The sequence below is a fragment of the Polaribacter sp. HaHaR_3_91 genome (genome assembly GCF_019278525.1).
GTDB lineage: Bacteria > Bacteroidota > Bacteroidia > Flavobacteriales > Flavobacteriaceae > Polaribacter.
In genome coordinates this window covers 3612402-3670072 of the sequence record NZ_CP058986.1, presented here as the reverse complement: position 1 = coordinate 3670072, position 57671 = coordinate 3612402, and the positions used below count along the sequence as shown (strand labels likewise).

General features: G+C 31.3%; 45 protein-coding genes, 2 tRNA genes and 2 rRNA genes (2 of these 49 cut by a window edge). 19 read left to right on the top strand and 30 right to left on the bottom strand.

Annotation, left to right across the window (positions count from 1 at the left end; translation table 11 throughout):
• The 10 genes from H0I27_RS15345 to H0I27_RS15305 all read right to left on the bottom strand — a co-directional run.
• Window positions 1–1157, bottom strand: the 5' portion of a protein-coding gene (locus H0I27_RS15345) for a PorT family protein (protein ID WP_254713102.1). It extends 85 nt beyond the left edge of the window; 1157 of the gene's 1242 nt are visible here — the first part of the coding sequence; its start codon is at window positions 1155–1157; the stop codon falls past the left edge of the window.
• Window positions 1158–1363: 206 nt separating this feature from the next.
• The gene (locus H0I27_RS15340) at window positions 1364–1993 is read right to left on the bottom strand and encodes a hypothetical protein (RefSeq protein WP_218731503.1); all 630 of its coding nucleotides are present in this window, start codon (window positions 1991–1993) and stop codon (window positions 1364–1366) included.
• An 815-nt stretch (window positions 1994–2808) separates the two neighbouring features.
• Complete coding sequence (rodA, locus tag H0I27_RS15335) at window positions 2809–4005, bottom strand: rod shape-determining protein RodA (protein ID WP_368407327.1); 1197 nt, start codon at window positions 4003–4005, stop codon at window positions 2809–2811.
• Between the two features lie 85 nt (window positions 4006–4090).
• Complete coding sequence (gene mrdA / locus H0I27_RS15330; protein ID WP_218731499.1) at window positions 4091–5956, bottom strand: penicillin-binding protein 2; 1866 nt, start codon at window positions 5954–5956, stop codon at window positions 4091–4093.
• Complete coding sequence (gene mreD / locus H0I27_RS15325; protein WP_218731498.1) at window positions 5956–6459, bottom strand: rod shape-determining protein MreD; 504 nt, start codon at window positions 6457–6459, stop codon at window positions 5956–5958. Before mreD ends, mrdA begins: the two co-directional genes overlap by 1 nt.
• Complete coding sequence (mreC, locus tag H0I27_RS15320) at window positions 6452–7282, bottom strand: rod shape-determining protein MreC (protein ID WP_218731496.1); 831 nt, start codon at window positions 7280–7282, stop codon at window positions 6452–6454. The genes mreD and mreC overlap by 8 nt, the downstream gene beginning before the upstream one ends.
• Window positions 7283–7301: 19 nt before the next feature.
• Window positions 7302–8330 carry a rod shape-determining protein gene (locus tag H0I27_RS15315; RefSeq protein ID WP_068449442.1) on the bottom strand — a complete coding sequence of 343 codons (1029 nt, stop codon included), beginning with the start codon at window positions 8328–8330 and terminating at the stop codon, window positions 7302–7304.
• Window positions 8331–8408: 78 nt separating this feature from the next.
• Window positions 8409–9935: a bifunctional phosphoribosylaminoimidazolecarboxamide formyltransferase/IMP cyclohydrolase gene (purH, locus tag H0I27_RS15310; RefSeq protein ID WP_218731494.1), complete on the bottom strand. Its 1527-nt coding sequence runs from the start codon at window positions 9933–9935 to the stop codon at window positions 8409–8411.
• Window positions 9936–10069: 134 nt separating this feature from the next.
• Window positions 10070–10195 carry a hypothetical protein gene (locus tag H0I27_RS17720; RefSeq protein WP_262887631.1) on the bottom strand — a complete coding sequence of 42 codons (126 nt, stop codon included), beginning with the start codon at window positions 10193–10195 and terminating at the stop codon, window positions 10070–10072.
• Window positions 10196–10272: 77 nt separating this feature from the next.
• Window positions 10273–10725: a GAF domain-containing protein gene (locus tag H0I27_RS15305; protein ID WP_218731492.1), complete on the bottom strand. Its 453-nt coding sequence runs from the start codon at window positions 10723–10725 to the stop codon at window positions 10273–10275.
• Window positions 10726–10773: 48 nt separating this feature from the next.
• On the opposite strand from H0I27_RS15305, the gene xrtF reads away from it, so the two are divergent.
• The 5 genes from xrtF to H0I27_RS15280 all read left to right on the top strand — a co-directional run bounded on the left by xrtF (window position 10774) and on the right by H0I27_RS15280 (window position 14958).
• Complete coding sequence (gene xrtF / locus H0I27_RS15300) at window positions 10774–11310, top strand: exosortase family protein XrtF (RefSeq protein WP_218731491.1); 537 nt, start codon at window positions 10774–10776, stop codon at window positions 11308–11310.
• Entirely contained in the window at window positions 11307–11738 is a 432-nt protein-coding gene (locus H0I27_RS15295; protein ID WP_218731489.1) for an exosortase F system-associated protein, read from the top strand. Before xrtF ends, H0I27_RS15295 begins: the two co-directional genes overlap by 4 nt.
• 44 nt (window positions 11739–11782) lie before the next feature.
• Window positions 11783–12181, top strand: coding sequence for a hypothetical protein (locus H0I27_RS15290; RefSeq protein ID WP_218731487.1), 399 nt, complete (start codon window positions 11783–11785; stop codon window positions 12179–12181).
• A gap of 75 nt (window positions 12182–12256) precedes the next feature.
• Window positions 12257–14500 (top strand): carboxypeptidase-like regulatory domain-containing protein, encoded by a 2244-nt coding sequence (locus H0I27_RS15285; protein ID WP_218731486.1) that lies wholly within the window; start codon window positions 12257–12259, stop codon window positions 14498–14500.
• A gap of 50 nt (window positions 14501–14550) precedes the next feature.
• A complete protein-coding gene (locus H0I27_RS15280; RefSeq protein ID WP_218731484.1) occupies window positions 14551–14958 on the top strand; it encodes a heavy-metal-associated domain-containing protein in 408 nt (135 codons plus the stop codon).
• Window positions 14959–15068: 110 nt separating this feature from the next.
• On the opposite strand, the gene groL is transcribed toward H0I27_RS15280, so the two are convergent.
• The 7 genes from groL to miaB all read right to left on the bottom strand — a co-directional run bounded on the left by groL (window position 15069) and on the right by miaB (window position 21938).
• Window positions 15069–16703 carry a chaperonin GroEL gene (groL, locus tag H0I27_RS15275; RefSeq protein ID WP_218731483.1) on the bottom strand — a complete coding sequence of 545 codons (1635 nt, stop codon included), beginning with the start codon at window positions 16701–16703 and terminating at the stop codon, window positions 15069–15071.
• Between the two features lie 80 nt (window positions 16704–16783).
• Window positions 16784–17059: a co-chaperone GroES gene (gene groES / locus H0I27_RS15270; protein ID WP_068449432.1), complete on the bottom strand. Its 276-nt coding sequence runs from the start codon at window positions 17057–17059 to the stop codon at window positions 16784–16786.
• A 176-nt stretch (window positions 17060–17235) separates the two neighbouring features.
• A complete protein-coding gene (gene secG, locus H0I27_RS15265; protein WP_218731481.1) occupies window positions 17236–17568 on the bottom strand; it encodes a preprotein translocase subunit SecG in 333 nt (110 codons plus the stop codon).
• Complete coding sequence (locus H0I27_RS15260; RefSeq protein ID WP_218731479.1) at window positions 17565–18353, bottom strand: hypothetical protein; 789 nt, start codon at window positions 18351–18353, stop codon at window positions 17565–17567. The genes secG and H0I27_RS15260 overlap by 4 nt, the downstream gene beginning before the upstream one ends.
• Window positions 18354–18415: 62 nt before the next feature.
• Window positions 18416–18922 (bottom strand): LptE family protein, encoded by a 507-nt coding sequence (locus H0I27_RS15255; RefSeq protein ID WP_218731478.1) that lies wholly within the window; start codon window positions 18920–18922, stop codon window positions 18416–18418.
• Window positions 18923–19036: 114 nt separating this feature from the next.
• Window positions 19037–20260, bottom strand: coding sequence for a sigma 54-interacting transcriptional regulator (locus H0I27_RS15250; RefSeq protein ID WP_218731476.1), 1224 nt, complete (start codon window positions 20258–20260; stop codon window positions 19037–19039).
• A 223-nt stretch (window positions 20261–20483) separates the two neighbouring features.
• Complete coding sequence (gene miaB, locus H0I27_RS15245; protein ID WP_218731475.1) at window positions 20484–21938, bottom strand: tRNA (N6-isopentenyl adenosine(37)-C2)-methylthiotransferase MiaB; 1455 nt, start codon at window positions 21936–21938, stop codon at window positions 20484–20486.
• 199 nt (window positions 21939–22137) lie between these two features.
• Here miaB and topA point away from each other — a divergent pair, with 199 nt between their 5' ends.
• The 8 genes from topA to H0I27_RS15205 all read left to right on the top strand — a co-directional run bounded on the left by topA (window position 22138) and on the right by H0I27_RS15205 (window position 32432).
• The gene (topA, locus tag H0I27_RS15240) at window positions 22138–24651 is read left to right on the top strand and encodes a type I DNA topoisomerase (protein WP_218731473.1); all 2514 of its coding nucleotides are present in this window, start codon (window positions 22138–22140) and stop codon (window positions 24649–24651) included.
• A 36-nt stretch (window positions 24652–24687) separates the two neighbouring features.
• Window positions 24688–25848: a formimidoylglutamase gene (locus H0I27_RS15235; protein WP_218731472.1), complete on the top strand. Its 1161-nt coding sequence runs from the start codon at window positions 24688–24690 to the stop codon at window positions 25846–25848.
• Between the two features lie 105 nt (window positions 25849–25953).
• Entirely contained in the window at window positions 25954–27330 is a 1377-nt protein-coding gene (gene gldK / locus H0I27_RS15230; RefSeq protein WP_218731471.1) for a gliding motility lipoprotein GldK, read from the top strand.
• Between the two features lie 23 nt (window positions 27331–27353).
• The gene (gene gldL / locus H0I27_RS15225; protein ID WP_218731470.1) at window positions 27354–28007 is read left to right on the top strand and encodes a gliding motility protein GldL; all 654 of its coding nucleotides are present in this window, start codon (window positions 27354–27356) and stop codon (window positions 28005–28007) included.
• Window positions 28008–28051: 44 nt separating this feature from the next.
• A complete protein-coding gene (gene gldM / locus H0I27_RS15220) occupies window positions 28052–29578 on the top strand; it encodes a gliding motility protein GldM (RefSeq protein WP_218731468.1) in 1527 nt (508 codons plus the stop codon).
• A gap of 17 nt (window positions 29579–29595) precedes the next feature.
• Window positions 29596–30456 carry a gliding motility protein GldN gene (gene gldN, locus H0I27_RS15215; RefSeq protein ID WP_218731466.1) on the top strand — a complete coding sequence of 287 codons (861 nt, stop codon included), beginning with the start codon at window positions 29596–29598 and terminating at the stop codon, window positions 30454–30456.
• A gap of 206 nt (window positions 30457–30662) precedes the next feature.
• Entirely contained in the window at window positions 30663–31721 is a 1059-nt protein-coding gene (locus tag H0I27_RS15210) for an FAD-binding oxidoreductase (protein ID WP_218731464.1), read from the top strand.
• Window positions 31722–31748: 27 nt separating this feature from the next.
• Window positions 31749–32432, top strand: coding sequence for a hypothetical protein (locus H0I27_RS15205; RefSeq protein WP_218731463.1), 684 nt, complete (start codon window positions 31749–31751; stop codon window positions 32430–32432).
• Between the two features lie 194 nt (window positions 32433–32626).
• Here the strand turns inward: H0I27_RS15205 and H0I27_RS15200 are convergent, their stop codons facing one another.
• Entirely contained in the window at window positions 32627–33046 is a 420-nt protein-coding gene (locus H0I27_RS15200; RefSeq protein ID WP_345740397.1) for a DUF983 domain-containing protein, read from the bottom strand.
• Window positions 33047–33091: 45 nt separating this feature from the next.
• On the opposite strand from H0I27_RS15200, the gene H0I27_RS15195 reads away from it, so the two are divergent.
• On the top strand, window positions 33092–35011 hold the full coding sequence (locus tag H0I27_RS15195) for an ABC-F family ATP-binding cassette domain-containing protein (RefSeq protein ID WP_218731461.1): 1920 nt from the start codon (window positions 33092–33094) through the stop codon (window positions 35009–35011).
• A 67-nt stretch (window positions 35012–35078) separates the two neighbouring features.
• Here the strand turns inward: H0I27_RS15195 and H0I27_RS15190 are convergent, their stop codons facing one another.
• Window positions 35079–36821 (bottom strand): amidohydrolase family protein, encoded by a 1743-nt coding sequence (locus H0I27_RS15190; RefSeq protein ID WP_218731459.1) that lies wholly within the window; start codon window positions 36819–36821, stop codon window positions 35079–35081.
• A gap of 421 nt (window positions 36822–37242) precedes the next feature.
• A complete protein-coding gene (locus H0I27_RS15185; protein ID WP_218731457.1) occupies window positions 37243–37674 on the bottom strand; it encodes a hypothetical protein in 432 nt (143 codons plus the stop codon).
• Between the two features lie 69 nt (window positions 37675–37743).
• Here H0I27_RS15185 and prfA point away from each other — a divergent pair, with 69 nt between their 5' ends.
• Entirely contained in the window at window positions 37744–38820 is a 1077-nt protein-coding gene (gene prfA / locus H0I27_RS15180) for a peptide chain release factor 1 (protein ID WP_165733714.1), read from the top strand.
• Between the two features lie 997 nt (window positions 38821–39817).
• Here the strand turns inward: prfA and H0I27_RS15175 are convergent.
• The 10 genes from H0I27_RS15175 to thrS form a co-directional block, all read right to left on the bottom strand.
• Complete coding sequence (locus H0I27_RS15175) at window positions 39818–42223, bottom strand: glycoside hydrolase family 31 protein (protein ID WP_218731456.1); 2406 nt, start codon at window positions 42221–42223, stop codon at window positions 39818–39820.
• A 277-nt stretch (window positions 42224–42500) separates the two neighbouring features.
• A complete protein-coding gene (glgB, locus tag H0I27_RS15170; RefSeq protein WP_218731454.1) occupies window positions 42501–44408 on the bottom strand; it encodes a 1,4-alpha-glucan branching protein GlgB in 1908 nt (635 codons plus the stop codon).
• 46 nt (window positions 44409–44454) lie between these two features.
• Complete coding sequence (locus tag H0I27_RS15165; protein ID WP_218731453.1) at window positions 44455–46392, bottom strand: alpha-1,4-glucan--maltose-1-phosphate maltosyltransferase; 1938 nt, start codon at window positions 46390–46392, stop codon at window positions 44455–44457.
• A gap of 42 nt (window positions 46393–46434) precedes the next feature.
• Window positions 46435–47700 carry a glucose-1-phosphate adenylyltransferase gene (locus tag H0I27_RS15160; RefSeq protein WP_218731451.1) on the bottom strand — a complete coding sequence of 422 codons (1266 nt, stop codon included), beginning with the start codon at window positions 47698–47700 and terminating at the stop codon, window positions 46435–46437.
• Between the two features lie 4 nt (window positions 47701–47704).
• Complete coding sequence (gene glgA / locus H0I27_RS15155; RefSeq protein ID WP_218731450.1) at window positions 47705–48910, bottom strand: glycogen synthase; 1206 nt, start codon at window positions 48908–48910, stop codon at window positions 47705–47707.
• Between the two features lie 210 nt (window positions 48911–49120).
• Window positions 49121–49699, bottom strand: a complete 579-nt coding sequence (locus tag H0I27_RS15150) for a hypothetical protein (protein WP_218731448.1) — start codon at window positions 49697–49699, stop codon at window positions 49121–49123.
• 84 nt (window positions 49700–49783) lie between these two features.
• A complete protein-coding gene (rplT, locus tag H0I27_RS15145; RefSeq protein ID WP_068450935.1) occupies window positions 49784–50128 on the bottom strand; it encodes a 50S ribosomal protein L20 in 345 nt (114 codons plus the stop codon).
• Window positions 50129–50240: 112 nt separating this feature from the next.
• Complete coding sequence (rpmI, locus tag H0I27_RS15140; RefSeq protein ID WP_165733707.1) at window positions 50241–50438, bottom strand: 50S ribosomal protein L35; 198 nt, start codon at window positions 50436–50438, stop codon at window positions 50241–50243.
• A 124-nt stretch (window positions 50439–50562) separates the two neighbouring features.
• Window positions 50563–51060, bottom strand: coding sequence for a translation initiation factor IF-3 (gene infC / locus H0I27_RS15135; RefSeq protein WP_203394938.1), 498 nt, complete (start codon window positions 51058–51060; stop codon window positions 50563–50565).
• 136 nt (window positions 51061–51196) lie between these two features.
• The gene (gene thrS, locus H0I27_RS15130) at window positions 51197–53137 is read right to left on the bottom strand and encodes a threonine--tRNA ligase (RefSeq protein ID WP_218731447.1); all 1941 of its coding nucleotides are present in this window, start codon (window positions 53135–53137) and stop codon (window positions 51197–51199) included.
• A 1278-nt stretch (window positions 53138–54415) separates the two neighbouring features.
• Between thrS and H0I27_RS15125 the strand changes: the two genes are divergently transcribed.
• The 4 genes from H0I27_RS15125 to H0I27_RS15110 all read left to right on the top strand — a co-directional run.
• Window positions 54416–55933: ribosomal RNA gene (locus tag H0I27_RS15125) — 16S ribosomal RNA — on the top strand.
• Between the two features lie 84 nt (window positions 55934–56017).
• A tRNA-Ile gene (locus tag H0I27_RS15120) sits at window positions 56018–56091 on the top strand.
• Between the two features lie 82 nt (window positions 56092–56173).
• Window positions 56174–56247 (top strand) — tRNA-Ala (locus H0I27_RS15115).
• A 175-nt stretch (window positions 56248–56422) separates the two neighbouring features.
• Window positions 56423–57671, top strand: a 23S ribosomal RNA gene (locus H0I27_RS15110) (it continues 1636 nt past the right edge of the window).
• Together the 16S and 23S rRNA genes with 2 tRNA genes alongside form the textbook arrangement of a ribosomal RNA operon.

The following is a 57671-nucleotide window of genomic DNA, read 5'->3' as shown; positions in this document are numbered from 1 at the left end:
GTTTGATATCTCATCTCTAAATTATATTTGTCATAAAGTTTATAACCTATTCCAAAAGCCAAATTTTGAGAAGATTCAATGTTTACAGATTTAAAAATCGGACTGTTAGATGTATTAAATTCAAATGATGATTTTGTGCTTAAATCAAAAATGATTGAAGCATTTATAAAAATTTTTGAATTACTATTAAGTAATAAATAATGTCTTAAACCTATAGGTATTTCAATAGAAGTGTAATCAACTTTAATTATTCCATCCGCATTTAGCACCTGTATTATTTCTTCTCCACTCTGTAATTCTTCACTAAATACTACATCTACATTATTGATTGATTTTTGAGATTTAAAATACTGATAAGTTGGTTCAATGAAAATTGTCCATTTATTTTTTTTAATAGGTAAAGTGATTTCAGCTTCTAACCCAATTCCAAATCCTGTTTTATTTCCAAAATCTATAACATCTTTAGAAGTAAATCCATCATTTTGTACTGTTAAAGATGAACTATTTAAACGAGGTCTGATTGTTAAATTAAAGATATCTCGTTTTTGTTTTGGTTCGAAATAATTTAAAAGATAGTTTTGACATTCACTATATTCTGTAAAAATTGTTTTTAAATCTTTTGAGTTATACCCTAAACTTTTAAATTTACTCATTTTGAAGTCTGGACATTTTAAATCATTCAATAATTGCTGTCTAAATTGATTGTTTTTCCCAATTTTATTTTCGACCGTTTTATAACTTTTAAAGACTAATTGCTCGATATTTGAATTTCCGGTTTTATAAAAATAGCGTGTTAATCCAGTATCAAGGTATTGGTATAAATTAGCCTTACCTTCTATTAATACTTTTAAAAAAAGTACCTCTTCTTTAAATTCAGGGTTTCTGTTCTTACTTATTTTACTAATAACTTCATTTGACCTATCAATATTCACATTAGCCTTGATATATTTTGAAATACCATTAATACCAAATTCTTTAACTGATTCTAAATTAGACTTTTTAAATTTATCTTTTTCGGATATTTTGTATTCAAATTGAGTTGGATTATTATTCCAATCAACAGTTCTAATTAGACAATTAATTTTTTGATTTGTATTATCAATAAAATAACCTTTCTCAAAAGAAATTTGTGAGTAGGAAGAAAAGCTTAATATCATTGTTAAAAAAAATAAAAAATGTTTTTTCATATTGTTTTAATTTCTCGTTTTTTTGTCGGATACGCGGTGTTAAATACCCCATAACGTTTTTGCATAAAAAGAGTTGCGGTTTTGCATGCGAGGATTTTCCGCAGGAAAATCAGCAGCTAGTAAAAAAGCAACTACTTTTCGTTTTAACTAAAATAAGCAATTTTTTTTATGCGGTGTTACCTTGCGTTTTTTTTCCGCTTGCTCTTTGCGTTTTCTATTTCGTGCGTTTTATAAATATCAGCTTTTAAATTTGCAAATGGAAAGTAATTGCTAAAATTATCAACTTCGTAAAAACTCTTTCCAGCATTTAAATCAGCAAACTTCATTAACATTTTGAATTCAATTTCTTCCGCGTTTTCGGTCTTTGCGTAATAAATATAAGTTTCTTTAAAACAATTCAATAATTTCAGCCAGTAGCCTCCAGAGTGTGGTCCTTTGTTTCCAACTTTATGTTTGTAAAAATCGTTAACCCTTTTGCTTAACGAAGTAGTTTTTGAGCTTGATTGTCCGATATAAACTATATTCTCGTTCTTATGCCAAAACTTACTAAAGTATTCAGTAGCCACATTTGCATCAGCCGTTGTTGAGTTTTCGATTTTTAAGTCAACCGCAATTTTTTTCCAAGCATTGAATTCATTTGGACAAATTGCAAAATTATAATTAGATGTAACTTTTACGTTTGGATTGTCGGTAAGAGCAATTATATAAATTCCGCTAAAATCCGCATCCAACTTTTCGTTCCATTTTACTGGAAGCGAATAGTCTAAATTAAACTCTCTAAATAGTTCGTCTATTGAAACTGCCATTGGTTTTTTGTTAAATGCAAGGTAACTGGTTATATGCAAACAAATATATTGTTTATCCGTTTATAAATTCCGGATAATAAAAGTTTTTACTTTTTATTATCACGCTTGTTTAGAATTAATATTTAAAAAAAATGATTCTGAAGTTTTATAGAAAACAGGACTTTCTTAAGTAAGATATTCATTCTTTATTTTAAAATTTAAATTTAATGAAAAAAATGTTAGGAATTAAAGGCTTAGATTTTTTTTATTGTTGACAGACTGTTTCATTTTTGTTGCTCTCTTTTTTCTTTTTGTAGTTTTTTATTTAAGTTTTACAATTGTTGCTATTTGAATTTCTTTTTATACTTTTTAAAATGAGTAGTATTATTTTAATATAATAGAGGAGAGTTTACAACTTTAAAAAGTCTTTAGTTTTTATTCTTGTGTCACTCAAATATGTTTATTATTTTTACTTAAATTAATTATTAATCAACGTACACGAAAACGTACACGATTTTATATAAATTAGATCGAAATAGCATGGTTTATGGAGTTTTTGTCAAACTCATAACCCGAAGGTCACTGGTTCGAGTCCAGTTCCCGCTACTAAGTATAGCAAGGCTTCACAGAAATGTGAAGCCTTTTTTATTTTAATGAGATGGGTACAGAATAAGTTAGTTTTAAAAACTGAATTACAGATCAAACATTATTTGGATCAAGTCCCAAAGTTGTCGTATTTAAAAATTATGCATAAATATTAGTCTGTCTAAAAAGGAAGAATTATAGGTTTTTAACGCTTATTAAACCAACTACTAACAGAATGTATTAATATTATTTTACCAATCGTAGTGTTTATGAGCATCTAATCTAATAAAGATGAAGAGTAAGATTGTAAAACCCCAAAGAGACGAACCTCCGTAGCTAAAAAAGGGTAGAGGTATACCAACAGTTGGTAGTAATCCTATAACCATTCCTATGTTTACAATAACATGAAAAAAGAGAATAGAAGCCACACTGTAGCCATATATGCGTCCAAATTTATTAGCATGTGTTTCCGATAGATATATTATTCTATACATCATCAACATAAAAAGAATAATAACAATACTACTTCCTAGGAAACCCCATTCTTCTCCAATAGTACTGAAAATGTAATCGGTGTGTTGTTCTGGTACAAAATTTCCTTTAGTAATATCTCCTTTTAAAAAACCTTTACCTGTCCAACCACCAGAACTAATTGTTAATTCTGACTGGTGTGAGTTGTATCCAATATTTTTTTTATCAGTTTTTAAACCTAATAACACTTCAAAACGATCTCTGTGGTGTTGTTTAAAAATATTGTTATAAGTTAGGTTTGTTCCGAATACAAAAAGTGCGGTAATTATATATAGAGCTAATACTTTATACCAATTAAAACGAAAAAATGTTTTACCTCCTCTATAAATTGCATAACCAACAGCGACTGTAATTAATAATAATAGGGTAGATAATACAGATGTAAATCCGAAGAAAATAGTTGAAATAAAAATAACGATAGCCAAAGTACCCAAAATTATGTAATTTAGGGTTAATCCCTCTCTGTTTAGAACAAAGAAAAATGCTAAGTAAATTAAGGCAGAACCTGCATCTGGTTGTAAGGTTATTAATAGGGCAGGTGTAAAAATGATTATAAAAGCCTTTATTTGGTTTTTTATTAAACCTAAATTGTATTGTCTATCACTTAAAAGCTTGGCAACAGCAAGTGCTGTAAATGCTTTTACAAATTCAGATGGTTGTAAACTCATGCCACCAAAACTAAACCAAGATTTTGCACCATTTATTTCTTTACCAAGTGGAAATAAAAGAAATAACATAATCAAAGATATTATGTAGAATATACTTGAGTATTTCTCATAAAATTTTGAATTAAAAAAAAGAATGATCACAATTAATGGAACACTTAAAATAATCCAAAGAATTTGTTTTCCATAATTAGTAGAAAAATCTAATATCTGTATATTATCTTCAGTTTTGGATGCTGCATATATATTCATCCATCCAAAACCAACAAGAATAGCAAATAAGAAAACTAAAAGCCAATCGATCTCAGCAAAAATGTTATTTCGTTCTTGGCGCAATTTATTGAGTTTTTTGATTTAGTTTAGCGTAAATATCTTTTAAGTTTAGGTCTAACATTCGTTGTTCTCTATATTTATTTTCTTTAGAGATGCTACCATTTATATATTTTTCTATAAGTAAACTGGTAATTGGAGCAGCTATTGTAGATCCATACCCACCATTTTCAACAAAAATTGCTATCGCTATTTTAGGGTTTTCTTTAGGTGCAAATGCCACTAAAATTGAATGATCTGGTAGTTGAATTTTTTGACCGTCTATTCTAGCAAAGTTTTCTGCAGTTCCGGTTTTTCCACAAATCTCAATGCCTTTTACTTGATTAAATCTCCCTGTTCCTGTCTTAAATACTTCGTGCATAGCTTCAACTACTGGAGAAAAATACTTTTTATCTATCGTTGTTTTTTTTGCAATTGTATATACAGAATCTTTAATAGGGTTTTTATTTACTTCTTTTAATACATGTGGTGTATAAAAATATCCTCTGTTGGCAATTACTGCTGTAAAATTAGCTAACTGAATAGGTGTTGTTAAAACTTCTCCTTGACCAATTGCGTTAGATATAGTAGTAGAACCGTTCCAAGAATATCTATAAATATCATCATAATATTTTCCGGTAGGTATTAAACCTGGACTTCCAGCAGGTAAATCATAACCTAGATAATTGCCTAAACCAAAACTGGCAATATGGTTATGCCAGGTGTCTAAACCTTCTGAAGGATTATTGTTTTTTTCTATAATTTTTTTATAAGTTTGAGAAAAGTAAGTATTACAAGATCTAGCAATAGCTGCTTTTAGTAGTACTGGCCTTCCTGTAATTCCGCAATGGCATCCCATAAAAGCACCTGCTCTACTACCGTATCTAAAACCATGATTACATCTAAAACCGGTATCTTCTGTAATAACACCTTCTTGAAGGCCAATTAAAGCATTCATCATTTTAAAAGGAGAACCAGGAGCATAGGTAGCCAATAAACCTCTGTCATAAGAAGGTTTACTTACAGTGTCGTTAAATAAAATGGTTGAGTTTCTAGATCGTTTTCTACCAACCAACATGTTAGGATCGTAGGAAGGTGCAGTAACCAATGCTAAGATTTCTCCAGTTGATGGTTCTATCGCTACAATTCCGCCTCTTTTACCAGACATTAGTTTTTGAGCATAAACTTGTAGTTCTATATCTAAGGTTAATGTTAAGTCTTTTCCGTTTTCTGGTATGGTGTCGTATGAACCGTCTAAATAAGATCCTGTAACTTTATTTAGGTTATTTCTTTGTAGATATTTTTTACCTTTAGTTCCTCTTAAATAATCTTCATATTGTCTTTCAATTCCATCTTTTCCAATTAATTCTCCAGGTTGGTAATAGGCATTTTCTTTTGCTAAAGTTTCATTTACTTCTCCAATATAGCCAAGTACATTTGCGGCAGCATTTATAGGATATTTTCTAATGATTCTTTTTTGAATAAAAAAACCAGTGTATTTATGTAATTTTTCTTGAAGAAAAGCAAAATCTTCTTTTGCCAATTGTTTTAAAAATACAGAAGGTAGGTAAGGGGCATAATTATCTGCTTTTTTTAATCTTTTTAAGAAGTCTGCTTTATCTATTTTTAATAGATTACAAAATTCTAATGTGTCTAATGGTGTTACCTGGTTGGGTTGCACCATAACGTCATAAGAAAGCTGGTTTGCAACTAAAAGTTCTCCGTTTCTGTCATATACGTATCCTCTTTCTGGATAATCATACTCTATTTTTACAGCAGAATTATGAATAGGGTCATAGCTGGCACCTCTAATTACTTGTAATTGAAAAAGTCTCCCAATAAAAAGAATACCGATAAGTGTTATTAAAAAATAGAGTAAAAAACTTCTTTGCATTATTCGCTTTTAGTAAAAATATAAGTTCCTAAAAAAAATAAAATCAATGTAAAAACACTAGAGTATAATGTGTTTAAAAAAACCATTGATAAATTTTCAAAACTAAAATTAGCAAAAGTAAAATAAATAAGGTGATGAATTACTGTTAAAGTTACTACATAGTTAAAAACTTTACCAAAAGATTCAGATTTTAAGCTAAAGAAAGGGTAATCTGCTGGTATTTTTCTAAAATAAACATTCACAAAAAACAACCTAATATAAGCGATAAATAAAGTAGCAAATGCATGTATACCTCCTGAATCTGAAAAGAAATCAACAAATAGTCCTAAAAGGAAACTTATAAAAAGAAAGGAGTATCTTTTTTCATTTAAAGGATATAGAATTACAAAGCTAATATAAAGATATGGATTTATATGTCCTAAAAAATTGATATTATTTAGCACTAATACTTGCAAGAATAGCAAGAAAAAAAAAGATAAAATTTGATTTATACTTTTATTCATTGCTCGTGTTTTCTAAAAATTGTAATTCTTCCTTATCTAAATTTTTAACAATATATACATAACTAAGGTTACTCATATCATTAAATAACGTTACATCTACTTGGTTATTAGCGGTGTTTCCTTTGTTTATTTTAGAGATTGTTCCAATAGGTATTCCTTCAGGAAAAATAGTAGATTTTCCTCCTGTTTCAATAGTGTCTCCAATTTTTAAAGGAGCTTGTCTTGGCATATCGTGTAACTGAACAATATTGTAATCTATACTATTCCACTTTAACGTTCCGTAATAAAAATCATTTCCTTTAAGACGTGCATTAATACCACTATTTTTATTTAAAATTGATTGTACTCTCGTATAATTATTTGATGAGTTTTCTGTAATTCCAATAATTCCTTTGCTATTAATTACAGCCATTTCTTTATCTATATTTTGATTTTTACCTTTATTTATAGTTATAAAATTAAATGGTTTAGAATAATTATTGTTGATGATTTTTGCGTTTGTGAACGTATATTTTTGATGATATTTTGTAGAATCCATCACTGTAGAATCAATATCAAAATTTACAGATGTATTTTTTTCTAAAAGATTTTTTAGACGTGTGTTTTCTTCTGACAATAATTTATTTTCAGACTTTAATCCTAAATATTCTGTAGAGTTAGAAAGGGTTGTAAGAAAACCACCAGTAACACTATTAGCTGAGTTTATAAACTTGCTTTTATGAAAACGAAGGTTGTTAAAAGTAAAAGTTAGCGCTATTAACTCTAACAATATAAAAAACAGAAAATACTTAAACTTCTGAAAAAAATAGATAATCTGTTGCATTGTAAGAACTTAAAAACTACTATTTCATTAATACATTTTTGTATTTTTTTAATTCTTTTAATGCAATTCCTGTTCCACGAACAACTGCTCTTAAAGGGTCTTCTGCTACATAAACAGGTAAGTCTGTTTTTCTAGATAAACGCTTATCTAAACCTCTTAACATAGAACCACCACCTGCTAAATAGATACCTGTATTATAAATATCTGCAGCCAATTCTGGTGGAGTCTTAGATAAAGTTTCCATTACAGCATCTTCAATTCTTAAAATAGATTTGTCTAATGCTTTTGCAATTTCTCTATAAGAAACTTGTACCTGTTTTGGTTTTCCGCTTAGTAAATCTCTACCTTGAACCAACATTTCGTCTGGTGGAGTTTCTAAATCTTCCGTTGCGGCACCAATGGTAATTTTTATTTTTTCTGCAGTAGATTCACCAACATGTAAATTGTGTTGGGTACGCATGTAGTACATAATATCATTTGTAAATAGATCTCCTGCAACTTTTACAGATTGATCACAAACAATACCTCCTAATGCTATTACAGCTATTTCTGTAGTACCACCACCTATATCAATAATCATGTTTCCTTTAGGCTCCATAATGTCTATACCAACACCAATTGCAGCAGCCATAGGTTCATAAATTAAATAGATTTCTTTTGCATTCATGTGTTTTGCAGAATCACGAACAGCTCGTTTTTCTACTTCTGTAATTCCAGATGGAATACAAATAACCATTCTTAATGCGGGTGGAAATAAACGCTTCTTAATTGATGGAATTTGCTTTACAAATTCTTTAATCATCTGTTCAGATGCCTCAAAATCTGCTATAACTCCGTCTTTTAAAGGGCGAATAGTTTTAATATTTTCATGGGTTTTTCCTTGCATTAGGTTGGCTTCTTTACCAATTGCAATGATTTCTCCAGTAATTCTGTTCCTGGCAACAATAGAAGGACTATCAATAACCACTTTTCCGTTGTGGATTATTAAAGTATTTGCGGTACCTAAATCAATCGCAATATCTTCCGTCATAAAATCGAAAAAACCCATAAAATATATTTGTTGTTTTATTCTTGATGTATTCTTACAAAATTACTAAAATTCTGTGTGTAAAATACATATTTATTATTAATGTTTAAAATGTCTTGTTCCTGTCATTACCATAGATATATTGTGTTCATTACAATAGTCTATACTTAATTGGTCTTTAATAGATCCTCCAGGTTGAATAACACTTTTTATTCCTGCGTTATCTGCAATTTCTACACAATCAGGGAAAGGGAAAAATGCATCACTTGCCATTACACATCCATTTAAATCAAATTTAAAAGAAGTTGCTTTTTCAATAGCTTGGTTTAATGCATCAACTCTACTTGTTTGTCCTGTTCCTCCAGCTAATAATTGTTTGTTCTTAACAAGTATTATGGTGTTCGATTTTGTGTTTTTACACAGTTTAGAAGCAAATAACAAATCATCTAACTCACTTTGAGTTGGTTTATTGTTAGTTACGTACTTTAAATCTGATAATTGATCTGTAATACTATCTTTATCTTGCACTAAAGAACCGTTTAAACAAGTTCTTACAGTTGATGTTGGTAATGCAACATCTTTCTGAATTAAGATAATTCTGTTTTTCTTACCTTTTAGAATAGCTAATGCATCATCAGAAAAAGAAGGAGCAATTACAACCTCACAAAATAAAGTATGAATTTTCTCTGCAGTTTCTTTGTCTATTTCTGTATTTGCAATTAATACACCACCAAAAGCAGAAACAGGATCTCCTGCTAAAGCATCTGTATACGCTTGACTAATTGTGTCTCTTTGTGCAAAACCACAAGCATTGTTGTGTTTTAAAATAGCAAACGTTGGTGCTTCACCTTTAAATTCTTGAATTAAATTTACAGCAGCATCAACATCTAATAAATTGTTATAGCTTAATTCTTTACCATGAAGTTTATCAAACATTGCTTCTAAGTCTCCAAAGAAATATCCTTTTTGATGAGGGTTTTCTCCATAACGTAAAACATTTGCATTTTGTTCACTTGCTTTGTAAACTATTTCATCTTCATTAAAATAGTTAAAAATAGCAGTATCGTAATGAGAAGAAATATTAAATGCTTTTGCAGCTAATTTTTTTCTTTCAGAAATGGTAGTTTCTCCATTACCTTCAGAAAGTGTGTTTAAGAAACCTTCGTATTGATCCATAGATGAAACAATAACCGTGTCTTTAAAATTCTTTGCAGCAGCTCTAATTAAAGAAATACCACCAATGTCAATTTTTTCTACGATATCTTGTTCTGGTGCTCCAGAAGCTACCGTTTTTTCAAACGGATATAAATCTACAATTACTAAGTCTATTTGTGGAATATTGTATTCAGCCAATTCAGCAACATCGCTTTCATTGTCTTGTCTGTTAAGAATACCTCCAAAAACTTTTGGATGCAATGTTTTAACTCTTCCTCCAAGAATAGATGGGTAAGAAGTAACCTCGTCTACCGGAATTACATTGATTCCTAAATCTTTAATAAACTTTTCTGTACCACCTGTAGAATAGATAGTTACGTTAAGTGCATCTAATTTTTTTACAACTGGTTCTAGACCATCTTTGTGAAATACCGAAATTAATGCGGATTTAATTGTTTTTGAAGTGCTCATTTAGTGTTGTGTTGTTAAGCGTGCAAATTTAGGTAAAGCAATCTTCTAAGGCAATAAAAGATAGTAACAAAACAAGTAAGTAATTAACAACAAACTTTTAATGAAGTTTTTTTAATTAGAAAAAAACAGATCCACTACTCGGCGTTATCTAAAAAATCTCGAAACCAAACAACAAAATTATCTACAATAGATGTTTTTTTTGAAGCATAATTAGATGTTGAATTTTTAGATGTTATGGTAGTGGATTCGTATTTTCTCATTATTTAGGAATATGTCGATTTGTGAATTATATTATTTTTATCAAAAGTAGTTAAAAGATAAATATAAGTCAACAAAATTAAAGAATATTTGACAATTCTTTACAGATATACTCTAAAAGTGCCTCGTCCTTTGCGGAAAATGTATTTGCTGTATGAGAGTCTATATCAATTTGACCAATATTCTCGCCTGCTACAAAAATTGGGATTACAATTTCAGATTTTACTTTCCAACCGCAAGAAATATAATTGTCTTGAGCAGAAACATCTTGTACTACAAAGTTTTCGTTGCTAACCGCTACTTGTCCGCAAATACCTTTCCCAAACGGAATAATAGTGTGTTCTGTTTCTTCTCCTGTATATTGCGCTAATTTTAACTCGTTTTTATCTCCGTTTTTAAAATAAAAACCAACCCAATCATAGTAAGAGATTTCTTTTTCTAAATAATCGCATATCGCTTGTAATTTTTCGTCTCTTGTAGTGTTAGACGAAATAATTTTGTCGATCTGTGGTTGTAAAATATCTATATTCATTTGTATATTCGTTGTGTAAATAAGTGGCAAAATTAATTAAAATTTATTGTGAAGAAACATAAAAGCATCATCATTTTTCTGATTAAGTTTTTTGTAACCTATTTTTTATTAGTTACAATCTATAACACTTACTTACAGCGTTCTCAAGAAAAAGAAGGGGTTTATAAAACAGCATCCATAACAACACTTGTGGCAGACCAAACCGTAAAAGTGCTTACTTTTTTCGATTATAGCGTAGAGGCTGTTCAGCATGATAAAGAAGTTTCTGTAAAACTAATCATAGAAGGTAAATATACCGCTAGGGTTATAGAAGGGTGTAATTCTATTAGTTTAATTGTTCTATTTATATCATTTATTATTGCTTTTTCTGGGTCTTTAAAAGCTACTTTCTTTTATTCTCTGTTTGGTAGTTTGCTTATTTATACAATCAATGTATTAAGAATTGCATTTCTGACAGTAATGATCTATAAATATCCAGAAAATCAAGAATTTTTACATGGTTTGGTATTTCCGGCAATTATTTATGGTACCATTTTCATGCTTTGGGTTATTTGGGTTAATCAATTTTCTAAGTTTAAGAAATGAGTAAATATCTAAAAATAGTATTAGTATTCTTGCTTTTTGTGCTGTTGGTCGCGGTAAGAGCTTTTCAAACGAATTTGTTTTATGACCCTTTAATAGTATATTTTAAAAATGATTATTTGTACACAGGTATTCAGAATATAGTTGTTTGGAAGCTAGTGGTAAATATGCTCTTTAGGTACCTCATAAACTCTGTTATTTCATTAGGTATAATTTGGGTGTTGTTTGAGCGAAAAGAGTATTTAAAATTTGCTAGTTATTTTTTAATGATAGCTTTCGTAATTCTTATTACTGTATTCGTAATTTTAATTAAAAATAATTTTGAAAGTGGTTATTTGTTACCGTTTTATATACGTAGATTTATAATCCATCCGCTGTTTTTACTAATACTGCTTCCAGCTTTCTATTATCAAAAATTGAGTAATAGATAATTTTATATAGAATTTGATTTTCTTATTGTAAATTTGCAGAAGCAATGAAACAGTTTTTTTCTAAAATAGCGTCTTTTTTATTGGCACTTTTAGTGTTGTTTTCTACGTTTTCTTTTACGGTAGAAAAGCATTATTGTGGAGATTCTCTAATGGATGTTTCTTTTATAGGGAGTACAAACGATTGCGGCTTAGAAATGCAAAAAATTGCAGCTAAGACTAACTGTTGTAAAGATGAAATTCATCAAATTAAAGGTCAAGATCAATTAAGACAAACTCAAGTTGACGATTTTGATTTTTCTAAACAACAATTTCTAGCATCGTTTTATATTTCTTTTAATGATCTATTTCTTGAACAAGATTTTAAAGAAACAAACTACAACAACATTTCTCCGCCTGAAATTCTATTAGATTATCAGGTTATATACCAGTCTTTTTTAATTTGATTTTAATTTTTTAAACTATAAATATTGCCTAAAGGCGATAAAATTTAGCGTTATGAATTAAAATTAATACACATAATGAAAAAATATATAATTAGTAGTTTTCTGCTATTTATTCCTGTCATACTCTTTTCTCAAACTACATTTAAAGGGATGATTATGGATAAAAATAATCCTAAAGATAATTTAGGGGTTGCCGATGTAACTGTACATTGGTTAAATACAAACGTAAGTGCAACTACAAATAAGAAAGGTTGGTTTACTATAGGTTATAAACCAGAATATAAAAAATTAGTAATTAATTATTTAGGGTATAAAACCGATACTTTAACTATTGAGAACTTAGACCCTATTCATCATTATATTACTCCAGAAGGTGATTTAGATGAAGTAATAATTAAAAGTAAACGAAATGCAATTCAGAAATCATTTTTGTCTACGGCAAATATGTTTACTGTAAATTCTGAAGAATTATTAAAAGCTGCGTGTTGTAATTTGGCAGAAAGTTTTGAAACTAACCCATCTATAGATGTTAGTTTTTCTGATGCTTTAACCGGAACGAAACAAATACAAATGCTGGGTTTAACAAGCCCGTATTTGTCAATTACACAAGAAAATATTCCTTCTGTTAGAGGTGCTGCTCAGGTTTTCGGACTCACATTTACACCAGGTACTTGGGTAGAAAGTATACAGATTACAAAAGGTGCTGGTTCTGTTGTTAATGGGTATGAAAGTATATCTGGACAAATAAATGCAGAATTGGTAAAACCTTTTTCTGATAATAAATTCTTTGTTAATGCTTATTCTTCTTTAAATGGAAGACTCGAGTTAAATACACATTTTAACCAAAAAGTTTCAGATAAATGGTCTACAGGTATTTATGTTCACGGTAATTATAGAGGTGAGAAATTCGATAAAAATGATGATAATTTTTTAGACAGTCCGTTAGCAGATCAAATAAATGTAATGAATCGTTGGCAGTATGTTGATGCAGAAAAAGGTTGGGTAAGTTTTATTAATGTACGTTTTTTAAATGATGAAAAACAAACGGGTGAGATTGATTTTAATCCATCTTTAGATAAAGGAACCACAAATGCTTGGGGAAGTGAAATAGATACAAGACGTTTTGAGACTTCGGCTAAATTAGGGTACGTTTTTCCAGAGTTGCCTTTTCAGAGTGTAAGTCTTCAGTTTGCGTATAGTAATCATCAGCAAGATTCTTATTTTGGACAAAAAATTTATAATATAGAGCATGAAAGTATATTTTCTAATATTATTTTTAATTCTATAATAGGGGATACTAGAAATAAGTTTAAAACCGGACTTAGTTTTACGCATGATAATTATGAAGAATTGGTAAATATTACCGATTACGATAGAAAAGAAACTTCTGCAGGAGCTTTTTTCGAATATGCATTCGATAATTTGAATGATTTTAGCTTAACTGCAGGTTTGCGTATAGATACTCATAATTTATTAGGAACTTTTGTTACTCCTAGAATTCATGCAAGATATGTGCCTTGGGAAAACAGTATTTTTAGAGCTTCTGCAGGAAGAGGAAAGCGAAGTGCTAATATTTTTGCAGAAAATCAACAATTATTTGCAAGTTCAAGGAGTATTAATATTGATGATGTTGGTGGTAATATCTACGGATTAAATCCTGAGGTTGCATGGAATTACGGAGTTTCTTATATGCAAAGATTTAACTTATTCAATAAAAAGGGAGATGTTACTTTCGATTTTTATCAAACAGATTTTACAAATCAAGTTGTGGTAGATTGGGAAAACCCTCAAGAAATATCATTTTATAATTTAAACGGAAAAAGTATTGCAAATAGTTTTCAAGTTGAAGTAAATTATAATATTGCACCGTATTTTAATTTTAGAACAGCGTATAAGTATTTTGATATTTCTACGGATTATACTTCGGGTAATTTACAGAAACCGATTCAACCTAAAAATAGATTTTTTGCAAACCTTTCTTATGAAACCCCTGCTAAAGATAGTGGAGCTCAATGGAAGTTTGATGTTACTTTTAATAATATAGGAAAACAGCGTTTACCAAATACGGTATCTAATCCTGTGCAATATCAATTGCCATCACATTCAGATTCTTATCAATTGTTAAACTCTCAAATTACAAAGGTTTTTTCAGACAAATTTGAAGTTTATGTAGGTGCCGAAAACTTAACAAATGTTCAGCAGAAAAATCCTATTTTAGCAAGTGATGATCCATTTGGATCTAATTTTGATAGTACAATTGTGTATTCTCCTATTTTTGGAAGAGCATTTTATATGGGGTTAAGATTTAAAATAAAATAGCCACAGAGTGGGATTAAGTAATATAATATAAAATATAAAATAGAAAAAAGATGAAAAAAATACTATTCGTATTCAGTTTATGTTTGATTGGTTTTACAACACAATCACAAGAAGTAAAAAAGAAGAAAAGTGCTAAAGTATCTATAGAAGTAGATGGAATTTGTGGTATGTGTAAAAAACGTATTGAAACTGCTGCTTTAAAAACAAAAGGGGTAAAGTTTGCAATTTGGAGTGTAGAGACTCATCAATTAAATGTAATTTTAGATGAACGTAAAACAGATGTAGAGGCTGTTCAGAAAAGTGTTTTAGCAGTAGGACATGATGTTATTTTAGATGAAGAAAATAAACTAATTGCAACAGATGAAGCGTATGGTTCTGTACATGGTTGTTGTAAGTATAGGGAAGAAGAAATAATTAAAGACCATAATGGTGATTTAAAGAAGCAGAAGAAGGAATAATACTTCTTTTTTGTAGGTAATAAAAAAATCCGATAGAAATTAATCTATCGGATTTTTTAATATCTCTATTTCACCCAAGAGTAAAATAAACTATCCATAGCGATTCGCTATTACATCATTCCTGGCATTCCACCACCCATTGGAGGCATTCCGCCAGCAGGAGCATCTTCTTTAATGTCTACTAAGGCACATTCTGTAGTTAAGATCATTCCGGCAACAGATGCAGCATTTTCTAATGCAACACGCGTTACTTTCTTAGGATCTATAATTCCAGCTTCTAGCATATCAACATATATGTCGTTTTTAGCATCATAACCAAAGTCTTTTTTACCTTCTAAAACTTTATTAATTACAACAGAACCTTCACCACCAGCATTTTCTACGATGGTTCTTAAAGGTGCTTCAATTGCTTTGTTTACAATTTGTACACCTGTAGTTTCGTCTAAGTTTTCTGTAGTGATTTTTTCTAAAACTTTTTTAGCGCGTACTAAAGCAACACCACCACCAGCAACAATACCTTCTTCTACTGCAGCTCTTGTAGCGTGTAAAGCATCATCAACTCTATCTTTCTTCTCTTTCATCTCTACTTCAGAAGCAGCACCAACATATAAAACAGCAACACCACCAGCTAATTTAGCTAAACGTTCTTGAAGTTTTTCTTTGTCATAGTCAGAAGTTGTAGTCTCTATTTGAGCTTTAATTTGACTAACTCTTGCTTTAATAGCATCTGCATCACCAGAACCATTTACAATAGTTGTATTGTCTTTATCAATAGTAATACCTTCTGCAGTACCTAAAAGATCTAATGTTGCGTTTTCTAAAGAGAAACCTCTTTCTTCAGAAATTACAGTTCCGCCTGTTAAGATTGCGATGTCTTCTAACATTGCTTTCCTTCTGTCTCCAAATCCTGGAGCTTTAACAGCAGCAATTTTTAAACCACCTCTTAATTTATTTACAACTAAAGTAGCTAACGCTTGTCCGTCTACATCTTCTGCAATAATTAATAAAGGACGTCCAGATTGAGAAACTGGCTCTAAAATTGGAAGAATTTCTTGCAAGTTAGAAATCTTTTTGTCGAATAATAAAACATAAGGATTTTCTAAATCTGCAATCATTTTATCTGCATCGGTAACAAAATAAGGAGATAAATAACCTCTGTCAAATTGCATACCTTCTACAACGTCAACATACGTTTCCATTCCTTTTGCTTCTTCAACAGTAATAACGCCTTCTTTACCAACCTTGGCAAAAGCAGTAGCTATTAAGTCTCCAATAACAGCATCGTTATTTGCAGAAATTGCTGCAACTTGTTGAATTTTTTCAGAAGAATTACCAACTTTTTTTGCTTGTTTTTCTAAGTCTGCAATAATTGCAGCAACAGCTTTGTCAATTCCACGTTTTAAATCCATTGGGTTTGCACCTGCAGCAACGTTTTTTAGACCTTCTTTTACAATTGCTTGTGCAAGAACCGTAGCAGTTGTTGTACCATCTCCAGCTAAGTCGTTGGTTTTAGAAGCAACTTCTTTTACCATTTGAGCTCCCATATTTTCAAGCTCATTTTCTAACTCAATTTCTTTTGCTACAGAAACTCCATCTTTAGTAACTGTCGGTGCTCCAAAAGATTTAGAAATAATTACGTTTCTTCCTTTTGGTCCTAAAGTTACTTTTACTGCATTTGCTAAAGCGTCAACTCCACGTTTTAATCCGTCTCTTGCTTCAATATCAAATTTTATATGTTTTGCCATTTTCTTTAAATGTTTATTTGTTTAACTATTTATTCGTTTAATTGTTGCTACTGTAAACCGCAACTGAAAACTAAATACTTTTAGATAATCGCTAAAATATCAGACTCACGCATCATTAGGTAATCTTTACCTTCTAATTTTAAATCAGTTCCACCATATTTACTATATAAAACAGTGTCTCCAATTTTTACAGTTAAAGGCTCATCAACTTTACCATTACCTACTGCTACAACAGTTCCTTGTTGTGGCTTTTCTTTTGCGTTATCAGGAATAATTAATCCTGATGCTGTTTTTGTTTCTGCTGGAGCAGGTTCTACAAGAACTCTGTCTGCTAAAGGTTTAATGTTTAATCCCATTATTATATTTTTAGTTAATTAATTTATATGTTACTAACTGTAAATTGTCAGAAATTGTGCCATTACACTAAAACTGACAATTTTTCTTTGATTGATTTTATTGTTAAATTTTAAGCATAAAAAAAATGCCAACGTGTCATTTACGTTGGCATTTTTAATTTATCTCTAACGGATAATTAATTTAAACTATCGTTAGTTATAGGAGTTGTGTTTTCAACAGGAGTAGAGGTTTCAATACCATCTAAAGTATTATTTAACTCAAAGTTGTTGTCTCCATCTCTAGGAATTGCAAAGTTTGCTAATAAAATTAATGCAAACATAGCAATTGCTAAAGTCCAAGTTGTTCTGTCTAAGAAATTGTTAGTGTTTTGTACACCCCCCAAAGATTGTGCTCCACTACCTCCAAAAGAAGAAGTTAATCCTCCACCTTTAGGATTTTGAACCATCACGATTAAGATTAATGCAACGGCTACAATCAAAATTAGAATTAAAAATGCTGTGTAACTCATGATTTATTTTTTTGTAAAATTTGTATTCTTTTAATTTGGTCTGCAAAGAAACCACTTTTTTCTGGATATTTCAAACTTAAAATTCTATAAGCTTGCATTGCGTTTTCATACTTTTTCTGTTCTAAATAAACTTTAGCCAATGTTTCTGTCATTAAAGAGGAATCTTGACTGTTTTTAGCAACCGGTACAGCTACTATTTTATCTTTTGCTAAAGGCTTAATTTTAGGGTTATTTTCAATAAAAGTGTTTATTAAGTCCTCTTTTGCTGTAGGTTTTTCTACAGGAGTTTTTTCTATTTGCTTTTTTTCTTCTCTAACAATAGGCTTTCTGGAGGAAAGTTGTAACCATTCTCCAAAAGAATGATTCTCTGCAGAAGAAAAAGATATAGGCTTGCCAATTTCTAATGCCGTTTCTATTTCAGCAATATTTTCTGAAACTGCTTCAGCTTTTTCTATTAGGCTTTCAATTTTTTCAGAAGGAGTTGCTACTGTTTTTTCTGCTGATATTTTTTCAAATATTTGTTGATGAATATCTTCTTTCTGATTATTAAAATTATTTGTAGTAATGTAATTGAATAATAAAGTTCTATCTGTGGTGTAAGAAGCAGTTACTTTTAATTCGTTATTATATTTAAAGCTATCCTGATTTTTTAATCCTTTTAAATATAGAACACGTGCTGCTTGAAAATACGGATATTCTTCAACAATAGTTTTTAATTCAGCAGTTTCCACTTCCTGAATTTGTCTTTTGTTTTTTATTAAATCTATAAAAGTACTTGATTTCAAATCTTAGTTATTTTATCTACTTTTTACTGAATACTACAACTGAATATTTTTAACTTTTAATATTACCATTTTGCAACGGAAGCATTAAAAATATCTTGTGTTAATCTCTCCATAATTTCATCTAGGGCAGCCTCTAATACACTACCTGTAAGTTGTGCATCTGCGGCAAAATCTGAATAAAAAGAGAATTGTTTTTCAAAATCGTCTTTTTCAACTAGTTTATTCACAAAACGAACATTAACGGTGATGGTAAGTCTATTTTGAGCAGCAGTTTGGTCTGCAGTAGCACTCATAGGAGTAATTCTATAACCTGTAATTTCTCCGCTAAAATATAAATCTCCATTAGAGGTTACTGTGGTTAAATTGGTTTGTCTTGTAAATAAATCTAACATGTCTTGGGTAAAACGCTGACTTAGAGTTGGCTCTACTAAAGATGCTTGATTTGGGAAGAAATCTATTTGTAATGTTTTTGCATCACCTGTACTTCCTCCTGTAAAAGAATATGCACCACAAGCAATAAAAAAGAGTGTGCTTAGTGTAAATAGTGTTATGTATAGTGTTTTTTTCATCGATTTTGTCTGGTCGAGCGCAGTCGAGACCTAAAATAGTTACTTATTAATGCCTCTCGACGGCGCTCGAGGGATAGTTTTTAGTGATTAAATTTTAAACAATTACTCAATCTTTTACAAATCGTATTGTTTAATTTTTCTGTATAAAGTTCTTTCAGATATCCCTAGTTCTTTAGCGGCCAATTTACGTTTATTACTGTTTTTCTCTAAAGATTTTTTTATCATTTCTACTTCTTTGTCTTGTAAAGATAAAGACTCGTCTTCTTCTATAGTCTCAATAAAATCATAATCTTTTTCTGTGGATGAGTTTTGAGGGATATTCATCACTTCTACATTAGATTTATGAGCATCTTTATTTTCGTACATCTTTTCAATTAATTGATGATGTTCTTCTTGCACTTCTTCTACATTACCACTTTTCATTAAGTCGAGCGTCAACTTTTTTAAATCGTTGATGTCATTACGCATATCAAATAAAATTTTATACATAATATCACGCTCGGTAGAGAAATCATTTTCTTTTTTACTACCAATAACAGCAGGTAAATTACCATTATTATTAGGTAGATACTGTTGCATTTTAAGGGCAGAAATAACTCTTTCTTCTTCAATAACCGAAATTTGTTCTGCTAAATTTTTTAACTGACGAATGTTCCCCGGAAAACGATAGTTTAATAACATTTTTACCGCGTTATCATCTAAACGAATAGAAGGCATTCTATATTTTTGAGCAAAATCTGCAGCAAATTTTCTAAACAATAAATGAATATCTTCATTACGGTCTCTTAAAGCAGGTAAATGAATTTCTACAGTACTTAATCTGTAATATAAATCTTCCCTAAATTTTTCTGTTTGAATTGCAGATTGCATATTAACATTTGTTGCTGCAACAATTCTAACATTCGTTTTTATAACTTTAGAAGAACCTACTTTTATAAACTCGCCATTTTCTAAAACACGTAGTAAACGTACCTGTGTTGTTAGTGGTAACTCTCCAACTTCATCTAAAAAAATAGTTCCGCCATCGGCAACTTCAAAATATCCTTTTCTGTCTTGTGTTGCTCCTGTAAATGATCCTTTTTCGTGACCAAATAACTCACTGTCAATAGTTCCCTCTGGAATTGCACCGCAGTTTACAGCAATATATTTTGCATGTTTTCTATGTGATAATTGATGTACAATTCTTGGAATATTTTCTTTACCAACACCACTTTCTCCTGTAACTAAAACAGAAATATCTGTAGGTGCAACTCTAAGTGCTTTTTCTAAAGCTCTATTTAAGTGAATATCGTTACCGATAATTCCAAAACGCTGTTTTAAAGCTTGTAAGTTTTCCATATTTTCTTTTTTGAAATAGGATTATTTTTGATTCAAGATCCAAGATGGTCTTGTGTCATGATTCTTTTTTGTCAATTAATAATAAATAAGCAATTTATATCTTTACTATACTTTCTTTTCTAAAATGCTTAACCCTGATTGAAACCTTTCGATTTTACTCAGGGCAGACTCTATCCTTTTTATTTTTCATACAAAAGATGTATTGAAAAGCAGGAAATAGCTTCTAATTATTATCAGAATACCCAACAACAGTTCCTTTTAAGGTTGCAGAAGTACAATCTTCTACTTTTACCATTACAAAATCTCCTAATTTATAATTTCCTTTATCAAAAACAGCTACGGTGTTTTGGGTGTTTCTACCTTTCCACTCATTCGGATTTTTCTTAGAAGTACCTTCAATTAAAAATTCTTCTACTTTTCCTAAATGTTGCTGTGTTCTGTATAAAGCGTGTTCTTGTTGTAAATCTATAATTTCTTGTAAACGACGTTTTTTTGTAGCAAAAGGTACATCATCTACCATTTTCTTAGCTGCTAAAGTTCCTGGTCTTTCAGAATAAGTAAACATAAAACCGAAATCGTATTTTACGTACTTCATCAAATCTAAAGTGTCTTGATGATCTTCTTCTGTTTCTCCACAAAAACCAACAATCATATCTTGACTTAAAGACATTTCTGGTACAATCTTAAAGATATTATCAATTAATTCGATGTATTCTTCACGAGTATGTTGTCTGTTCATGGCTTTTAGCATGTTGTTGCTTCCGCTTTGTACAGGTAAATGTAAATATTTACAGATATTTTTGTGTTTTGCTATGGCGTGAATTACGTCTAAACTGATATCCTGCGGATTAGAAGTCGCAAAACGAAAACGTGTTTTTGGGAATTCTGTAGCACACATATCTAATAATTGTGCAAAATTTACAGCAGTTGCTTGTGCCATTTCAGATGCTTTGCCAAAGTCTTTTTTCAATCCACCACCATACCATAAGAAGCTATCTACATTCTGACCTAAAAGTGTAATTTCTTTAAAGTTTCTATCTACCATAGATTGAATTTCTTCAATAATACTCTTTGGGTCACGACTTCTTTCTCGTCCACGAGTAAAAGGAACCACACAGAAAGTACACATATTGTCACAACCTCTGGTTATAGATACAAATGCGGTAACTCCGTTAGAATTTAAACGCACCGGAGAAATATCTCCGTAGGTTTCTTCTTTAGATAAAATTACATTTACGGCATCTCTACCAGCGTTTACTTCCTCTAATAAGTTAGGTAAATCTTTATACGCATCGGGACCAACAACTAAGTCAACTATTTTTTCTTCTTCTAAAAACTTTTCTTTTAAGCGTTCTGCCATACAGCCTAAAACACCCACTTTCATGTTTTTGTTCACTTGTTTTACAGCGTTGTATTTCTGTAATCTTTTACGAACAGTAGTTTCTGCCTTCTCTCTAATAGAGCAGGTATTTACTAAAACTAAATCTGCTTCTTCTAGAATTTGGGTTGTGTTGTAGCCTTCTTTATCTAAAATAGCGGCTACTATTTCACTATCATTCATATTCATTTGACAGCCGTAGCTTTCTATGAATAATTTTTTAGTGTTATTTTTTTTATTTTCGGTAACAAGAGCTTTCCCTTGTATTTTCTCATCTATGATTTTTTCTACGTATTCCATCTCTCAATTTATCATTTAAAGGTGAGCAAAGATACAACCAAATTTAATTTATTGTGACAAATTGGCAGAAATTTAATGGACTAATTCTAATGTTTTTTGTTGAAAATTGATGAAATAATTTTTTTTTACAAAAAACTAACTACTTTTGCAATCAAAAATAGCACGTTTTTAAAGCGTTCTAGCGACAAAAGAGAGATAAATGGCAAAGAATTTAGTAATTGTAGAGTCACCAGCAAAAGCAAAAACCATCGAAAAATTTCTTGGAAAAGATTTTCAAGTAGAATCTAGTTATGGTCATATTGCAGACTTACCATCCAAAGAATTGGGTATTGATGTAGAAGGAGATTTTAGTCCAAAATATATTATTTCTGATGATAAAAAACCAGTAGTTAAAAAGTTGAAAGCTTTAGCAAAGAAAGCAGATACTGTATGGTTAGCAAGTGATGAGGATCGAGAGGGTGAGGCAATTGCATGGCATTTAAAAGAGCAATTAAGTTTAAAGGATGAAAATACAAAACGTATTGTTTTTCATGAAATAACAAAAAATGCCATTTTAAAAGCAGTCGAAAATCCTAGAGATATAGACTATAATATGGTAAATGCACAACAAGCACGTAGAGTTTTAGACAGACTTGTTGGGTATGAATTATCGCCTGTTTTATGGCGAAAAGTTAAAGGAGGTTTGTCTGCAGGTAGAGTACAATCTGTAGCGGTTCGTTTAATTGTAGAAAAAGAAAGAAGTATTCAAGAATTTAATGCAGAAACACATTATAAAGTAGTTGCAGAATTTGCTAATGTTGAAGGAAAAACGTTTAAAGCAACCATTCCAAAGAATTTTGATACTAAAAAAACAGCAGAAAATTTCTTAAAATCGTGTGCAAATGCAGATTTTTCGATTGCAGAGTTAACTAAAAAGCCAGCAAAGAAATCTCCAGCAGCACCATTTACAACGTCTACGTTACAGCAAGAAGCATCTAGGAAATTAGGTTTTCCAGTAGCAAAAACAATGCAAGTTGCACAACGTTTGTATGAAGCCGGTTTAATTACCTATATGAGAACAGATAGTTTAAATTTATCTGTTGATGCAAGAAACGCTGCTGAAGAAGAAATTACAAATTACTACGGTAAAGAATATAGCAAACAACGTGTTTTTAAAACGAAAGCAAAAGGTGCTCAAGAGGCGCATGAGGCTATTCGCCCTACCAACATGAAAATGCATTCTATTGATACAGAATACGACCAAACTAGATTGTACGATCTAATTTGGAAAAGAACATTGGCTTCTCAAATGAGTGATGCTCAGTTAGAAAGAACGAATTTTAAGATAGAGAACTCTGAGAACTCTAAAATATTCACTGCAAATGGTGAAATGATAAAGTTTGATGGTTTCTTAAAAGTGTATTTAGAAGGAAAAGATGATGATGAGGAAGAACAAGCAGGAATGCTACCAAATTTAAAAGTTGGTGAAGCATTAGAGTATTCTTTTATAAATGCAACACAACGTTTTACAAGTCCGCCTTATCGTTTTACAGAAGCTTCTTTGGTAAAACAATTAGAAGAATTAGGTATTGGTAGACCATCTACATACGCACCAACAATTTCTACTGTACAAAGAAGAGGTTATGTAGAAAAAGGAGAGGATGAAGGTTTAGAAAGAAATTACGAACAAATGATTTTAGTTTCAGGTACTGTAAAAAGTGAAACCTTGACTGAAAAAACGGGTTCAAATAAAAATAAATTAATTCCTACGGATATTGGTAATATTGTTAACGACTTTTTAGTTGCTAACTTTTCTAATGTTTTAGATTTCGGTTTTACTGCTAAGGTTGAATCTTCTTTTGATGATATCTCTGAAGGAAATGAAGATTGGATAGAAATGATTAAAGGTTTCTATAGCAAGTTTCATGTCACTGTAGAAGATGTAAAGGAGAATGCAGAAAGAGAAAGTGGAGAACGTATTTTAGGAAAACATCCAGAAACAGGTAAAACAGTTTTAGTTCGTTTAGGTAAATTTGGACCAATTGCACAAATTGGAGCGCCAGAAGACGAAGAAAAAGTGTTTGCTAGCTTAAATAAAGATCAGAATTTAGGAACCATCACCATGGAAGAAGCATTAGAGTTATTCTTGCTTCCAAAAACCTTAGGTGGTTATGAAGATGAAGAAGTGATTGTTTCTAACGGTCGTTTTGGTCCTTATATTCGTTTTGGAACCATGTTTGTTTCTTTAGACAAAGGAGAAAATCCTATGGAAGTAGACTTGCCAAGAGCGATAGAGTTAATAGTTGCAAAACAAAAAGCAGATGCACCAATTTACCATTATGAGGATTTGCCTGTACAAAAGGGAGTCGGACGTTTTGGACCTTTCTTAAAATGGAATAATATATTTATCAATGTTAACAAAAAATATGATTTCGATAATCTTACTGATGACGATATTATTGAATTAATAGAGGTAAAGAAACAGAAAGAGATCGATAAGGTAATCCATAATTGGGAAGATGTAGAAATTCGTGTAGAAAAAGCACGATGGGGACGTTTTAATGTAATAAAAGGAAAGATTAAAATAGAGTTACCTAAAACTACAGAAATAGAAAAACTATCTAAGGAAGAGGCTGTTAAAATGATTGAAGCTAAAACGCCAAAGAAAAAAGTGGCAAAGAAAAAAGCTGTCAAGAAAAAGGTAGTTAAGAAGAAAGTAACCAAAAAGAAATAATATTTTTCATAAATTACATTTGATTTTAAAAAATTAATGAACCAAGACTTTTTAACCCCTGTAAAAGAATCGATTGTAAAATCTTTAGAAGAACAATCTAATTTGTGCTTAGGAAAAACCTTTAGGATACATACCCTAGAAGAAGGTTTGCCTGATTTAGAGAATGTGCAAATTGCTATTTTAGGAGTTCAAGAAGACAGAAACTCAGAGAATAATTTTGGCTGTGGAGAAGATTTACATTTTATTAGAAAAAAATTATACAATTTGTTTCCTGGTAATTGGAACACGCAGATAGCTGATTTAGGAAATGTTTTAAAAGGAAATTCGGTTACAGATACGTATTATGCTGTTTCAGAAATTATTACGGAATTACTTAAGAAAAATATAATACCCGTAATTATTGGTGGAGGTCAGGATCTTACCTACGTAAATTATAGAGCTTATGATTCTTTAGAGCAAACCGTTAATATTGCTGCTGTAGACAGTCGTTTCGATTTAGGTCATTTAGATGATCCATTAACTTCTCAATCTTATTTAAGTAAAATAATTATGCAAGAACCTAATAACTTGTTTAATTATAGTAATGTAGGTTATCAGACGTATTTTAATTCGCAAGATGAAATACAGTTGTTAGATAACTTATTTTTTGATGCTTATAGATTAGGGAATGCAAAAGAATTAAAAAATATTGAACCTGTTTTTAGAAATGCAGATATTGTTTCTATAGATCTAGGTTCTGTAAGACAAAGTGAAGCACCAGCAAACAATAATGCTTCTCCAAATGGGTTTTATGGAGAAGAAATTTGTGCCATTTCTAGATATGCAGGTCTTAGCGACAAAGTAACTTCATTTGGTGTTTATGAGTACAATTCTAAGTTAGATAACAACCATCAGACAGCACATTTAATTGCTCAAATGATTTGGTATTTTATTGAGGGCGTTAACTTTAGAGTAAAAGATTATCCGTTCTCTGGAAAGGAAAATTATCAGAAATTTACCGTTTTATTAGATGATGATGATCCTTTAACGTTTTATAAAAGTAATAAATCTGGAAGATGGTGGATAGAGATAAAAATCTTATCAGATAATAAATACAAAAGACATGCGTTAATACCATGTACATATAATGATTATACAGAAGCCACTAAGCAAAATATTCCTGAAAAGTGGTATAAAGCGATGCGAAAATTAGTGTAATAAATATAGATTAGGAAATTAGAACGTTAAAAAGCAATTTGCTTATTGTTTTTTAACAAAAAAAATAATAGGTTTACGGACTTTATAGTAAAGACATTTTTAAATATGAAGAAAGCAGCAATATTTGCACTTTTAATAGTAGTTTTTTACAGTTGTGGCTCTAATGATAGAGGAGAATTGGTTGGAGTTAAATCGAATAAAAAGTGGTTTTCAGAAAAACCATTTGGCATGGCGTTGATTCCTGGAGGTGCTTTTACAATGGGTAAACAAGACGAGGACCTTATCGGTACAATGAATTCACCTACTAAAACAGTTACTTTAAGACCATATTACATGGACGAAACAGAGATCACCAATAACGAATATAAAGAATTTGTTCAGTGGGTTAGAGATTCTGTTGTAAGAACTAGATTAGGTTATCAACAAGAATTTGCAAGTATGATGGGAACACCAGATCCAAACGGTGCACTTCCTTCTGGAGGTATTAATGATTATGCATTTGCTGTCTTAAAAGATACTACTGGAGCTAATGCTTATGAAAAATACATGTATGAAAACTACACAAGTTTAGAGTTAGATTCAGATTCTGTAAGACCATTAAATTGGGAAAATGATATTATTTGGGAAAAAGAAGATTTTCCGGATGCAAATTATGTAGAGGTTATGGATACCTTATTTGTAGCGAGAGATGAAGCTGTAGATGGTGTTAGAACTTTTAACGTAAAATACTTAAAATATAAATACACTTGGTTTGATAGAGATAATGCGGCAAGACAAGGTGGTAATAGAAAAGATTTTGTAAAACACGAAAAATTAAACATTTATCCAGATACTACTGTTTGGGTAAAAGATTTTAGTTATTCTTATAATGATCCAATGCACCAAGATTATTTTTACCACCAATCTTATGGAGATTATCCTGTTGTTGGGGTAAACTGGGGGCAAGCAACTGCTTTTTGTAATTGGAGAACTAAGAAGAAAAATAATTATTTAAAAAGTAGAAAAAACTCAATTGGTGTTCCAGACTTTAGATTACCAACAGAAGCAGAATGGGAATATGCTGCAAGAGGAGGTTTAGAATTTGCTACGTATCCTTGGGGTACTGGTAATACCACTACAGATAGAGGTTGTTTCTTAGCAAACTTTAAACCGGTAAGGGGAGATTATGCTGTAGATGGAGCGCTATATACTATGGAAGCGAAATCTTTTAATGCAAATGATTACGGTCTGTATAATATGGCTGGTAATGTTTCTGAATGGACAAACACTGCTTATAACTTATCTTCTTACTACATGGCTTCTACAATGAACCCAAATGTAGAAGATAGAAAAAACAAAAGAAAAATAATTCGTGGAGGTTCTTGGAAAGATGTAGCATACTTTTTAGAAGTGAGTTCTAGAGATTATGAATATGCAGATACTGCTAGAAGTTACATTGGTTTTAGAACCGTTCAGAATTACATTGGTACAACTAACAAATAATCAAAAAAATAAGAAAAGAAATTATGGCACAGTCAAAAACAAAAAAAGTATTATTTAACATGGCTTACAATATTGGAGCCTCAATTGTAATTTTAGGAGCATTATTTAAATTAAATCATATTAGTTTTGGTTGGTTTAATGGTTCTAATGTTTTAGCTGTTGGATTAATTGCGGAAGCTCTTATTTTCTTAATGTCTGCTTTTGAGACACCAGAAGATGATTTTGATTGGTCTAAAGTATATCCTGAATTAGGAGAAGATGGTTTTACTACTGTAAAAGCAGTGAAAGAAGAAAAAGAAGAAGCTGGATCTCAAGGAATGTTATCTGAAAAGTTAGATAACTTATTAAAAGAAGCAAAAATTGATGCAGGTTTAATGACTAGTTTAGGAAATAGTATGAAAAACTTTCAAGGAGCTGCAGAAGGTTTATCTGCTGCATCAGAATCTATTTCATCTACTAACAAATACAATGAGCAAATGTCTATGGCTGCTATTCAAATGGAGTCTTTAAACAATTTGTATAAAGTACAGGTAGAAAATGTAAGCAAACAGTCTGCTTTAAATGGAGCTGTTGTAGAGAATACAGAAAAATTAAAAGATCAAATGGAATCTTTAGCAAAAAACTTATCTTCTTTAAACGGAGTTTATGGAGGTATGCTTTCTGCAATGTCTAAATAATAATTAGTTGCAAACAATAATTTTAACTTAAAAAACTAATTAGAATGGCAGGAGGAAAAGTGTCCGCAAGACAGAAAATGATAAACTTAATGTACCTTGTGTTTATTGCAATGTTGGCAATGAATATGAGTAAAGAAGTTTTATCTGCTTTTGGTTTTATGAATGAAAAGTTGATTGAAAATAATATTTCAACTACAGCAAAAAATAATGAGGCGTATGCTAATTTAGCAACAAAAGCATCAGAGCAAGCGGCAAAATTTGAAGAATTAAATAAAGATGCAATAAAAATAAAGGGATATTCATCTGAATTCTATACATATATAGAAGAGCTGAAAGCTAAAATGGCTGCAGATATTGAAGATAAAAGCGACTATGAAGCAATGGATAAAACCTCTTTTTTAGATGAGTATTTCTTTAAAGGAGAAAAATTTACAGCAGAAGGTGAAGAGTTTTTAGCTAAAATAAATGGTTATAGAACAGATGTACTTAACGTTTTAGGAGAAAAAAGCAAGTTTGTACCAGTTCTAGCAAAAAGATTTTCTACGGAAGATGAAAAAAATAGAGATGGTAAAACCATTAAATGGTTAGATTATAGATATAAAGGGTTTCCTTTAGTAGCTTCTTTAACCAATTTAACGCAAATGCAAGCAGATATCAAAAATACAGAAAGTGATATTGTATCTGATTTGTTAGGAGGAAAAATGGAAGAGGCATTGTCTTTAAACAACTATAAAGGTATTGTTGCTTTAGACAAGAACGCTTATTTTGCTGGAGAAAAAGTAACAGGTAAAATTGTTTTAGGTCGTTATGATGCTACTATGATTCCTGATAATGTAACTTTAAATGGTAAAGATTATAAAAACATTCAATCGGGTCAAGTAATTATAGACATGCCTGCAGGTAATGTTGGTAGTCATGATATTAAAGGAAAAATAACTTTTACACAAGATGGTAAACCGGTAGATGTAGATTTCGAAAGTTCTTATTCTGTAATACCACAACCAGGTGATGCTGTTGTTTCTGCAGATAAAATGAATGTAGTTTATAGAGGTTTAAGCAATCCTATTTCTGTTTCATTACCAGGTGTTAGCGATAACAACTTAAGAGTTTCTGCATCCGGAGGTTCTTTATCTGGTGGAAGAGGTAAATATATTTTAAAACCAGGTGGAGGTAACACAGCTGTTATTAATGTGAGCGCAACATTAAGCAATGGAAAATCTGTAAACTCTAAAGCTACCTTTAGAATTAAAGACATACCAGCAGCCATGGGATCTGTAAGAGGACAGTTTGGAACGGTAAGGATGCCTAAATCAGGTTTATCTAATGCTCCAATTGCGGCAGGATTACCAGATTTTGAATTCGATTTAAGTATTAGAGTTCAGAGTTTTAAAATAAAAGTACCAGGAGAATTAACTATTATTGTAAATGGTTCTTCTTTAAGTGCAGCAGCAAAACAAAAATTAGCCAAAGCAAAAAGAGGAGATCAAATTAACATTTTCGATATTAAGGCAACTGCTAATGGAGTAAAACTTAAACAAGTATTACCTGTTAGTATTGAATTAACAAACTAGAAGTTAAAAAATAAAATATGTTTAAAAATTGTTTAGTATTATTTTTCGGTTTGATGATTAGTAGTTCAGTAAACGCACAAATAGGTTTATTAAATGCTAAAACAGTAGATCAAATAGGAAAGAAAAACGAGCAACAAATTGCTGCAGATAACGATGCTCCTTTAGCCTACGGATATGTAGATGATAGAGATGTATTATGGTCTAAAGTAGTTTGGGAATTTGTAGATCTAAATCAAAAAATAAATTTACCGTATTATTTTCCTATCGATAATTCAAATGTATCTTCTAACAGAAGATCTTTATTTGATACTTTAATTAAAGGAATTAAACAAGGTAATATAGAAGAAGTATATTCAGACTCTTTCTTTACGTCTAAGATTACTCAGAATGAAATAGATTCTAGAATGTCTAGTGTAAGAGAATCAAATGGATATAGCGATACTATTAGACTTCAATCTCAGGATGTAGAAGGTTATATGATGAAAGGAATGTGGTATTTTGATAAACGTCAAGGAGAATTAAAATACAGATTGTTAGCAATTGCTCCAATGGCTAAAGATGTACAAACTTTAGGATTGGGACTTGATGGAGGAAATGAAGAAGAATTGTTTGAGTTATTTTGGGTGTTTTATCCATCTGCAAGAGATGTTTTACACGATGCAAAAGTATTCAATCCAAAAAATGCATCACAACCAATTTCTTTTGATCACATGTTAAATGCAAGAAGATTTAGCAGTACCATTGTTAGAGAAGAAAACATTTACGGAGATAGAGCAATATCTGATTACGTTAGAGGAAATTCTTTATTCCAGTTATTAGAAGCTAATAAAATTAAAGAAGGTATTAGAAATAGAGAAATGGATATGTGGAATTACTAAAATTCTATTATTCTTTAAAAATATAAAAACGTTCCAATACTTTGGGACGTTTTTTTTTGTAGCTATCTCCCGCTATCACTACTCGCTTTTTTTATCCTAAAGAGGAATAAAAAAGAGCTCAAACATACCGTTCTATCGGGGCTATTCATTTTAATAAAGTTCAGTAATAATATCATAATTATTGCAAATTCACGTATTTTTATCACATGAAAGTAGATTATATAATAGTTGGTTTAGGATTAGCAGGTTTGGCTTTTGCAGAAGAATTAATTGCTGCAAAAAAAACATTTGTCGTTTTTGAAGACGATTCTCAAACCTCTTCTTTAGTTGCTGGAGGGGTTTATAATCCCGTAATTTTAAAACGTTTTACACCAGTGTGGAACGCGAAAGAACAATTAGAAGTTGCACTTCCTTTTTATAAACGGTTAGAAGAAAAACTAAACATAATTATAGACCAAAAATTTGTAATTAAAAAATCTTTTAAATCTGTAGAAGATCAAAATAATTGGTTTGGTGCTTTAGACAAACCTAAGTTAACAGATTATTTAGATCCTAAATTAGATACCAATTCTTATCACGGAGTTTTAGCCGATTTTAGTTTTGGAAACGTAAATGAAACAGGTAGAATAGATACAGAAAAATTAATAAATGCTTACCGAGCATATTTAGAATCTGAAAATTTCATTCGTTTTGAACAATTTAAACATAAAGAATTAAATATTGAAGAAGAAGCTCTAACCTATAAAGATATTGAAGCTTCCAAAATTGTTTTTTGTGAAGGTTTTGGTGTGGTAGAAAATCCTTATTTTAATTATTTACCCATTAATGAAGCAAAAGGGGAATTATTAACCATTCACGCTCCAGAATTAAATATCGACTTTTTATTAAAATCAACACTTTTTGTAATGCCTTTGGGAGGCAATATGTATAAAGTAGGAGCTACTTTTAATTGGATAGACAAAACATCCGACCCTTCGGAGGAAGGAAAAGGAGAATTGGTAGAAAAATTAAAGAAAGTACTTAATGTTCCTTATACCATCGTTTCTCAATCTGCAGGAATAAGACCTACGGTTTCAGGTAGAAGACCATTGGTTGGGATACATCCAGATTATGACAATTTAATTGTTTTAAACGGTTTAGGGACACGTGGTGTAATGATTGCCCCAACAGTAGCTAAAAACCTATTTAACCATATTTATAATGGTGAATCTTTAGATGAAGAAATAGATATTGTTCGTTTTAAGCATTTGAAGGATAAAAGATAGTAATAATAAAAAAGACATACCGATACGTTGAACCATCGTTTTTATAATAAGAATGAAAAAGAGCAAAAAAGAATACAAATTGCGATAGCAATTTGTTCTCTTATGATTATTGTGTTGTCAATTATTATATCAATATATTTAAGAACATATGTGATTGGAATTTTAACATTTTCTATTACTTTATCCATAATTGCTCCATTCTTTGATATGCCATCCTTAAAAAAAAGTGGTAGAATAATTTATTATTCATCTTTATTTGTAATCGAAAAACCTAAAAATGACCGAATCAAAATTCACGGGGGAACTTTATTTGATTACTATTTCGTAATTGAAAATCAAATGAATGGAAAACAAAGAACTGATTTTATAATCCAACAATATTTAGAAGGACTTTTACATCTACTTAAAAAGTATGAGAAGAATAAAATAATGAAAATTAGTGGTACTAGCTATATTATAAATAGGAGAACTGCTGAAAAAATTGGCTTTAAAATTATTGAAACTGATTTTTTACAAAAAATAATCCTAACTTATAATTACTTTAATATTTTAATTTCAAATTCAATAGCAAAAAATAAATTATCATTTCCACAATTAAATAAAACTAAAACATTTGAGGCGGACATAGGTCAATTACTAGAGCGAAAAGAATATATTGAAAAATTAAATAATTTATTAAAAAAAAATATTGCTAATTCTTTACAAGTTTGATTATTAGATGTATTTTTTTAGTGGATTTTCATGATTTTTCTTCTCGGTTAGCAATATGCGCTAAGGATAGAGCGGTATGTTTGAGCTCTTTTTTAGTGTCAGTTAGAGAGAATTTGTTTTTCAACAAATTTGTATCGAGAACTGGCACAAAAAAAAGCGAGTAGCGAAAGCCTGTTAAAGCGCCAAAAAAAAGTTTATGCCTCTTTTTTCTTGAACTTTTTATCAAAATGGACAAACATATTTATCCAAATTATTCTAGATAAACGTAAATTAAAAGGTGCTAAAATTAATAATGCTATTACAATTGCGGCAAAACATTGTAAAAGACTTAAGCCAAAAAACAAACTACTTATTACAAATACAGCAACAGAAAGTGCCACTGTTAAACCATAATTAACGTACATAGCTCCGTAAAAGAAGGAAGGTTCCATCATGTATTTTAAATTACAGTTCGGACAATTGTCATGTAATTTGGTTACTTTACTTGGATTAAAAGTAAATTTATGGGCAAAGAACTCTCCTTCGTGACATCTAGGACATTTGGCTTTAAAAATACTATATAACTTGGTACCCTTTTTCAACATAATAGACCTTAAATTTGTATACTTTTGCAAATATAGAGTTTTAAACTTTTTTTTAAGTAACAATTATTACATTAGATGCTAAACGTACACAACTTATCGGTTTCTTTTATGGGAACTGATTTATTTTCAGGAATTACTTTCAAGTTAAATAAAGGAGATAGAATTGGTCTTATCGGAAAAAATGGAGCAGGGAAATCTACGCTTTTAAAAGTGCTTTCTAAAGATATAGAAACAAGTGGTGGTACCATGGCTTTTGATAAAGATATTAGAATGGGGTTTTTAAGACAAGATATAGATTTTGTTGAAGGAAGAACTATTTTAGAAGAAGCGTATCAGGCATTTGTGGAAATTAAAGAAATTGAGGTAAAACTTGATGAAATTAATCAGCAGCTTGCTACTAGAACCGATTATGAAAGTGAAGGGTATACAGAATTAATTCATGATTTAACGGATAATACAGAGCGTTATGAGTTACTTGGTGGGTACAATTACCAAGGTGATACTGAAAAGATTTTACAAGGTTTAGGTTTTCAGAGAGAAGATTTTGACAAAAAAACAGATACTTTTTCTGGAGGTTGGAGAATGCGTATTGAATTGGCAAAATTACTTTTACAAAATAATGATATTTTGTTATTAGATGAGCCTACAAATCACTTAGATATTGAATCTATTATTTGGTTAGAGAATTTCTTAAAAGGATATTCTGGCGCTATTGTCTTGGTTTCGCATGATAAAATGTTTTTAGATAATGTAACCAACAGAACTATTGAAATTTCTTTAGGTCAGATTTACGATTATAAAAAACCGTATTCTGAGTTCTTAGTATTAAGAGGAGAAATTAAAGAAAAGCAATTACAGGCACAGAAAAACCAAGAGAAAGAAATAAAACAAAAGCAACACTTAATTAATAAATTCAAGGCGAAGGCTAGTAAGGCTTCTATGGCGCAATCTTTAATGAAACAACTTGATAAAGTTGAATTAATTGAGGTTGACCAAGATGATAACCAAGCAATGAATGTTAAGTTTGCAATTTCTAAAGAGCCCGGTAAGATTATTGTTGAAGCAAAAGATTTATGTAAAAGTTATGGCGATAAACATGTTTTAGAGGACGTAGATTTATTAATAGAAAAAAACAGTAAAATTGCTTTTGTAGGTCAGAATGGACAAGGGAAATCTACTTTGGCAAAAATGATGGTAGGTGAAATTCCTTTTGAAGGGTATTTAAAACTTGGGCATAATGTAGAAGTTGGATATTTTGCTCAAAACCAATCTGAAGAATTGCCAGGAGAAAAAACTGTGCTGGAAATTATGGAAGATGCTGCCACAGATACGAACAGAATGCGTGTTAGAGATATGTTAGGTTCCTTCTTATTTGGTGGAGATGCTGTAGATAAAAAAGCAAAAGTACTTTCTGGAGGGGAAAGAAATAGATTGGCATTGTGTAAATTATTATTACAACCATTTAATGTTTTAATAATGGATGAGCCAACCAATCACTTAGATATTGCCTCTAAAACAGTGTTAAAAGAAGCTTTAAGAAACTTTAATGGTACTTTAATTGTAGTATCTCACGATAGAGATTTCTTACAAGGTTTAACAGAAACTGTTTATGGATTTAAAGACAAAGAAATTAAAGAATATCTAGGTGATATTGATTATTTCTTAGAGCAACATAAAATTGAAAATCTTAGAGAAGCAGAAAAAAGAACGGTTGTAAAAGTTGATAAGGATACTTCTAAAAAAGAATCTCATCAATTATCTAGAGATCAAGAAAAACAATTAAAGAAGTTAAAGAACAAATTGTCTAATATTGAAACTGAAATAGCAGATTTAGAAAAGGAAATTGCTAAAATAGATTTAGAGTTAGCACAGAATTATGATGAAGTTTCTGCTAGACCAAATTTCTTTGAAAAATACAAAGCTAAAAAAGCTAAATTAGATACAGTAATGGAAAACTGGGAAAAAATAGAAGCAGAAGTTTCTAATTTTTCTTAAAGATCTTTTAATTAATTTTTAAAAACTCCTTTAGGTTTTAAAATCTAAAGGAGTTTTTATATAGATATTATTCTCTTACAAAGTAAACTTTTTTAATTTTATTATTTTCAATACGATAAATAGCTATTGCTTCTTTTGTTATATCATTAAATTGTACAACTTCTTTATCTATAACAACATTACCTTTTACAATTCTTTCTGTTAATTCGCAATGTAAATTGGTAACATTCTCAAACATTTTTGCATACCTCTTTCTCATATTTTCTTTTCCTTTATAGTTTAAAGTATTCGGAAAAGTATATACTTCTACATCATCTGCATAAGGTTCTAAAAAAGCTTCTATATTTCTAAGATTGTAAGCGTTTAATTGTCTTTGTGCTAAGTCTCTGGGAGTATCTTTTAATAAATCATTCGGATTATAAACAACACCTTTATTAATAATAGTATGTATATCAGTTAGGTTATTTATATCTTTTATAGGATTTTTATTTAAAAGAATAAGATTTGCTTTTTTACCAATGCTAACACTTCCAAATTCATTCTCTTTATCAAAAATTTTAGCGCCATTTATTGTAGAAGCTTCAAGGATTTGCCAATTACTCATGCCGCTTTTTTGCATTAATTCTAGCTCTTTTATATAAGAAGAAACATGTAATGTACCAATATTACCTGCATCTGTACCTGTTGCAATTAATACACCAGCATCAGAAAGTGTTTTAAGATTTACACTACATATAGAATCTGCTTTTTTTAAGTTGGCAATTCTATTGGGTTTGTTTAAACGCGTTTTATAATTATTTACTAATAAAGTATCAGAAAGGTGTTTTAAATCTAATAAAGAACCCAATTGATAAGGATTTGCTGTTAATAATTCATTATTACTAAACTGTAATCTTTGTCCAAATGTTTTACCGTATCCTCCGCTGACTTGTAATGTAGGAGAAAGAATCGTTTTGTTTTTCTTTAATAATTGTATAAAGTCTTTTGATAAAATTTTATCTTTTACACTATGTACTAAAAAATCTGCACCATTTTCTACAGCTAATTTTGCCGTAATTTCTTGTGTTGCATGTACTGCAACTTTTAGATTGTTTTTATGAGCTTCATCAATAACAGCTTTTACGATAGGTAAGTTTTTAAGAGCACTTTCTTCTATACTTAATCCATCTCTACCCGCTATATACCATATTTTAATAAAGTCTGGCTTGTATTTTAATTGATCTTTAACGCCATTAATACCATCTTCAATACTTTCTGTTAACGTAAAAGGCTCATCATGTTTTAAATTCTTATAAACTTCAGATTCGTAAGTTGTTAATAAAGGACCTGTTATAAAAATTTCCGGAGCAAAATCTTTATCTACAAAATCTTTACGTTGTTCTAGAAAATTGTAGGTAGCACCAACATCAATTAAAGTTGTAATTCCGTTTTTTAAATACCTTTTCAGTTTGTTTTCCATATCAGATTTTGCCAAAGCAATTTCTTCTGTGTAACTAACATATTTTCTTAAATCAATAGCATCAGGTCGTGTATATAATCCTCCGTTTTGAAAAAAATGAATGTGTGCATCTACCAAACCAGGAGCAATATACTTACCAGTTCCGTCAATAATAGTTGCGTTTTTAGGTAGTTTTATTTTAGTACTTTTTCTGATGTTAGAAATTAAATTGTTTGTAATTTCTATAGTTTGATTAGATACTAGTTTTTGTTTTTCTACATCAACTACTGTTACGTTGGTGATATAGGTTTGTGCAAAAAGTGAAAAAGAAGAAACTAGAAATGTGAATGTTAATAAAAATTTATTTTTCATTTTATGCAAGGTATTGGAGGTTTGTTTATTGATTTTTTATAAATATTAGCGAATTTATGGTTTTAATTTACTAAAATAAAATTTATGGAGAGTTAGTATTGCTTATTATGGAACATCTATCTCTTTTTATTTTGATTAATATAGCAATGTTAAATTTGCTAGCTTATACAATTATATATTTCTGATTTTATATACAAGATTAAATGAATTTTAGCTCCAAAATAATATCAAAACCAACAAATTTTTCTTCTTGATTTAGAAGAGAAAAAGTTGACTTATTTATTAAAAGAGAATATTTAGTTCATCTTTTTACTTTTGGTAATAAATTTAGAAAGTATAAGATTGCAGAAACTAAAAAGTAGAAGAAGTTTCTAATTTTTAGTTTTATTGTTGAGTGAAAGAGTCTAAGGTTTTATCAGCATTAGAGCTTATCAAAAATAAATTCAATTTTAAAATTATTAGCAGATGCAATCGCTTTTAATTGCTCGTTTTCTAAATAGTATTTTATCGTTTTAGGAAATTCGTTTATAGGATTTTCGCAAACAAAAGAAGAGTCCGTTTGTTGTGTTAATTTGAATAAAGTAGCAGTGTCATTTACGCCTTCCACTTTTAAAAATAATGTATCTTTTACCGTAATAAAGCTCAATCTTTCTTTAAAAATAGTATCGTTTTCTTTTAAAGTATAACCTAAACCTTTAAGGTTTGTATTCCAAGATTCATAAGTAGTATTGCCCTCTTCTTCGTTTACACGAATCCAATCTCCTATTAGAAAATTGGGGATAAGCATACTAGGTTTTTCTTTCTGACAAGAAGTGATCAATAAAAAAGAAAAGACTATAAAGAGTAATTTCATAAAAATAGTTTGCTTTGTTCAAATATAATTATAAAAATTGTAAATTCGCAATCCAAGAAAAGACAGAAGATGTTAGATAAATTAAGAATTGTTAAGCAGCGTTATGATGAAGTTTCTGATTTAATTATTCAGCCAGAAATCATCATGGATCAAAAGCGTTATGCGCAATTGATGAAAGAATATAAAGATTTAGGTGATGTTGTTAAAAAGGGAGATGAATATCAAACCTTAACAAACAATATAGAGGAGGCAAAAGAAATACTTGCCGATGGTTCTGATGCCGAAATGAATGAAATGGCGAAGATGGAAATCGAAGAAGCCAATATTAGAATTCCTCAATTAGAAGATGAAATAAAAGTTTTATTAATACCAAAAGATCCTGAAGATTCTAAGAATGCAGTTGTAGAATTACGTGCAGGTGCAGGTGGAGATGAAGCAAGTATTTTTGCAGGAGATTTATTTAGAATGTACACAAAATATTGTGAAAGTAGGGGATGGAAAGTTTCTACGGTAGATTATTCTGAAGGTACCAATGGTGGTTTTAAAGAAATTCAGTTCGAAGTTACTGGTAATGATGTTTATGGAATTTTAAAGTTCGAAGCAGGTGTGCATCGTGTACAAAGAGTTCCACAAACAGAAACACAAGGACGTGTGCATACTTCTGCTGCTACTTGTATGGTTTTTCCAGAAGCCGAAGAGTTTGATGTTGAAATTAATCCAAAAGAAGTTCGTATCGATTTTTTCTGTTCTTCTGGTCCGGGTGGTCAATCTGTAAATACTACGTATTCTGCAGTGCGTTTAACACATATTCCAACTGGTTTAGTTGCACAATGTCAAGATCAAAAATCGCAACATAAAAATAAAGAAAAAGCATTTAAAGTGTTACGTTCTCGTTTGTATGATATGGAATTGGCTAAGAAGAATGCAGAAGACGCTTTAAAACGTGGTTCTATGGTTTCTTCTGGTGATAGAAGTGCTAAGATTAGAACTTATAACTATGCACAAGGTAGAGTTACAGACCATAGAATTGGTTTGTCTTTGTACGACCTTCCAAATATTGTAAATGGAGATATTCAGAAAATTATTGATGAATTAATGTTAGCTGAAAATACTCAAAAATTAAAAGGATTAAGTGACGGAATATAGTTCTCTTAATAATTATAAGAAAAACCTTAAAACATTGTTTTAAGGTTTTTTTTTGCTCAAAAAAGAAAAGCGATTATAGTTTAGATAAACTATAGATCGCTTTTTTTGTATTCAAATAATTAAGAAATCTTAAACAGTTTTTATGCTGTTTAGGGGGAAGACTACTTACGCTACAAATATATACTGGTAATTGAAACTACACAATACCCATTTATGGGGTAATTTCAACTCACTGTTTTCGGTGAGTCAGTTCACCAGAAATGGTGATGATAAATTTTATTTGTAAAGATATATAGCTGTTAAAACTATTTTGCTTTACTGCTTGTAATAACTTTTATAAGAGTAGCATTGATTTAGTTATTTTGATTGCCCATTAGATTCTTTTATTTGTGCAATTTTAAATTTGAGCATTTTTTTTTTGGTAACAAAAAAAAGCGATCATAGTTTAGAAAAACTATAGACCGCTTCTTTTTCATTCAATTATTTAAGAAATCTTAAACAATTTTTATTTTGTTTAGGGGGAAGATTACTTATGGTACAAATATATACTTGTAATTTAGATGCTACAATACCCATTTATGGGGTATTTTCATCTCACTGTTTTCAGGTAGTCATCTCACTGAAAACAGTGAGATGAATTTTATTTGTAAAGATATATAGTTGATAAAATTCTTTTACTGTAATCTTTTGTATTCTTATAAAATACAATATTTATTTAGTTGTTTAACATATTCGTTTGAAAGGGTTATGTATTTGTGTAAATTAAAATCTGTGTAATATTATAACAAAAAAAAGCGATTATAGTTTAGATAACTATTAATCGCTTTTGTGTAATTTAAATATTTAAGAACCTTAAGCAAATTATATCTTGCTTGGGGAAAAGATTCCTTATGATACAAATATACAGTAGAAATCTAACCACTGCAATACCCATTTATGGGGTATTTTATCTCACTGTTTTTGGTGAGTCTGTTCACTGAAAACGGTGAGAAAAAACTTATTTTCCTATTAGATGTAATTCAGAAAAACCTTTATCTAGAAGTATAGATTGAGTGTTTCCAGAAATAACTCTATCTATAGAAGTTTCAACATTATCTATTTGAATAGAAGTAATAGTAAAAGGTAAATTATGGAACACAATATTAAACTTGCTGTAACCTGCGTTAAAGTCACCACGTTTATGTTGTTGTATAATTAATTCTTCTTTTTTTCCTGTTACTTTAAAAGTACGTAAACTAAATCTACCTTTTTTATAATCATATCCATCATGGGCATCATCATATAATTGTGAAGATTCTTTTCCTTCTTTATAATAAAGATCTAGAGTAATTTCATCAAATTCTTTTTCATCAACATATTGTTGTACTGGATATTTTGGTATTACTGCACCTTCTTTAATAAATATTGGCATGCTATCTATGTCTGCATCTACCCACATTTCTTTTCCACCAACTACAAGCTCATTTGTCCAGAAATTATACCATTTACCTCTAGGAATATACATTCTTCTTCCTCTAGCATTTGGTTCTTGTATTGGGCAAACTAAAATTTGTTCACCATACACAAACTCATCACTTCTATGATGTGTAGCAGTATCTTCTTGATCGTATAAAACTAAAGATTTTAAAATTGGTGTTCCGTCGTTAATATAATTCCAGAAACAAGTATATAGATATGGTAATAATTGATATCTAAGTTCCACAAACTTTCTTACAATGTTTGTAACTTCATCTCCGAATACCCAAGGTTCTTGATCTCCATGATCTCCAGAAGAATGTACTCTACAAAAAGCATGAAAAACACCTAATTGCACCCAACGAGCAAATAGTTCACCTTGTGGTTGTTCTGCAAATCCACCAATATCCGAACCTGCAAATGAGAAACCAGACATAGCCATTCTTTGTGCTTGGTTATTAGCAATTGCTAAGTGTTCCCAAGTAGCAACATTATCTCCCATCCAAGTAGAAGTATATCTTTGCGCACCAGAATAAGCAGATCTTGTAATTACAAATGGTCTTTTTGGATATGCATATTTTTTTAAACCATGGTATGTTGCACGTGCCATTTGAGTTCCATAAATATTATGTGCTTTTCTATGAGAACAAGGATTTCCATCATAATCATGACGAACATCATCTGGGAAAGACTTGTTAGGAACGTCCATTACTGCTGGCTCGTTCATATCATTCCAAACACCTTTTACTCCAAAATCTTCAATTAGTTCTTTAAATAAACCAGACCACCATTCTCTTACTTCTGGTTTTGTATAATCTGGAAAATAACATTCACCAGGCCAAACTTTACCTTTCATATAAGGACCATCGGCACGTTTACAGAAATAATCTTTATCTAATGCCTCTTTAAAAACATCGTATTCTAAATCTATTTTAATTCCCGGATCTATAATAACTACGGTTTTAAAACCGTCTTCTTCCAATTCTCTAACCATTCTTTTAGGATCAGGAAAATGGTTTTTATCCCAAGTAAAACAACGGAAACCATCCATATAATCGATGTCTAAATAAATAGCATCACAAGGTATTTTTAAATCTCTAAAAGTTTTTGTAACTTCTTTTACGTTGCTTTCAGGAAAATAACTCCATTTACATTGATGAAATCCTAAAGCCCATAATGGAGGTAAAGCGTGAGGTTTACCGGTTAAATCTGTATAATTTTTAACTACATCTTCCATTTTAGGTCCGTAGATAAAATAATAATTCATTTCACCACCTTGTGCCCAAAAACTTGCTACATTTCTTCTTTCATGTGCAAAATCGAAATGTGATTTAAAAGTATTGTCAAAGAAAATTCCATACGACTTATCACCTTGTATAGCCGTATAAAAAGGAATTGCTTTATATATAGGGTCTGTATCTTTACCAAATGCATATGAATCTGTAGCGTAGTTTTCAAAACGTTTACCTTTTAAGTTAACGTCTACAGGTTTATCTCCTAAACCATAAAAACTTTCTGCTCTTTGGCAAGCTTTACTCATTTTTACGATGTCTCCACCATATTCATAACTTTCTTCCCAGTGAAATCCAATTTCATCTTCGTTTATTAACTTTAAGTCTACAGCATCAAAAAGTTTAACTTGTAAACTACTTTTTTCTATTTTACAGATTAATTTGGAAGTTGTAACAACATAGTGAGTTTCATCTTCTGTTACGTCTAAAAAGTAATACCCTCTAGATGCGTGAATGGTAACTCCGTAAGAAAAATCGTTTTCAAATTTACCTGTTGTAGAGTATCTAAATCTTATTACACTGTCTCTTACTACAGTAAGTTGTAAAATTACATTGTTCTTTGTAGTAAAGTATAATGTGTCTACATCTTTCTTGTAGCTCACTATTTCTGAAGGAAATAAGTTTCCCTTTTGTTCTAACTCTGTATTAACAATCATAATTTTGGTTGTTTGTTGTACTTATAAAAATCGTAATTATTTGTAAAAGAGTATTATGGAATACTTTTTTATCTACGATAATGGATTGGTTTAATTAAGATGTAAAAATATTGCTTATTTATTTAAATATAAATAGATTACATTTTCTTTTTTAAATTGACGGTATTTTTCTTAATGTCTTAAAAATGAGGTTTTCTTATTGTGAAGTTAAAAAAAATATTCCTCTTTTTTTGTCAGAATAATAGAATGATAAAAAAAGAGGATTTACATTTTAAATTTATTTGTACTTGTAAGCAATCATTCCTAACGGAGGTAAATTTAATTCTATAGAATTTTCTCTGTTATTCCACTCCTTTTCTTCGGAAGCTAACTTTTTGTTTGCATAGTTTCCAGTACCATTATACTTGTTGTCATCACTATTAAAAATAGGTTTTAAGGTACCCGATTTTGGTAAACCTATTCTATAGTTTTCTCTTGGAACAGGAGTTAAGTTTAAGATAACAATTATATTATCTTTTTCATTTTCTCCTTTTCTAATATAAGACATAACAGAATTTTCATGATCTCCATGGTCTATCCATTCAAAACCTTCATGAGAAAATTGTTTTTCATGTAAAGCGGGTTCTTTTTTGTATAGTTTATTTAAGTCTTTTACTAAATTTTGTGCACCTTTATGTACACCGTATTCTAATAAATGCCAATCTAAACTTCCGTTAAAATTCCATTCGCTTGTTTGTCCAAATTCTGCACCTTGAAATAATAATTTTGTTCCTGGGTGTGTGTACATCAAACTATATAACATTCTTAAGTTTGCGAACTTTTGCCATTCATCACCAGGCATTTTATCTACTAAAGATTTTTTACCATATACTACTTCATCATGAGAAAGAGGTAACATAAAGTTTTCTGTAAATGCATAATTTAAACTGAATGTTAATTCGTTTTGATGATGCTTTCTGTATATAGGTTCTTTTGCAAAATAATCTAGCGTATCATGCATCCAACCCATCATCCATTTCATTCCAAAACCTAAACCTCCATCATAAATGGGTTTAGATACTTTTGGGAATGATGTAGATTCTTCTGCAATAGTTTGTACATCTGGAAAAGATTCATAGACAGCTGCATTCATCTCTTTAATAAAATTAATGGCATCTAAATTTTCTCTTCCACCAAATTCATTTGGTTCCCATTCTCCTTCTTCTCTAGAGTAATCTAAGAATAACATAGAGGCAACTGCATCTACTCTTAATCCATCTGCATGGTATTGGTCTAGCCAGAAAATAGCATTACTAATTAGAAATGATTTTATTTCGTTTCTTCCGTAGTTAAAAATTAAACTTTTCCAATCTTGGTGATATCCTTTTCTTCTATCTGGGTGTTCATATAAGTGAGAGCCATCAAAGAAACCTAATCCGTGGTCATCTGATGGAAAGTGAGAAGGAACCCAATCTAATAAGACTCCAATTCCTTTTTCGTGAAATTTATCTACTAAATATTTAAATTCGTCTGGATAACCAAAACGAGAAGTTGGTGCAAAATAACCGGTTAATTGATATCCCCAACTTGGGTCATACGGAAATTCCATAATTGGCATAAATTCTACATGGGTAAAATTCATTTCTGCAACATAATTAACCAATTCTTCTGCTAATTCATTATAACTTAAAAAGCGCCCTTCTTCAATTTGCTTTTTCCAAGAACCTAAATGAACTTCATAAACAGAAAAAGGAGCATCTAATGCATTATTTTTCTTTCTATTTTTCATCCATTTTTTATCATTCCAAGCGTAGTCATCTTCCCAAACTTCAGAAGCTGTTTTTGGTGGGTGCTCACATCTCCTTGCAAAAGGATCTGCTTTTTCTGTTGTTATATCGTTATTAGTACTTCTAATTTTATATTTATAAATTGTTCCTTTACCAATATTAGGAATAAAACCTTCCCAGATACCGCTTCCGTCCCAACGTACATTTAAGTGATGCTCTCCTTCTAACCAAAAATTAAAATCTCCAATTACTGCGACCGATTTTGCGCTTGGAGCCCAAACGGCAAAATAGGTTCCTTCTACACCATCTACAGTAACAATGTGCGATCCAAATTTTTCGTATAATCGATAATGCTTACCTGCTTGAAAAAGGCTAATATCAAATTCTGTAAAAAGACTGTGTACTTTTGTTTGTGCCATAGTTTTATAAGTTCAAAAAAGTACCTTTTTAAAAAGGTACTTTTTGTTATTTATTGATTTTAAAGATATGAAACGGAAGGGTTGCATGTAATTCTACATAATTCCACTCGTTATACCAATTGTAACAATTTCTAGTTACCAAATCTTCTACCTCAATTTTCTGACCATGATTTATTTTTAAGGCTTGTAATGGTAATTGAATAGAACCAGATTGTGAGTTATAAGCATCTAAACTTATAACTGTTATGGTTTCATTAGTTCTATCATCGTCCCATTTATAAAAAGCTATAATTTGATCATTACCAGTTTCTAAAAATTGAATATTATTTGTTTGTTGATAAGATTCATGCTCTTTTCTAATGTGATTGATTTTAGATATTAAAGTAGTTACTTTATTTTCTTTAAACCAGTCATAATTGCAAAGTTGAAATTTTTCTGACATATAATACTCTTCCTTACCAGGAATAGGATCACTTATCATTTGTTCAAAAACAGGTCCGTAAATTCCAATATTTGAACTTAAAGTCGCAGCTAAAGCATAACGTTGTAAGTATTTACTTTCTGGAGCTCCTTGTAGATGAAACGGATTAATATCTGGTGTATTTGGCCAGAAATTAGGTCTCATATATTCTTTCTGTTCCGTTTTAGTTAATTCACTCATATACTCGATTAACTCGTGTTTAGAATCTCTCCAAGTAAAATAAGTATAGGATTGTGTATAACCTTGTTTTGCTAGTTGCTGCATTATTTTTGGACGTGTAAATGCCTCTGCTAAAAATAATACATCTGGATGCTGTTTTTTTACTTCAGCAATAATCCAACCCCAAAAAAAGTATGGTTTTGTATGTGGGTTATCAACTCTAAAAACGTTAATACCACAATCAATCCAATATAATAATGTGTCTAAACATTCTTTCCAAAGATTTTTAAAGTCTTTACTTTCCCAGTAAATTGGAAGAATATCTTGGTATTTTTTAGGTGGATTTTCGGCATACTGTACAGTTCCGTCTGGTCTCCATTTAAACCAATCTGGATGCTCTTTTACCCAAGGATGATCTGGTGCTGCTTGCAAAGCGTAATCCATAGCAACTTCAATACCTAATTCTTTGGCTTTGGTAATTAAGTTTTTAAAATCTTCTAAAGAACCTAATTCTGGATGTAAGTCTTTATGACCACCATATTTAGATCCAATTCCCCAAGTAGAACCAACATCTCCATCTTGTGCTACAGTAGTATTGTTTTTACCTTTTCTATTTACTTCACCAATTGGGTGAACAGGAGGGAAGTATAAAGTATCAAAACCCATCTTAGCAACTCTGGGTAATAATCTGTGACAATCATTAAAAGTTCCATGTCTTCCTTCTTGCTCAGAAGCAGAACGTGGGAAAAATTCATACCAAGTACTAAATCTTGCTTTTAGTCTATCTACATACACTTTGTATTCAGTAGAAGTTTCTATTAAAATTTTCTCTGGATGTTTTTTAAAAATAGATGTTAATCTTTTAGAGACAGCTTCTTTTACAGCTTCGGAATAGGTTTCATTATTTTTAAAGATGAATATAAGGTGCAGTAAGTAATTTTTATCCTCAGAAGAAACCTTTTCTAGCATTGGAGCTAAAAGTTCTGCTCCTTCTAAAAGCTCTGAACTTACATGTTGAGAATCATCAATTTTTCTACCTAAACCATGTTGCCAGTTTAAGGCATAATCTACCCAACCTTCAATTTTATATGAATAATAACCTTGTTTTGATGTTTGAAAGCTTGCTAAATACTCGTCATTAGATGTTGGTGTCATTCTAATTTCTGACCATTCATTATCTTTTTCATGTTTGAATAATAAATTAGCCTGAAGTACATCATGACCATCAACTAAAACATCTGCAGTTACATTTACAATTTCATCTACAACACGTTTAATATTTACTGTTCCGTGGTTTATTTGTGGAGCAATATTTTCTATTACAATTCTACTTTGATTTTGCATTAATTTTGTTAAGTTTAAATAATAAAAAAGTAAAAAAATGTGCTATCCTATGTTTGTTCCTTTAGGAATAATAGCATCTTTTTTAATAACTACAATACCGTCTTTAACCATATAGGTATCTGTTTCTACATCTTTTATGTGCTTTCCTCCATTAATTCTAACATCATCACCAATTCTACAGTTTTTATCTACAATACAGTTGTGTATGTAACATCTGTCTCCAATTCCCATCATAATATCAATATTATTTTCTGACACTTCGTCTAAAGTTTCATAAGAATCGTTACCCATCATATAGGTATTGGATATTAAAGAGTTTTTTCCAATTCTCGAACGAATACCAATAACAGATCTTTCTATTTTTTCTGCATGAATCAGACAACCGTCTCCTATAACTACTTTATTTAAAATTGAACCCGCAATCTTAGAAGTAGGTAATATTCTTGGTCTTGTATAAATTCCTTTTTCATCATATAAATTAAATTGAGGTACATCATCTGTTAAACCTAAATTTGCTTCAAAGAAAGACTCTATAGTACCAATATCTTCCCAATAACCTTCATATTGATAACTAAATGTTTTATGCTTATCAATTGCTTGAGGAATAATTTCCTTACCAAAATCATTTGTATCAGGATTACTCATTAACTCTATTAATAAATCTCTATTAAATATATAGATACCCATAGAAGCTAAGTAGTCTCTTCCTTGTGCTTTCATTTGATCACCTACATCAGAAGTCCAATCAGGTAATAACTCTGCTGCGGGTTTTTCTATAAATGAAGTAATTATATTTTCTTCATTTGTTTTTAGTAAACCAAATGAGGTTGCATCTTTAGCTTCTACAGGATACGTAGCGATAGATATTTCTGCGCCACTATCTTCGTGCTTTTTAATCATATCATTAAAATCCATCTGATATAATTGATCACCAGAAAGAATTAAAGCGTATTCAAAATCGTTTGCTAAAAAATGTTGCATACTTTGTCTTACAGCATCAGCTGTTCCTTGAAACCATTTATCACTTTTAATGGTTTGTTCGGCCGCCAAAACATCTACAAAAGCAGAACTAAAGAAACTAAAATGATAAGTATTTTTTATATGTCTATTTAAAGAAGCAGAATTAAATTGAGTTAATACATACATTCTTTTAATATCAGAATTGATACAATTAGAAATAGGGATATCTACGAGTCTATATTTACCTGCAATTGGTACAGCAGGTTTAGATCTATCCTTTGTTAGTGGGTATAACCTGGAGCCTTGTCCACCTCCTAAAATAATTCCTAATACTTTTTCATTTATCATTGCGTTATTTTTTTAGTGATTTATATAATTCTTCTACTTGCTTAGCGATTGATATCCAATCAAAATGTTCTTCTACTCTTTTTCTTCCTTTTTGAGCCATCGTTTCCCTTAATTTAGGATCACTAATAACTTTATTAACTCCTTCTGCTAAATCTCTAGCAAATTTATCTGGGTTTATGGGTTCAAATGGAGCTGCGTCTTGTTGTTCTACAGGGATTAGGAAACCTGTTTCTCCATGCACAACAACTTCTTTGATACCACCAACTGCACTAGCTACAACAGCTGTATTACAAGCCATTGCTTCTATATTTATAATACCAAAAGGTTCGTAAATAGATGGACAGCAGAATACATCCGCATGAGAATATAATTGTATAATTTCTTCTTTGGAGACCATCTTATCAATCCAGATTACATTTTTACGAGTTTTTTTAACCTCGTTAACAGCATCCATCATTTCCGTACCAATTTCAGGAGTATCTGGTGCACCAGCACAAAGTACTATTTGAGTATCTGAGTCAATGTATTTTATGGCATTTACCAAATGAATAATTCCTTTTTGTCTTGTTATTCTTCCAACAAAAAGTACATAAGGTTTGTTTTTATCTACACCATATTCATCTAGAGTTGAGGTTTCAGTAGTTGTAATGTATTGTTGTAAGTTAATACCGTTGTAAATAACCTTAATTTTAGATTCATCTACATTAAAATGCTTTAAAACATCTTCTTTTGTTTCTTCAGAAACAGCAATTAAGGCATCAGCCATTTCAATAGCTGTTTTTTCTATCCAAGAAGAAGCATCGTAACCACGACCTAGTTGTTCCCTTTTCCAAGGTCTTAATGGTTCTAAAGAGTGTGTAGTTATTACTAAAGGAATACCGTAGCAAAGTTTAGCTACAATCCCTGCAAAGTGCGAGTACCAAGTATGGCAGTGTACAACATCTGCATCTATGGGATCTGCATTCATATGAAGACCCGTACTTAAAGTTTTAAAGATGGCTTTAAGCTTATCGTCTGAGTTATCGAAAATAGGGTTTTCATAGGGAAAACCCTTTACAGTTGGGTTATTGTTAGTGTCATCCTGATCTCCAAAACATCTAACATCTACAGACATAAGCTTCGCTAATTCTGCAGCAAGATATTCTACATGAACACCAGCGCCACCATATACATAAGGAGGATATTCTCTAGTATAAAAAAGGGCTTTCATAAAATTTTAGTAATTAAGTTGGTTTAGTTTTTTTTAGAAATCCTAAGTTAACAAAATACTATTTAATGGACTAAATAATTGAGGGTATTTTTATTTCAGTCATAAATATTACGAAAGTGATAATATTAAGGTGTAAATTGTGAGCCTTAATATAAAATTATCATTGATTTTAGAGTTTATGTTTAATTAATGAATTTTTTGCATGTGAAATTAACTATTTCTCTGTTTATTTATTTCATCTTGCAATTGTCTTCTAAGTTTTTGTTCCTTGTCTAAGGTGTTTTTTCTGTGTTTCTCAAACTCTTCTTCTATCTCAGCTAAATTATCTTTAGCTTCTCTTGTTAGCACGTTACTTCTAGTGAATTTAAATATAAAATAAGATAGTGCTAAAAGTAAGATAATTACAATACTCCAAAGTATAAGGTTATACGTTACCTTACTTAGCTGTAAACCTGCAACCGAAATAGAATTTTCTTTTATTAAAGCAGCTTCTAAATCTAATTGTGTTTTAGATAGAAGAATTTTGTTTTTTTCAATATTCTCTTTTTCTGCATTTAATAATATATCTTTTTTTGATATAATCATTTTTGAAGATTTAAGAGAATCTAAAACATTCGACTTTAAGCTCTGGTAACTATCTTTACTAATTACTTTATACGACTGATAAGTAGTAGATACTCTATAAATTTTATCAAATTGATTTTCTATCGAGTTTGTTTCTTCTGTAGGTTCTTGTGAAAAAGAAAAAGTAGCAGTAAATAATAGTAAGGTAATTAATAATGATTTCATTGGTTGATTTTTTAACATCTGTAAATTTATAAAAAAAACCCAAACGTAATTGTTTGGGTTTTTATTATAAGCAAGTATTATTATTTATTTTATTTTTTCTACAACTGCCTTAAAAGCGTCTGGGTTGTTTACAGCTAAATCAGCTAAAACCTTACGGTTTAATTCGATTTGGTTAGCTTTAACTTTCCCCATAAACTGAGAGTAAGACATTCCGTGTAAACGAGCTGCTGCGTTAATACGCACAATCCATAAAGAACGGAAGTTTCTCTTATTGTTTTTACGGTCTCTGTATGCATAAAGCATACCTTTTTCAACTGCATTTTTTGCTACTGTGTAAACGTTTTTTCTACGTCCGAAGTAACCTTTTGCAGCCTTCAAGATTTTTTTTCTTCTTTTTCTTGAGGCTACTGAATTTACTGATCTTGGCATAATTTCAATGTGTTTTGTAAAGAGCGACGCTACGTACGTACTTTTAATTAAAAATGACTTTTAATTGCTACATTACATGGTTAATAATTAAATTTCCTGTTTAAACTTAAATTTACTTTAAGTTTAATTGTTGCTTGATATTCGATTCATCAGCTTTGTGAACTAATGCAGAATGTGTCAAGGCTAGCTTACGTTTTTTAGACTTCTTTGTTAAGATGTGACTTTTAAACGCGTGCTTTCTTTTGATTTTCCCAGTACCAGTAACTTTAAATCGTTTTTTGGCGCTAGATTTGGTTTTCATTTTAGGCATCTCTCCTTCGTTTTTAACTTGCTTATTATCTTTAGTATTAAAGTTATTAGTCCATAAATTTTTTAAAGTTAAATAATACATAACTTTAAAATCTATAAGAAGCTTTAAACTTTAAAAACTCTTTTTATTTTAGTTTTTTAGGAGCTATAAACATAATCATACGTTTACCTTCTAATTTTGGTAACTGTTCTACTTTACCATATTCCTCTAATTCTTGGGCTAATTTTAATAATAAAATTTGACCTTGTTCTTTAAATATAATAGAACGTCCTTTAAAGAATACAAATGCTTTTAACTTAGCACCTTCTTGTAAGAATTTAAGAGCATGTTTCTTTTTAAACTCATAATCATGCTCATCAGTTTGAGGTCCAAAACGAATTTCTTTAATCGTTACTTTTGTAGCTTTCGATTTTAAAACCTTTTCACGTTTTTTTTGCTCATACAAGAATTTCTTGTAATCAATAATTTTACAAACAGGTGGTTTAGCTTTTGGTGATATTTCAACCAAATCTAATTCCTGCTCTCTGGCTAGCTCTTTAGCTTTATCTAAAGGATATACACCAACTTCTATATTATCGCCCACAAGACGAACTTCGTCAACATATCTTATTTTCTCATTAATTCTATGTTGATCTTCTTTGATTACTCTTAACGGTCTTCTTGACCTGCTTCTACGAATTGCTATGACTTATAAATTTTAAATTTAACTAATGGTTGTTTTCCAACCTTTTTATTTTCTAGATGAATTTCAAAATTAATTAAAATTTCTTCAATGTTTTACTTTCTTCTGCTTTAATTAAAGAAATAAATTCTTCAATTGTAAATGTACCAAGATCTCCTTCTCCGTGTCTTCTTACAGAAACTGTGCCATCTTGTTCTTCTTTTTCACCAACAATTACCATAAACGGTACTTTGCTTACTTCTGCATCTCTAATCTTACGACCAGTTTTCTCACTTCGGTTATCTACCAGGGCGCGAATTTCGGAATTTTCTAACGATTTTAAAACTTTTTCTGAATATTTTTGATATTTATCACTGATTGGCAATAAGATAACCTGATCTGGAGTTAACCAAAGTGGGAAGTTACCGCCCGTGTGCTCTAGCAATACGGCAATAAAGCGCTCCATAGAACCAAATGGTGCTCTGTGAATCATCACCGGTCTGTGTAGTTGATTATCTGCTCCTTTATAGGTTAAATCAAAACGTTTTGGTAAATTATAGTCAACTTGTATCGTTCCAAGTTGCCAACTTCTGCCTAAAGCGTCCTTCACCATAAAGTCTAATTTAGGACCATAAAAGGCAGCTTCACCTTCTTCAATCACAAAATTTAAACCTTTATCAGTTGCAGCACTTATAATTGCATTTTCGGCAATTTCCCAAGTTTCAGTATCTCCAATATATTTATCAGGGTTGCTTTTATCTCTAATAGAAACCTGTGCTGTAAAATTTTCAAAACCTAAAGAACCAAAAACATATAAAACTAAGTCGATAACATCTTTAAATTCTTGATCTAATTGTTCTGGTGTACAAAAAATATGCGCATCATCTTGTGTAAAACCTCTAACACGCGTTAAACCATGTAACTCTCCACTTTGTTCGTATCTATAAACGGTTCCAAATTCAGCAAAACGTTTTGGTAAATCTTTATAAGAATAAGGCTTAAAATTATAAACTTCACAGTGGTGTGGGCAGTTCATCGGTTTTAACAAAAACTCCTCATCCATTTTAGGGGTTTTTATTGTCTGAAAACTGTCTTCACCATATTTTTCATAATGACCAGAAGTAACATATAATTCTTTCTGACCAATATGAGGTGTCATTACTTCTTCATAACCAGCTTTCTTTTGTGCTACCTTTAAGAAATCTTGTAAACGATTACGTAAAGCAGCGCCTTTTGGTAACCATAAAGGCAAACCAGCACCAACTTTCTGAGAAAAAGTAAACAACTCTAATTCTTTACCTAATTTTCTATGGTCACGTTTTTTAGCTTCTTCTAATAGCTCTAAATATTCAGTTAGCAATTTTTGTTTCGGAAAACTAATTCCATAAACACGAGTTAACTGATTATTCTTTTCATCACCGCGCCAATAAGCACCAGCAACGCTCATTATTTTAATCGCTTTTATAATTCCTGTATTTGGTATGTGACCTCCTCTACATAAATCTGTAAAGTTACTATGATCACAAAAAGTGATTTCTCCGTCTGTTAAGTTTTCAATCAACTCAACTTTATATTCGTTATTTTCTGCTTTATATAATGATAAAGCATCTGCCTTAGAAACAGAACGTAAAGAAAACTCATGTTTTCCTCGAGCAATCTCTAAAAATTTCTTTTCAATAGAAGGGAAGTCTTTATCAGAAATAACATCTTCTCCTAAATCAATATCATAATAGAAACCATTTTCAATAGCTGGTCCAATAGTCAATTTAGCATTCGGATAAAAACTTAAAATAGCTTCTGCTAATACGTGCGCAGAAGAATGCCAAAAAGCTTTCTTTCCGCCATCATCATTAAATGTATATAAAGTTAAAGAACCATCCGTGGTTAGTGGGGTAGAGGTTTCAACAGTTACGTCGTTAAAGTTTGCAGATATTACGTTTCTAGCAAACCCTTCACTAATGCTTTTTGCAACATCCATCGGAGTGCTATTTTTAGCAAACTCCTTAATAGTTCCGTCAGGTAAAGTTATTTTAATCATTTAATGTATAATATTTGAGGATACAAAGATATTAGAAAACAATATTTCACACAATATATATGACTACTTATTAAATACTATTTTTTTTCGGGTGTTCCCGCACAAAAAAGTGCGGTCGGGCTTCTGTACTTATAGCGAATCTATTTAATCTGTTTTAACTTTTGTCATTAATAAAGAAACTGCTTTTTTCACTTTCACTAAGCGTGGTTTTTAATTTCCTTTCTTACAATAGAAATGTCATTGCAGGACGTTAAACAATTTCATCTTGAACTTATATTTCCATAATTGCATATTTCCGTAAAATGTTAACTTATATAAAAGCTCATATTATTCCGATTTTAAGAATTACTTTGTAGAAATTTTTATTTCAAATATCTCCAGAGTTGTCAGCCCAAGTACTTTTTTTACAAAAAGAACCATGGCAAGAACTATTATTGCGCCAGAAATGATGTAATTCTTAACTAACTGAACACATTTCAACCACACTATTTCATAGAGCAACGCACATTTCAACAAATCTCAAACAATAAAAAGGTCTATTTTTACTAAAATAACCTTCCAACGATCTTATGTTTTCTTTGTTAAAAACAAGCATCCACCTCCAAAACCACCCTAAAACCTAAAACCTTCAAAATACCCTCAAAAAAACTTCCTTCATAAACAGTTAAAAACAAGTGTCTTAAAACCTATTGTAAAATTAAATTAAAATAAAGGTAAAAAAATAGTTGTTAGATTAAAAATGAGTTGTAAGTTTGCACCCGCTAACAGTAATATCACACAGTTAGCAACGTTCATTGAGGAGTTGTAAGTAAGGTGATTATTAGTATTTTAATTAGATAAAATGTCAAAATTTTATTAAAAATAAAATAACAATTTCCTTAGGTTTATAATTAAAAAGAGTTGTGTGTTTGCAGTCCGAAATTTTCGGCAAAAACGTTCAAGGTTTTTTTAGTTTTAGAGCAAGCAAAAAGAAATTAAAAAAAAAGTTTAATTTTTTATTGTCAGATTAGAAATAGTTTGTATGTTTGCAGCCGCTAAGAATTACAGCGAAAACGATCAAAGAAAATTTGGAATGACTCTTAAACGAGTTAGTTAGTTCGAGTCTAACATTTCTACAAAGTTTTATTTAGGGAGTAGCTTTTAAGTTGCTTTTTAAGATTGAAGCAAAGTTCATTGAAAATATTGAAATTGACAGCGTAATTAAAGAGTAGAATAACCATGTTTAGATTTATTTAAACAAATTCTTTTGAAACTTATTCATTAAAATATTTAAAATATACAATGAAGAGTTTGATCCTGGCTCAGGATGAACGCTAGCGGCAGGCTTAACACATGCAAGTCGAGGGGTAACATTGTGCTTGCACAGATGACGACCGGCGCACGGGTGCGTAACGCGTATAGAACCTACCTTTTACTGAGGGATAGCCTTTAGAAATGAAGATTAATACCTCATAGTATTGAGACTCGGCATCGAGTTTTAATTAAAGATTTATTGGTAAAAGATGGCTATGCGTCCTATTAGTTAGATGGTAAGGTAACGGCTTACCATGACTTTGATAGGTAGGGGTCCTGAGAGGGAGATCCCCCACACTGGTACTGAGACACGGACCAGACTCCTACGGGAGGCAGCAGTGAGGAATATTGGGCAATGGAGGCAACTCTGACCCAGCCATGCCGCGTGAAGGATGACTGCCCTATGGGTTGTAAACTTCTTTTATACAGGAAGAAACACTGGTATGTATACCAGCTTGACGGTACTGTAAGAATAAGGACCGGCTAACTCCGTGCCAGCAGCCGCGGTAATACGGAGGGTCCGAGCGTTATCCGGAATCATTGGGTTTAAAGGGTCCGCAGGCGGTCGATTAAGTCAGAGGTGAAATCCCATAGCTCAACTATGGAACTGCCTTTGATACTGGTTGACTTGAGTCATATGGAAGTAGATAGAATGTGTAGTGTAGCGGTGAAATGCATAGATATTACACAGAATACCGATTGCGAAGGCAGTCTACTACGTATGTACTGACGCTGAGGGACGAAAGCGTGGGGAGCGAACAGGATTAGATACCCTGGTAGTCCACGCCGTAAACGATGGATACTAGTTGTTGGGCATTAGCTCAGTGACTAAGCGAAAGTGATAAGTATCCCACCTGGGGAGTACGGTCGCAAGACTGAAACTCAAAGGAATTGACGGGGGCCCGCACAAGCGGTGGAGCATGTGGTTTAATTCGATGATACGCGAGGAACCTTACCAGGGCTTAAATGTAGTCTGACAGCTTTAGAGATAGAGTTTTCTTCGGACAGATTACAAGGTGCTGCATGGTTGTCGTCAGCTCGTGCCGTGAGGTGTCAGGTTAAGTCCTATAACGAGCGCAACCCCTGTCGTTAGTTGCCATCAAGTAAAGTTGGGGACTCTAACGAGACTGCCTACGCAAGTAGTGAGGAAGGTGGGGATGACGTCAAATCATCACGGCCCTTACGTCCTGGGCCACACACGTGCTACAATGGTATGGACAATGAGCAGCCATCTGGCAACAGAGAGCGAATCTATAAACCATATCACAGTTCGGATCGGAGTCTGCAACTCGACTCCGTGAAGCTGGAATCGCTAGTAATCGGATATCAGCCATGATCCGGTGAATACGTTCCCGGGCCTTGTACACACCGCCCGTCAAGCCATGGAAGCTGGGAGTGCCTGAAGTCGGTCACCGCAAGGAGCCGCCTAGGGTAAAACTGGTAACTAGGGCTAAGTCGTAACAAGGTAGCCGTACCGGAAGGTGCGGCTGGAACACCTCCTTTCTAGAGAAAGATGGTGAGTTACAAAAAAAGGTCATTTTTACTCTTTGCTGTTAATTTTATAATATAAGTATTTTAAGCTATTATAGTCTCGTAGCTCAGCTGGTTAGAGCGCTACACTGATAATGTAGAGGTCGGCAGTTCGAGTCTGCCCGGGACTACAAAAAGCTAAAGTACTAAGGAAATTCTGGAAGTAAGAGGATTCTACATTCATAATTTAGGATTTATTCTGAATTTCATAATGGGGGATTAGCTCAGCTGGCTAGAGCGCTTGCCTTGCACGCAAGAGGTCATCGGTTCGACTCCGATATTCTCCACAACGGTCAATTTCAAGTAAATAGACCACAAGTTCATTGACATATTGGTAAAATGATATCGTAAGAATCAAATAGATAGAGAACAATTAGAATATTTATATTCTAATTAAATAATTTTTTTATAAAAATATAAAAGAGTTCATTATAGTATGGAAACATACTGTAGCAAAAAGTACAATAAGTTAAGTAAGGGCGTATGGCGGATGCCTAGGCTCTCAGAGACGACGAAGGACGTGATAAGCTGCGAAAAGCTACGGGGAGGGGCACATACCTTTTGATCCGTAGATATCCGAATGGGGCAACCCGGCATGTTGAAGACATGTCACCTAGCAATAGGGGTAAACCCGGTGAACTGAAACATCTAAGTAACCGGAGGAAGAGAAAACAATAGTGATTCCGTTAGTAGTGGCGAGCGAACGCGGATTAGCCCAAACCTATTTTGTTACGGCAAAATAGGGGTTGTAGGGCCACGATATTCGAAGATAAGTGAATTAGAACAGTTTGGAAAGACTGACCATAGAGGGTGATAGTCCCGTAAAAGTAAGCGAATTTAAGATAGTGGTACCCTGAGTAGTGCGGGACACGAGTAATCCTGTATGAATCCACCGGGACCATCCGGTAAGGCTAAATACTCCTGAGAGACCGATAGTGAACTAGTACCGTGAGGGAAAGGTGAAAAGAACCCTAAGTAAGGGAGTGAAATAGAACCTGAAACCGTACGCCTACAAGCGGTCGGAGCATCATTTATGATGTGACGGCGTGCCTTTTGCATAATGAGCCTACGAGTTACTGTTTCTAGCAAGGTTAATTGATTAAGTCAAGGAGCCGTAGCGAAAGCGAGTCTGAATAGGGCGCTTTAGTTAGTAGTAGTAGACGCGAAACCGAGTGATCTACCCATGGGCAGGTTGAAGCTGTGGTAACACACAGTGGAGGACCGAACCAGTTGACGTTGAAAAGTCTTTGGATGACCTGTGGGTAGGGGTGAAAGGCCAATCAAACTCGGAAATAGCTCGTACTCCCCGAAATGCATTTAGGTGCAGCGTTGAGTAAAAGTTTTATAGAGGTAGAGCTACTGATTGGATGCGGGGGCTTCACCGCCTACCAATTCCTGACAAACTCCGAATGCTATAAAATGTTTCTCAGCAGTGAGGGCATGGGTGCTAAGGTCCATGTCCGAGAGGGAAAGAACCCAGACCATCAGCTAAGGTCCCCAAATATATGTTAAGTTGAAAAAACGAGGTGAAATTGCTTAGACAGCTAGGATGTTGGCTTGGAAGCAGCCATTCATTTAAAGAGTGCGTAACAGCTCACTAGTCGAGCGATTTCGCATGGATAATAATCGGGCATAAACATATTACCGAAGCTATGGATTAACGTTGAAAGACACGTTAGTGGTAGGGGAGCATTGTAATCAGCGTAGAAGG

Excerpts from the sequence above, each read along its gene's own strand:
- H0I27_RS15340 (WP_218731503.1), bottom strand. The coding sequence starts at position 1,993 with ATGGCAGTTTCAATAGACGAACTATTTAGAGAGTTTAATTTAGACTAT.
- rodA (WP_368407327.1), bottom strand. The coding sequence starts at position 4,005 with ATGAATATATATGCAGCATCCAAAACTGAAGATAATATACAGATATTA.
- mrdA (WP_218731499.1), bottom strand. The coding sequence starts at position 5,956 with ATGCAAAGAAGTTTTTTACTCTATTTTTTAATAACACTTATCGGTATT.
- mreD (WP_218731498.1), bottom strand. The coding sequence starts at position 6,459 with ATGAATAAAAGTATAAATCAAATTTTATCTTTTTTTTTCTTGCTATTC.
- mreC (WP_218731496.1), bottom strand. The coding sequence starts at position 7,282 with ATGCAACAGATTATCTATTTTTTTCAGAAGTTTAAGTATTTTCTGTTT.
- H0I27_RS15315 (WP_068449442.1), bottom strand. The coding sequence starts at position 8,330 with ATGGGTTTTTTCGATTTTATGACGGAAGATATTGCGATTGATTTAGGT.
- purH (WP_218731494.1), bottom strand. The coding sequence starts at position 9,935 with ATGAGCACTTCAAAAACAATTAAATCCGCATTAATTTCGGTATTTCAC.
- H0I27_RS17720 (WP_262887631.1), bottom strand. The coding sequence starts at position 10,195 with ATGAGAAAATACGAATCCACTACCATAACATCTAAAAATTCAACATCT.
- H0I27_RS15305 (WP_218731492.1), bottom strand. The coding sequence starts at position 10,725 with ATGAATATAGATATTTTACAACCACAGATCGACAAAATTATTTCGTCT.
- H0I27_RS15295 (WP_218731489.1), top strand. The coding sequence starts at position 11,307 with ATGAGTAAATATCTAAAAATAGTATTAGTATTCTTGCTTTTTGTGCTG.
- H0I27_RS15290 (WP_218731487.1), top strand. The coding sequence starts at position 11,783 with ATGAAACAGTTTTTTTCTAAAATAGCGTCTTTTTTATTGGCACTTTTA.
- H0I27_RS15285 (WP_218731486.1), top strand. The coding sequence starts at position 12,257 with ATGAAAAAATATATAATTAGTAGTTTTCTGCTATTTATTCCTGTCATA.
- H0I27_RS15280 (WP_218731484.1), top strand. The coding sequence starts at position 14,551 with ATGAAAAAAATACTATTCGTATTCAGTTTATGTTTGATTGGTTTTACA.
- groL (WP_218731483.1), bottom strand. The coding sequence starts at position 16,703 with ATGGCAAAACATATAAAATTTGATATTGAAGCAAGAGACGGATTAAAA.
- groES (WP_068449432.1), bottom strand. The coding sequence starts at position 17,059 with ATGGGATTAAACATTAAACCTTTAGCAGACAGAGTTCTTGTAGAACCT.
- secG (WP_218731481.1), bottom strand. The coding sequence starts at position 17,568 with ATGAGTTACACAGCATTTTTAATTCTAATTTTGATTGTAGCCGTTGCA.
- H0I27_RS15255 (WP_218731478.1), bottom strand. The coding sequence starts at position 18,922 with ATGAAAAAAACACTATACATAACACTATTTACACTAAGCACACTCTTT.
- H0I27_RS15250 (WP_218731476.1), bottom strand. The coding sequence starts at position 20,260 with ATGGAAAACTTACAAGCTTTAAAACAGCGTTTTGGAATTATCGGTAAC.
- miaB (WP_218731475.1), bottom strand. The coding sequence starts at position 21,938 with ATGGAATACGTAGAAAAAATCATAGATGAGAAAATACAAGGGAAAGCT.
- topA (WP_218731473.1), top strand. The coding sequence starts at position 22,138 with ATGGCAAAGAATTTAGTAATTGTAGAGTCACCAGCAAAAGCAAAAACC.
- H0I27_RS15235 (WP_218731472.1), top strand. The coding sequence starts at position 24,688 with ATGAACCAAGACTTTTTAACCCCTGTAAAAGAATCGATTGTAAAATCT.
- gldK (WP_218731471.1), top strand. The coding sequence starts at position 25,954 with ATGAAGAAAGCAGCAATATTTGCACTTTTAATAGTAGTTTTTTACAGT.
- gldL (WP_218731470.1), top strand. The coding sequence starts at position 27,354 with ATGGCACAGTCAAAAACAAAAAAAGTATTATTTAACATGGCTTACAAT.
- gldM (WP_218731468.1), top strand. The coding sequence starts at position 28,052 with ATGGCAGGAGGAAAAGTGTCCGCAAGACAGAAAATGATAAACTTAATG.
- gldN (WP_218731466.1), top strand. The coding sequence starts at position 29,596 with ATGTTTAAAAATTGTTTAGTATTATTTTTCGGTTTGATGATTAGTAGT.
- H0I27_RS15210 (WP_218731464.1), top strand. The coding sequence starts at position 30,663 with ATGAAAGTAGATTATATAATAGTTGGTTTAGGATTAGCAGGTTTGGCT.
- H0I27_RS15195 (WP_218731461.1), top strand. The coding sequence starts at position 33,092 with ATGCTAAACGTACACAACTTATCGGTTTCTTTTATGGGAACTGATTTA.
- H0I27_RS15190 (WP_218731459.1), bottom strand. The coding sequence starts at position 36,821 with ATGAAAAATAAATTTTTATTAACATTCACATTTCTAGTTTCTTCTTTT.
- H0I27_RS15185 (WP_218731457.1), bottom strand. The coding sequence starts at position 37,674 with ATGAAATTACTCTTTATAGTCTTTTCTTTTTTATTGATCACTTCTTGT.
- prfA (WP_165733714.1), top strand. The coding sequence starts at position 37,744 with ATGTTAGATAAATTAAGAATTGTTAAGCAGCGTTATGATGAAGTTTCT.
- H0I27_RS15175 (WP_218731456.1), bottom strand. The coding sequence starts at position 42,223 with ATGATTGTTAATACAGAGTTAGAACAAAAGGGAAACTTATTTCCTTCA.
- glgB (WP_218731454.1), bottom strand. The coding sequence starts at position 44,408 with ATGGCACAAACAAAAGTACACAGTCTTTTTACAGAATTTGATATTAGC.
- H0I27_RS15165 (WP_218731453.1), bottom strand. The coding sequence starts at position 46,392 with ATGCAAAATCAAAGTAGAATTGTAATAGAAAATATTGCTCCACAAATA.
- H0I27_RS15160 (WP_218731451.1), bottom strand. The coding sequence starts at position 47,700 with ATGATAAATGAAAAAGTATTAGGAATTATTTTAGGAGGTGGACAAGGC.
- glgA (WP_218731450.1), bottom strand. The coding sequence starts at position 48,910 with ATGAAAGCCCTTTTTTATACTAGAGAATATCCTCCTTATGTATATGGT.
- H0I27_RS15150 (WP_218731448.1), bottom strand. The coding sequence starts at position 49,699 with ATGAAATCATTATTAATTACCTTACTATTATTTACTGCTACTTTTTCT.
- rplT (WP_068450935.1), bottom strand. The coding sequence starts at position 50,128 with ATGCCAAGATCAGTAAATTCAGTAGCCTCAAGAAAAAGAAGAAAAAAA.
- rpmI (WP_165733707.1), bottom strand. The coding sequence starts at position 50,438 with ATGCCTAAAATGAAAACCAAATCTAGCGCCAAAAAACGATTTAAAGTT.
- thrS (WP_218731447.1), bottom strand. The coding sequence starts at position 53,137 with ATGATTAAAATAACTTTACCTGACGGAACTATTAAGGAGTTTGCTAAA.